Here is a 57,671-nt window from a genome sequence, read left to right on the forward strand (position 1 = left end):
CGGCTTCTGCAACTTTGGTGTTTTTGCACTCTTCTACAAATGCGGCAATGGCGGCATTATTTTTAGCTGCTTCTTGTGCTATTGGGTGGCCTGCGGCAACACCCACATAGGTCACACCCATAAAGGTATCAGGGCGCGTTGTATAAACAGTGAACGTTTCGCTGTTATCTGCACGCTTGAAGTCAATCTCTAGCCCTTCAGAACGACCAATCCAATTGCGTTGCATAGTTTTAACTTGTTCAGGCCAATCATCTAGCTTATCTAAATCATCTAACAATTCTTGCGCATAATCAGTGATTTTAATGAACCACTGTGGAATTTCTTTTTGCTCAACCGCGGCACCTGAGCGCCAGCCTTTTCCGTCAATAACTTGTTCATTTGCGAGCACAGTTTGGTCAACAGGATCCCAGTTTACTGTTGACATTTTTTTGTAAACTAAACCTTTTTCATATAGTTTGGTGAAAAACCACTGTTCCCACTTGTAATATTCAGGGTGGCATGTCGCAATTTCACGATCCCAATCGTAACCAAAGCCAAGCTGCTTTAGTTGGTCACGCATGTAATCGATATTTTCATAGGTCCATTTAGCGGGTGCTGTGTTGTTTTTAATCGCGGCATTTTCTGCTGGTAAGCCAAAGGCATCCCAACCCATAGGCTGCATGACGTTTTTGCCTTGCAAACGTTGGAAGCGGGATACAACATCACCAATGGTGTAGTTGCGAACATGACCCATGTGCAGTCGACCACTTGGGTATGGGAACATTGAGAGGCAGTAATACTTCTCCTTGCTTTCGTCTTCGACAACTTTAAATGTCTTGTTTTCTTCCCAGTGTTGTTGGACTTTTGACTCAATGTCTTGCGGGTTATATTGCTCTTGCATCTACGTTTCCAGACTTCTTGCAAATTAATAAAAAATTGTTCGCTAGCATACCCCAAATAAAGGCTGATTCACAGTATCTAGCAGCCATTTTGTTGCTTCGATTTTGTGGGTGAACCCCGCGTTACGGCGTGAATAAGCTATAGTTATAATAAGAAGACTGACGTGGGGTATAAAATGTCTGCTTATAAGCAATGGTTAACACACTTTAGTGAGTGGCTAAAAGACGTTAAAGATCACGAGCTAGATGACTTAATTGAAAAGTTTGTCGAGCAACAACAGGCTTTACAGCAATTAGGAAAAGAAAAAATTCAGCAATATCATTATTATTTACGTCGTGACCTCGAACATTTCAGTACTCATCAACGCCATTACAATGACTTAGCATGGCAAGAATTGAAAGCCTCTATTTGGTATGAATTATCGCAACTAGAAGACCGCACTCAGTTAGAGTGGTTGGCACTTTTGCAAGACTTTGAACATGATGGTGTTTATAAGGCGGGTGAATGGATAGCAATGGGACAATTAGTATGTAAGAATTGCGATCATAAATTGGACGTGCTGTATGCCAGTGAGATTTCACCTTGTTCTGAATGTGAACACACTGAGTTTATAAGAAAAGCATTGTCTCCATAATGAGCAGACTAGGTCGTATGGTTTAGCTGCACTCCCTCAGTAGTTTTTATACTGACGCTGATGATAAGAAGTTAATAATGACCAAAAAATTAGCCCCACTTTCTCAAGACGCGCTTGCACCGACGGTGTCATTAAGTCACGTGCAAACTTGTATTCAAAACCCGTACCCCGAGTCGCTTTCTTTTATAGGGCAAAAACGTGCGCAAACGGCACTTGATTTTGCTTTGGGCATGGAGTTGCCAGGCTATAACGTGTTTGTAATGGGCGAAGCTGCTTTAGGTCGTTTCACCATGGTGAAAGATAAGTTAGAGGCGCATAGTAAAACACGTCAGACACCAAAAGAATGGTTGTACGTTAATAATTATGAAGACCACCGAGAGCCTATCGCAATGTTTATGCAAGCGGGTCAAAGTAAAGAGCTTGCCGATGATATTGATGAGTTTTTAGATGAAGTGGCTGATACGTTTCCTGCTGCATTTGACAACCCAGGGTATCAGCGAAAAAAGAAATCAATAGACCGCCATTTTGATAATAAATATGATGCGGCATTAAATGCGGTTGAACAATTAGCCGCTGAGAAAAGTGTGGCGTTACTGGAAGAAAATAATCAAGTTGGTTTTGCTCCAGTCGTGAATGGCAAGCAGCTAGACGATGCTGAATTCGCCGCTTTAGATGAAAAAATGCAAAGCCATTTCTTTGAAGCCATTGAAGGGCTAGAGGATGCGTTAATAGAAGCATTAATAGAGCTACCACGTTGGAAGCGAGAGTCTTCTGAAAAGCTTCGAAACTTAAAGAAATCGACGGTTGAAATTGCCACAAAGCCGTTGATAAAAACACTAGAGCACAAATATGCTAATCATATTGGTGTGGTCCGCTATTTAAAAGATTTACGAATAGAAATTGTTGATGCTGTTTTAGAGTGGCTTGATGATGATATATCGAGCGAAGAAGGCAAAGATGACTTTGACTCAAAAGGGATGCTGAGTGACTTTTTTGCGCCTAACATTTTAATTGAGTATAAAGATGGTGACGCAGCGCCTGTCGTCTACGAACCAAACCCAACGTTTGGTAATATTTTTGGTAAAGTAGAATATGCGGCATCACAAGGTAATTTAATTACCAGTTACCGCTCTATTCAAGCAGGTGCATTGCACCGTGCCAATGGCGGTTATCTTATTATGGATGCTGACAAAGTATTGGCGAACCCACAGGTGTGGGATGGTTTAAAGCTGTCATTAAAAACACACCAGATAAAAAATGATTTACCTTATCAAGACAATTCAGTAGGCAGTAGCTTTACACTTAGGCCGCAGTTGATCCCACTAGATGTTAAAATTATTTTACTGGGTTCGCGAGACCTGTATTACACCATTGGTGAATATGATGAGGAATTTGCTGAACTCTTTAGAGTGCTGGCGGATTTTGATTATTACTTACCAAGCTCAGACAAGATGCAATATCAATTTATCAGTAAAGTACAAGAGTATTGCGATACAACCTTGTCATGTACTTTAACTGCTGATGCCTTGTCGCGATTGCTGAAATTTAGTTACCGCCAAGCTGAGCACCAAACTAAACTATCGGCACGTTTTGCGGATGTATTGGAATTGGTCGCAGAAGCGAGCTTTTATACAAAGCAAGACAATGAAACAGAGATCACCGCAGAACATATTGATGAAGCCATTGTAGGTAAGCAATACCGTACCGGTCAATTGAGTGAAAATATGCTCAGTGATATTAAAGAGGGTCATACGCTTATTGCAACACAAGGCAGCGCGATAGGTAAGGTTAATGGCTTAACGGTACTCCATATTGGAGATACGGCGTTTGGCACACCTGCGCGTATTACAGCAACGGTGTATGCCGGTGCTGATGGCGTCATTGATGTTGAACGTGAAGCTGAGCTCGGTAAAGCAATACACTCTAAAGGGGTGATGCTATTGACTGGTTACTTGGGGAATAAGTACGCCCAGGAATTTAGTTTAACGTTAAGTGCAAACATTGCGATTGAGCAAAGCTACGGGTATATCGATGGTGATAGTGCGTCATTGGCCGAGTTATGTGGTTTAATTTCTGCCATTACCCAATTGCCGATTAACCAATCTTTGGCCTTAACGGGCTCTATTAACCAGCATGGCGAAGTACAAGCGGTGGGTGGTGTTAACGAGAAGATTGAAGGGTTCTTTAAATTATGTAAGATGCGTGGGTTGACTGGGGAGCAAGGGGTCATTATTCCACGTTCTAATTTGGTTAACTTAGTACTAAATGATGAAATTATTATAGCCTGTGAAGCCGGTCGTTTTCATATTTATGCCGTGGAAACGGTGGATGAAGCATTGAACTTATTGACGGGGGTTGAAGCCGGTGAGCTTATTGAGGGTCAATATCCAGAATCAAGTATCAATGCACTGGCGTTAGCGCGTTTGCAGCATATTGCCGATGTGGTAAATGGTGAAGACAAAGAAGAAGACAGTGATAAGGAGTCGCAATAATGTCGACAACACACATTATATTATTGGTCGTTTTAATCGTCATTGGCGGGTTTATTTATAAAAATAAGCAACAGCAAAAAGAAGTGGCTGGTTTAAATCGCGTAAAAGCGCAAGAGTTTCTGGCTGAGAATGCGAAAAAGGTAGGCATTCACGAAACATCGTCTGGATTACAATATGAAGTGTTGGTTGAAGGTGAAGGAGAAATACACCCATCAGCAACCAGTAAAGTAAATGTACATTATCACGGCACGATGTTAGACGGTAGCGTATTCGATAGCTCGGTTGAGCGTAATAGCCCTATTAGTTTCGGTTTGAATCAAGTTATTTCAGGGTGGACTGAAGGGGTTCAGTTAATGAAAGCTGGTGATAAGTTCCGGTTTTTTATTCACCCGAATTTAGGTTATGGGGATCAGGCCGCAGGTAAAATTGAGCCCGGTTCGTTATTGATCTTTGAGGTTGAATTATTAAAAATAGAGTCTTAGGGCCTATAAATAAGCATAAAATAGCCCAGCTTCTGTCATATGGGCTTTTTTGGTGAACTGTTGACTCTGGTTTTAGATGCCAATTTTTTGTAATTCGAAGTTCAAGCTGGTGCATGTGTCTAAAGAGGCTAATCTTTAGCGTACCTTACTTTGTACTCCATAGTTGTATTTCAGCCTTTTAACATGTTGTTACAGTAAGTTATCGCACAATGCTGACATATCTCATTATATTGTTATTATGTTATTAAATAACAATATAAGGATTGTACTTTGAAATTACGTACACTATTTACCGCCATGGCCTTGGCTATTGCACCTGCGATCTCTCCTATGGCTGCTGCATACCAAACAGAAGATACGCGACTGTTACGCTTTCCCGATATTCACAAAGACTATGTTACCTTTGTTTATGGTGGAGATATTTATGTCTCTAACAGAAAAACAGGTAAGAGTACGCGCTTAACGGATCATGTCGGTTTTGAAACTTTTCCTAAATTCTCACCAGATGGGTCGAAGATTGCGTTCTCGGCACAGTATAATGGCAGCCGTCAAATTTATGTAATTAACCGTGATGGTTCCGATTTAAAGCAGCTTACCTATTATAACGATGTAGGAAAGATGCCACCTCGTGGTGGATTTGATTATCGAGTATTAGATTGGACACCAGACGGCCAGCATGTCGTTTTTCGTGCAAATCGTACGCCTTATGGTAAGCGGGTTGGTAGACCGTTTATGGTGCCTGTTGCTGGTGGGCTCGAGCAACCACTGAACATCCCAGAAACGGGCGGTGGTATGTTATCACCCGACGGGAAAAAGTATGTTTATACCCCTAAAGACAGAGAGTTTAGGACTTGGAAGCGCTCTCGAGGTGGCCGAGCACAAGATGTTTGGGTATATGATTTAGAGAATAATACTTCAGAACAACTAACAACGAACCGCGCGACGGATCAGCAGCCTACTTGGGTAAACGACAGTATCTACTTTGTATCTGATAGAAACTATACACTCAACCTATACAAACATCGCTCTGGGAAAAAACCAGTTAAGATGACAAACCATCAAGATTTTGATGTACTTTGGCCATCAGCAGGACCAGACGCCATAGTGTATGAAAATGGCGGATATCTATATCGGTTTGATGAAGCGACAAAACGCACTGAAAAGTTAGCGCTAAATGTTGAAGGCAGCCGAGAATACACCATGCCTTACAGTAAAAACGTGAGTGACTTTATTGATTCAATGGATGTGTCGCATGATGGTAAACGCGTACTATTCAGTGCCCGTGGTGAGTTATTTAGTGTACCTGCGAAGCAGGGACCAACGCGCAATTTAAGTCGCACTCCAGCAGGCCGTGAAATCTCAGCAACTTGGTCTGCGAATGGTCGTTATATTGCTTACATGAGTGATGAGAGTGGTGAATATGAGATTTACTTGCGTGATAGAGCCAATAACAATGAAGTGAAGCAACTTACGAGTAACGGGACTATTTGGCGTTTCGATCCTCTTTGGTCGCCAGATAATACGAAGTTATTGTTTGCAGACAAAAATCACACGCTATGGTGGTTAGATGTAGAAACGGGTAAGCAACACAAAATAGATACCGCAAAATATAATGAAGATGGCTTAACACAGTATATTTGGTCACCCAATAGTGAAGATGTGGTGTTTGTTAAAAATAACGAAAACCGCTATGCATCACTTTGGCATTACAATATAAATAGTAAATCGGTTACTCGATTAACCGATGAGATGATGAGCGAAACCAACCCTACATTCTCGCCTGATGGTCAGTACCTTTATTTTACTTCTGAGCGTGATTATAACTTAACGTTCAGCAGTTATGAATTTGACTATATGTTCAATAAAGCAACGCGTATTTATTCGGTTGCTGTAAATGATCAAATAAGCGCATTAAATGCACCACAAAGCGATGAAGCGAGCATACTAAGTGATGCGTCAGAGGCAAGTGATGAAGACAAAGCGGTTGATACCAAACTAGATAGCAGTGGCTTTATGACGCGTGCTGTCGCATTAACTACTCCTGCAGGAAATTATCGCAATCTTACGGGCGTAAAAGGGGGGGTGCTTACGCTCAGTGACGGCCAATTGAAACTTATACCCACTAAATCAAGCGAGAAAGTGGCGACAGTTGCAAAAGGGGTAAGCAGCTATAAAGTGTCGGCCAATATGGCGCACATTATTGTGAAATCGGGCAAAAATTATAGCGTGATAAAGCCCGCTGCCAAGCAGGATTTAAAGTCTACTCAGCTTGACCTGAGTGATATGATGTTGAAAATCGATCCACAAATAGAGTGGGCGCAAATGTATAGAGAAGGGTGGCGCACGTTACGAGATTGGTTCTACGATGAGAATCATCATGGCCAAGATTGGGATGCGATTTTAAAGCGTTATCAGCCTATGGCGGACGCAATCGCGCATCGTACTGATTTAGATTATGTACTGAGTGAGATTGCGGGTGAAATCAATGCGGGTCATATTTATGTTAACTCCGGTGATATGCCAGAGGCAACGCGTTTAAAGCATGGTTTATTAGGTGCACAAATTAGTGCACATGAGTCTGGCTTTGTAAAAATTGAGAATATTTTTAAAGGTGAAAACTGGCATGAGGATTTTCGTTCACCGTTGAATGAAACGGGCGTAAAAGCCAATGTTGGCGACTATATTCTAAGTGTAAATGGCCGTGCGGTTAACACTGTTTTGAATTTTTATGAGTTATTAGAAAATACCCAAGGGGAACAAGTTGAATTGGTTTTGAACCAATCGCCAAGCTTCGAGGAGAGTTGGAAAGTGATTGTTAAACCTGTCGCAAGTGAACAAGGTTTAAGATACCTTGAGTGGACAAACTCTCGCGCAGAATATGTTGATAAATTGTCTGGTGGTCGTGTGGGTTATGTGCATTTACCAAACACCCACTATGCAGGTAACCGCGCATTATTTAAAAACTTTCTACCACAGACAACCAAGGAAGCCATGATCATTGACGATCGGTATAATGGCGGCGGCTTTATTCCTGAACATATGATCACATGGTTAGCACGAAAACCGTTAAATTATTGGAAGCGCCGTGGTGTTGAACCAACTAAGACACCGCAATTTGCCCACGATGGACCTAAGGCGATGTTGATCAATGGTTACTCGAGTTCTGGTGGCGATGCACTCCCTTATTACTTCCGACAAGCGGGACTTGGAAAACTCATAGGTACTCGCACTTGGGGTGGTTTAATTGGTATTTCAGGTAATCCTGGGTTAGTTGATGGTGGTTCTGTGATTGCTGCGACTTTCCGTATTCTAGATAATGAAGGTAATTGGATCATTGAAGATGAAGGCGTAAGCCCTGATATTGAAGTGATTGATCGACCAGAGTTAATTCAAGCGGGTAAAGACCCGTCTGTTGAACGTGCGGTGAAAGAGTTGCTTAATGAGTTAGAAGCTAATCCGAAAAAGCCTTTAACAGTACCTGCTGCTCCCAGTAATTTTGGCCAGTAGAAGCATGTGTTAACTTTTACTTAAATAGACATAACGGCTAAGCACTTTATTAGCCGTTATTGTTTGCTTATTTATACGTGAAAACGATTGGTGTTCATAGGTAAGTAACCTCAGCTCTGGATAAGCGAATTTGCCCAATAAAGCTATTTTTCTCACTCTCGGCGTTGCTTTCATTTGTAATAGCCCGCTATTACTGCATAAAAGCGCCTTGATATTGAGCAAAATATCATCATTGGATTGTACGTAAGTTTGTTTTCAAAACATTTTCTATTCCAAAACCCTTATTCAAACCTGAGGTTAAATATGACGTTAAGTGAGGCACATAGCATGAATTTTGATAGGACGGTGTCCATTTTATCTGGTGAAGATAATGGGGGATAAGAGTGAAACAGTATGGTAACGCGTAAAAAAGTTGTTTTAATAACAGGTGGCAGCCGTGGTATTGGTGCCGCAGCGGTGACATTACTCGCAGAGCGAGACTATGTTGTTGCAATCAATTATAAAGAAAACCATAGTGCGGCTAAAGAGTTGGTAAGGTCTATTAACGCTGCTGGTGGTCAAGCTACTGAGTTTCAAGCTGATATAAGTGATGAGAATCAGGTAGAGGCGCTATTTTCATCAGTGGCATTGAGGTATGGACCAATTACGCATTTGGTCAATAACGTTGGGGTATTGGCCCACCAGCAACGAGTTGAAAGTATGACGGCAGAGCGTATCAATTACATTTTACAACATAACGTTACGCCTTACTTTATTTGTGCCAGAGAAGCCGTTAAGCACTTTAAAAAGCAGGATGATATGTCAAAGTGTGCAATCGTTAATGTGTCGTCTGCGGCGTCGAGGTTGGGTGGGGCTAACGAATATGTTGATTATGCTGCATCAAAGGGGGCTATTGATACATTTACCATAGGTTTGTCATTAGAGCTTGCAGAATATGGTGTGCGAGTTAACTGTGTTAGGCCCGGGTGTATTTATACAGATATACATCGTGACGGAGGAGAAGCGGAGCGTGTCTCTCGGTTAGCGCCTCAATTACCACTGCGTCGTGGCGGCACGGCATCAGAGGTTGCTAATGCCATTGTGTGGTTATTAAGTGATGAGGCTAGCTTCGTCACTGGCAGTTTTATTGATTTGGCTGGTGGGAAGTAGTATTTTAAAGTAATAGCTAGTACCGAAGAACACCCCATTGTTGTCAGATACAAAGTGGGGAATTTCCCCACTTTTAGTGTAATGTATTTTTTGATAAAAATACTCAGATTTATCGCCCGTCTGCGTATCTAAAACAAGTAACTCAATACCTTGTTTGGTAGCCTCTCTCTCTATTGATTGCATGAGGAGTGATGCAATTCCTTGACGTTGATATTGCGGATGAACAAGTAACTTTTCTATTTCAGCACGGTGTGATCCATTCTGCTTTTGACATCGAGTATAGTGAACGCAGCCGACGAGTGTATTATGTATAAAGTACCCAAAGAAAATACGGCTTTTCAGTTGCGTGTTTATCTCTTCCCAGTAAGTAGCGAGCTGCGGTTTATCTACATCAGTTTTAAACCCTAAAGAGGCACCACTTTTAATACACAGAAAGAGTAAATCAGTTAATTGCACTTTGTATTGCGAAAGTGATGTAAGTTGCTTTATATGGCTAGTCATGGTGTTTGAGGGTCTTCAAGTTTTGTTAATTGTGCTTGAATATGTGCGATATGCATTTCTAATTTTTCCTTTGCGTTGTGTAAGCTGGTTACACGTGCTGATGTATTTGCTTGATGTGCTCGAATTGCGCGGTAAATAGCCACTCGTGGTCGCTTGTATTTGTCAGCAGCACTAGAAATAGATAACTGTTTATTTAGCACCTCGCGCAATGCATAACGCATTGCTTCTTTGTCATTGTGTTTATGTTGCACTATGAGCACTCCACTTTTTGACTGGGGTGTGAGCATCATGAATTTGCCAAATACTGATCTCTAAGTGCCATAACAGGTGTAAAGTTTGGTAAAAGTCTGACATAACGTTTGCTTATGTTGTAAATGCGTGCAATTTTTAAAGAAAAAACCATACCAATATTTAAAGTTGATATATTTCAGTTGGTTATGGTTTTATGTATTATCCGACTTGGCTAATTTGCACCATTTATAGGAAAATTTAGTAGCGTTTGCACTGAATTGTTGCAGTGTTTCGTAAAACTGATTTTCGAGTGAGGTACTTTGTTATATTTAATCTAAGAAAGGTTAGGGGTTTAAATTAAAAAGCTTATATAACATTGGCTTACTTTTTTTATGTCTGTTTTAAACCGTGACTTATTGAGCGCTGATTATTCTATTTATTTTCTAACCTGATAGAAAATAGTTTTTACATAAGATATGCCCTGACTTGTTTAGCTAAAGTAGTCGCAAGTTTAAAGGAGACATAAATATGAAACTATATACATCAGCATTGTTATTAGTGAGTAGCTACTCGGTTGTGGCGAGTGTGCAGGGTACAGTAACGCCCATCGAACCAGTTTTAGTCGCCATGTACAATCAAGACATAGACCAGCAATTTTATATGGGGAAATACGAAGTTACCGTAGCTGAATTTCAACGTTTTGTGCAAGCGACGGGGTACACAATACCTAATAAATGTATGGTATTCACTAAAAGCCAATGGCCTTCTCCAGATAAGCCTGGTAGTTGGGATAGCCCCGAGTTAGTTAACGAACCATTCAGACCTGTGGTGTGCGTTGGTGTGCAAGGAGCAATGGATTATGCGCAGTGGCTAACAAAAGAAACGGGAAAGTCATATCGCCTGCCGACGATAGAAGAATATGAATTTGCCGCTCTAGCAGGCCAAAAAAGCCGATTTGCATTTGGAGAAGATTATGAGCATAGCGACGTATGTGAATATGAAAATGTTGAAGATAGCGCTAACATTGCAGCTTTGAAATTACATCATGGTGTTGAATATACCCGTAGTGTGGATTGCAATGATGGTGCAATATACCACACAGTGGTTGGTATGTATCGACCTAACCGTTTTGGTTTACATGATATGTTGGGTAATGTAAGAGAGTTAACTCAAACCTGCATAGAATATAAAAATGGCGACAATAAACACTGTTCTCGATATGCAATAGGAGGCTCAGCTTGGCATTGGCAACCACGTGATATAGTCAAAGAACGTTGGACTGCTGCTGACTTTATTGGCAGCATTGAAGGTTTTCGTCTGGTATTGGATGCTAAGGAGCTTGCTATTGATCACTCCGAGCAGTTTAAAGCCGCTTTATTAGTCGCTCAAAAGCGCGAAAGGGTTGAACATAACAAGCTAAAATCTCTACCAACTGCACCTAAAGGTCTTGTTACTAAAGAGCTAGTTGAACATCAAGTGCAACTTGGTTGGGATGTGGCTCATGGAGAAGGTATAACGTATGCATTGTATCGCAGTGTTTTAGACAGCAAAGGTAAGGGCACCCGACAGTGGCAGCTTGTAAAAGACGGTCTGAGTGCACCGAACTACCGTGATTCAAACCCATCTTCTAATTTTATAAGCTATAAAGTACATGCAGTTAAAGATGGAATGCAAAGTAAAGCCAGTAACATTGCTTATACAGGTCAATACCCTAAATTAGCAATAGGTCAAAAAGTTGAGGCCGAACATTATTTTTCACAACGACATAGTATGTTGAGTAAAAAGGATGAGTTACAAGTCGTTGGTTTGTCTACAAATGCAGATCATCATACACCGGATGGATATATCCCATTTAAACCAGCATGGCTAAAGTTTGATTTGAGCAGTGAGACCTCCAGCGTAGTTACTGTAAATGTACGTATGCGAGGAGCAAAGGATACGTTGCTAGAGTTTTGGCAAGGGCATCACCTTGTGGCTCGGTTTAACGGTCACGGTGGTAAAGAATTTAAAGAAGTTAGCGTACCCGGCTCGGTAATAACAGGAGCAGATCAGTTAGAGATCCGCTCGGTAGGTAATAGCGGGGCGTTAATTGATTGGTTTGAACTTATACCAAATCACATCGATGATTAATTTTCTAATGCAATGGCTGAGGTAACACCATGTTGCTCAAGCCATTGCTGAGAACCGTTGGTTTGTAAAAATGCCAAGTATTCTCTTTTTATTTCAGGTGTTGAGTATGCTAATTGGTATAGCGCCAGTGCTGAATTGAGTGATGCCGGTTTATTGTGTGTTAAGCGAGCTTTATTAAATGCTTCTTTGAGCAAGGGGCGAGCGTCATCAATTAAATCTTGAGCTAATAATACTCGGGCTTTCAATAGTAATTGAGCGGGTTGTTTTATAGCGCCATCAAATAAGGCATGTGCTGATTCAAAATCCCTTACCTCTATATAATATGTCACTAACATTTCAAGGGCATGGTCAAGTACCCAATAGTTACTCGCGGTTCTAGGAATGTTTAAAATGCGTTTTAAATAGGGTAAAGCAAGTGCATTGTCTTCTGTAAATAACGCAAAGTGAAAATACACAATCGCTTTATTGGAATCACTTAAATTATGCTCAATTAGTAAAGCTTGGGCTTTATTTAGCTGAGCATATTGTTTAACCGTATTGTCGACTTTTTTTGCCAGTATTGAATACAGCATATGGAATTCAAATTGTGCTAGGGGTTCTTGTTGCTGTTTAGTGAGAGTGATAGCCTCTTCTAAAACACGAAACATCGCAGCTATATTCCCTTGTTCGTAATGCAACCATGCACTGGTGTTAATATAGTCATGTTGTAAAGGCCACAGTGATGTTTGCTTGAGCTCTTTACTCATCAGAGTTAGTCGGTGAGCGCTTTGTTGGTGTTGCTTGCGCATTTTATAGATCATGCCTATTAACCATTGAGCTTGTGCTCGATAGGCTTTTTGTGCATATCCCTCATTATCGAGTAGCTTGTCTAGATGAACCATAGCAATATCGGGCTGTTTAGCATGAATCAAATGCTTGGCTAGTAATAGCGTCACCTCTTCATTACTTGGTGCGGATGTATGCATTGTTTGTAGCTCGGCTAAACGAATTGGTTTACTGGTAGAAAAGAACTTTAAATCGTGCAGTCGGTTCAGTTGTTCCCGTAATGCCAGCATGGCTGTTTCTGCCGTTTCTCCAAAGGTGTAACCTTGCCAATGCCGGGCGTTTTTGGATAAACCATAATGTAAAAACACGCCTTGCTCTGAAGGGTATATATCCCCCCAAATAAGCCAACTTTGCTGAGGTAGTTGGGCACTTTTCCATGCTTGTTGTGGTGATAAAAAATGTTGCTGATTTGATTCGGGAACGACGACGGTTTTAACTGAAAATAGAGCGTGATTTGAAAGAGCATTGATATCTGATGGTTGTAACTTGCTCCGAGAGTCACTAACGTGATCGTTGACGGCTAAGTGCAAAGAGATTTGTGGCGAAGGTGTTTGCCACTGGGACGCTAATAATAAAATAAGTAAAATGAAAACACTGCTTATTGCGGTGTATAAAACATAAGGAGACTTTTTATTTTTTGCGATGTTTTGGGGAGGGAGAAGCGGATCGTTGACCTCACCCTTGGTTACAGGATACTGCCATTTATAGCCTTTCTTGGAGTAGGTTTTGATGGACTGTTCACCAAATATAGCCCGCAATTGACTTATCGTTTGAAAGACAACTTGTTCAGAGACCACTTTGTTTTGCCAAACAACGTCCAAAATGTCATCTTTACTGTGAATATCGTTAGGGTTTAGCAGGAAATACTCAAGTAGTAACGTTTGATTTCGCTTTAAAACAATCAGTTCGTCACGTTTATACAGCACCCGTTTATGACATGAATACTGGTATTGAGAAAACAGTAACTCCATAACTCTTATCTATTTTTATTATTTTAGTGCATATTATTACATAGCCTTATTAGAGATGGCAGTGATATTCACCGCATCACAATATGGTGACCTTGTACAACGCTTAAGCAACAACTCGCTTTAACTACTATCAATGGGCAAAAGGAGTGGTAAATAAAGGGGAATGAATTGGTAAGGTGTGCTAATTGTGTTTAATTGGAGGAGCTTAGTATTGATTTTACGATTGCTTTTCAACCTATCGTTCATGTGCAATCAAAACGCATATTTGGCTATGAAGCGTTAGCGCGGGGACTCAACAATGAACCAGCGTATTCAGTACTGTCGCAAGTAAATGATAAAAACTGTTATGCTTTGACCCAATGTGCTGTGTGAAAGCCATTGAACTAGCAGCAAAGTTAGATTTGTCGTCTTATCTTAGTACTAACTTTTTGCCTAATGCGATGTATCAGCCCCAGCGTTGTATTCGAACTACTTTAGCAGCTGCTGAAAAGCACGGCTTGCCGGTCGTAAGGATCATGTTTGAATTGACCCAAATAGAGAAAATATCTGATAGTGAGCACATAAAGCGTTTTGTTGATTATTACCGTACTCAGGGCTTTAAAACCGCAACGGGTGATTTTGGTTCAGGTTATTCCGGGTTAAATTCATTAGCTGACTTTCAAACCGATATTATTAAATTTGAAATGGGGTTGGTTCGAGATATTCATATAAACAAAGGACGGCAAGTTATTTTACGACATTGCATTAGCTTGTGTCATAAATTACAGAGCACAACTTTGGCTGAGGGCGTTGAAACATCAGAGAGTTTGAGTGGTTACAAAGTGAAGGCATGGATTTAATTCAAGGCTACTTTATGCCAAACCGGGCTTTGAGTGTTTGCCAAGTGTTGACTTTTCAAAGTTATAAAGCTGTAGACACAGTAGAGCGATATTTATAAAGTCGAGTGTAACTACAGTAGTCGAGGCTTTTAAAATCCATAGAATTTAGAGGTACAAAATGTTGAAGGCAATTTTTAGTATATTATTATTTTTGATAACTGGGCCATTGCTTCTCGCATTGTTTATTAAAAACTCATATCACGTAGAGCGAAGTGTAGTGATCGAACAACCGATAGAAGTGGTATTTGATTATATCAAATACCTTAAAAACCAAGATCATTATAGTCGTTGGGCCAATATTGACCCTAATATGGTAAAAGCTTACAGAGGTACTGATGCGCACGTTGGGTTTGTATCGGCATGGAGTAGCGAGCATCCTGATGTGGGGGTTGGAGAACAAGAAATTATTGGCATAAAGCCGCTGGAACGAATTGACTATGAGCTGCGGTTTATTGCGCCTTTTCAGGCGACAGAGCCTGCTTATATGCTTACTAAATCTATTGGTGATACCACACAGGTTACTTGGGGGTTTCAAGGGCACATGAATTATCCAATGAATTTAACGTTTTTATTTATCAATTTTGAAAAACAGATTGGCGGTGACTTACAAGCAGGGCTCAATAAATTAAAGGAGATCCTTGAATAAGGAGTTGTATAGAGAGCCATAGACTCTCCACATATGGCTTGTTATAAAGTTGTTTTATTAAGCGTTGAGTTGGTTTTACAGTTTCCCAACTTACAAAAAAATGCTCATGACCGAATGTGTCAGGTGTCATGTCATATATTGACCCAGATTCTACTCGATAATTTTGTCCATTAAAGCTGAATGAATCACCTTAATTGTAAATGGTTGGGTAGCTTTACCATTGAGCGCTTCATGCATCACATTTTGGTGGTGCTTCGACTATCGCATTTTATAGGTTGTAGTCAGGATCTTTATTATCTTGATGCAACTCTCAAATACAAACGCTTGGGTCGTGATTGTCTTTAATAAATTACGATTGCTTGTTAATGAGCTCAGGGGTTTCCCAGTACCAATGGGTGGTATCGGCAATAGCATGACCTGAGTTGAACTCGAAGCCTCGGTCTTTGACTAATTTTTCTATGATATGATCTGTGGTCACTATGCTGACTTGCTCACTTTGGCCATCTACAAATCCTTTGTGATAGAACGGCAGGCCTAATAGGGTTTTCTCTTTTGGGTATTTTTGCATCATACTATTGCTACCTAGAGTATCTGACGCTAAGCCCATCTGTGTATAGAGCCACGCACTGTGGTGATCGATAAACGATCTAGGCCATTGCCCTGTAAAGTTATATGCCATAAAACGAATGTAGTCAGCATATATGTCTAGGTCTTGGTGGTAATTTGGGCCATTCCAAAACCCAGCTTCAACTTCTGTACCTAAGTCTATTTCTTGGGGTAATAATTCATGCAGCCGCTTTAAAAGATAGAGGTGATTACCGCTTTTAATTGGGTTAGGTTGCTCATTCGTCGAAAAATGTTCCCAATCTATGTCTATGCCGTCTAATCGATGTTGTATCGCATAATCAGCGATGTTTTTTGCTAACGCATTAAGATCTGCTTTAGTCAGGTTTAAAAAGTTGACGCCCGCGCCTCCAATGGACAAAATGATACCGATGTTATTACTTCGACCAAATTGCAGTGCATCATTGATATGTGTGTCAACTAAATGGGTATCAAGTCCGCCACCTTCATTTGGAAAGGCAAAGGCAAGTATGGTGTGGGTGAGGGCATCGCTATTGAGCTCTTCTATCGCTAATACCCCGCCGAGTGGATATTGCCAATTCGCATAGGCACCTTCGACGCAGTGATATTGTGTATCGTGAGCTCACTCTAGTGATAGTAATGCTGTGGTTTTTTGTGAACAGTTTTGAAATTCTGGCTGAGCATATGTGCTCAAGAGAAAGTGCTGGGAACAAAAAAGCCGCAATCACTGCGGCTTTTAGGGAAGTCTGACTGTGTGGTTAATAATTAAACTACACCACGTGGCAAACGACAATCATGGTCTTTGCGTGCCAGTTCTACAATCCATAGTTCTTCAGCGGTGTAACCCTCTTCGTTTTCTTTGACAACGATAAAAGGTGCTTTTTTAGCAGCAACAGGGGCTACAGCTTTCTTTGTTTTTGCTTTTTTAGCAGGCGCTGCTGCTTCGCTAGGTGTCGCTGAACCTGAAGTAAGTTCTTCAGTTAATGCTGCAACATCTGCAAGGCGCATGTTCTTGCCACCATCAATGCTGTACCAGCCTGGTTTAGTGGCAATTTCTGGCTTTTTACCGTGGGCAGCTTCATAAGCGGCTTCAAAAGCGCTTAATACTTCAGTTTTATCTAGTTTACTCATCGTAGATCCTAGTCGTGTTATACGCGGATATGCGGGATTAAGATTTAAAGAGTAGTTATACCCATATTTGGGCAATTTTTCAATTTTTTACGTTTTTTGCTTCCAATTTGCTCGTATTGCCGCCAAAATTTGCGATTATTTACTACAAAACAATGGTTACGTCATGAAGCGTTCAGAATTCATCCATATTTTATCTCAACTACTCCAACCGAGTGCAATTAAAGATTTTGCACCAAACGGTTTACAAGTTGAGGGAGCAGAAACGGTTCATAAAATAGTCACTGGTGTGACGGCAAGCCAAGCATTAATTGATGCTGCTATTAAACTAGGCGCAGATACGATATTGGTGCACCATGGTTACTTTTGGAAAGGTGAATCACCTACCATCACGGGTATGAAAAAGCGCCGTATCACCAGCTTGTTGACAAATGATATTAATTTGTTTGGTTATCATCTACCGCTTGATATTCACCCTGAACTTGGCAATAACGCACAACTGGCCAAATTACTTGATATGCGTCCTGAAGGCGGGTTAGAAAGCGGTGCAAATAGTGTCGCTGTAAAGGGGAGGTTACATACGCCTTTAACCGCGGATGAGTTTGCCCAAAAAATAGCTCAAGTGTTAGAACGTAAACCCCTTGTGTGTGCCCCTAGAGGCAAAAAAATTGAAACGATTGCTTGGTGTACTGGCGGTGGTCAAGGTTATATTGATCTGGCTGCAGAGCAAGGCATTGATGCCTATTTAACAGGCGAAGCATCAGAGCAAACAATTCATAGTGCACGTGAGCAAGGGATCGATTTTTTTGCTGCAGGTCATCATGCAACTGAGCGCTATGGTATTAAAGCCTTGGGGGAGTTCTTAGCTGGTGAGTATGGTTTTGATGTGACATTTATTGATATAGATAACCCCGTATAATGGGGCATCTATATCCATTGTTAACTTATTTATAAGGCTTCAGGGTCTATTGTGCGTAGCAACGAGATCCAAGCTTTTCCGACCCATTCATGACAGTGAGAGGTGACGGCCTTTAATATGCTCGCTTGTGCGATAAATTGCCTTGATTGAGGTTGACTACTTAGCGAATAAAATTGAATTGGGGCAGCGATCACTTCTACGCCTTGTGCTTTAAATAAATCAGTCGCTCGTGACATATGACTGGCTGAGGTGACTAACGCAACCTGCCTATCGACTAAGTGAGGAGCTAAAAGTCTTGCTTCATCTTTTGTATCTAGTGCCCTTGGGTTTTGTTTAACGCGATGCGCCGGAATGCCAAGTGCCTGAGCTGTTTTTGCCATAAGAGCTGCATTAGAGGTTTTACTGTGTCCACCACCAGATACAATTAAATCAGCGCGAGGGTAGTGGTGTGCCAACCTTAAACCTTCCACTAGTCGAGAGAGTGCACATCCCCCTAACTGCCCATTACTAGGAAGCTGTGAGTTTGGGTAAACATCGCACCCCAATACGACTATTTTGTCTAGGTGTGTATGCTGAGTGACATTAAATGGTTTTAATACTCGTTCTTGAGGCGTAATGATTCGGTTTGCAACGTAGGGTGTACTGATAGCCCATAAGAAAAGGACTAATAGCCAAGTTATGATAAATGATTTGGTGTTTGTTTTACTGACAAAGAGTAAACAAAATGCGATGAAAAGAAGTGACAGTGGCAATGGCATCAGTACCGAGCCAATAATTTTTTTTATTTCAAACATGTAAGAACCCAACCTTGGATGTTGGGTTACAGTGTATTAGAGACTTAAGACTATGAACAGGTTAACGTCCATTGTTTATTTTACATGTGTTTAAAAAGTGACGATAAACAGGGTTATCTTTCATATTCTTTTTCATTGCTAAATACATCGGACGACTTAAGCCTAGCGCACCTAATGGAATAGACTTTATTAAGCCTTGGCTCTCATAGGGAGTGACTAACCAATCAGGTAATGCAGCGACTCCCATACCTGCACTCACTAATTGAAAAATGAGTAAACCTTGGTCAACTGTTTTTAAGGTGCCATCAAAACGGGCATTTTGTATAAAATGCTTAAATATATCTTGGCGCTCTTTTGGGATCGGGTAAGAGATGATGGTTTCATCTTTTAGATCGAGTGCTGTGACATAGGCCTTTTTGGCAAGTTCATGATCCGGTGCAACAATGAGCTTGAGCTTGAAGTCAAATAAATGTGCGTATTCTAGTTTATCAGGTTCACGAATATCAGACGTTAACACCAGATCTAATTCATCTTCCATAAGATCTGGAATCGCATCGTAGCTAAACCCTCTTTCATAATCGACTTTAATGTCTGGCCAAAAATTGTTGAACTCTTTTATAGTGGGTAGCAGCCAATGGAAACATGCATGGCACTCTACGCTAAGACGTAATTGTGAAATAGGCTGGTTTAAACTTTCTTTTAGGCGACACTTGGTTGCTTCAACCCGAGGTAATATGTCGCTTGCGAGTTCTAATAATAACATGCCTTGGGGCGTAAATCGGACAGGTTGTGTTTTACGTTCGAATAACTGGCAGTCTAGCTTGTTTTCGAGATCTTTAATTTGATGTGATAACGCAGACTGTGTCAAAAATAACTCACGCGCGGTGTTAACTAATGAGCCTGTTTCTTTCAGAGTAGAGATGGTTTTTAAGTGTTTTATGTCTATCATCTTCAATAAATCTCATTTATCTAGTGAGTAAAACTCAAATTACTACCTAGCAGCATGGTAAATATCGCCATAATAGAGGTTGGCCGTCTATAAAACCAGCATGCATTGATTAGTTTATAACAAAATCACTATAGCACCAATTTTGACAGCGTTGTCATTTTTATTTTAACTTTTTTACAAAAATTACAAATTAATTTTGTTCATGTTATCTCTGAGGAAGCATCAATTGCATTCCATTCAATCGCAAACTGAATTTTTAGACGTCTAAATATTCAATTTTAATTAAAAGCGCATGGCAAAAATACGTAACCTCGGTTTCCCTCGAGTTGGCAAAAAGCGTGAGTTAAAGTGCGCATTATTCCGTATTGGTCGTGGTCGAGCGCCAACGGGGTGCGTATGTGCGGCCAGTGAAATGACAAAATGGTTTAATAGTAGTTATCATTATTTGTTACAGAGTTAGAGTCGACGCAATCATTTTAACTGAGCTAGCATGCAGGCATTGATATCATCCAAATTGATGAAACCGTGTTTTATGAGGGGGGTCATTAAAGGTAAGCCAATGGCAATCATACCTAGAGTGGGCGACATACGCATTGAGAGTATCAGCAAACAGTGTGTTAGATTCAACGCTAATTCATACCCAAATGTGCTATGTGGAGTTTAACGATATTATCAGTGCCATTGCCGATATGTAAGCAGATGTTATTACAATTGAAATATATCGCTCTAATATGGCGCTACTGGAAGCCTTTGAAGAGTGTGCTTACCCAAATTAGAGTGGATCTGGGGTGTACGACATTCCCCGCCCCAATTGACCTGAGATTGAGAGGATGAAAGCGTTAGTTCATAAAGCAGGTAAAAAGGCGCCTGTGGAGTGTTTATGGGTTAACCCAGACTGTGGGCCTAAAACAAGAGGTTGAGAAGAGGCACGCGAAGCACTAAATAATATGGTCGGAGCAGCGAAAGAACTTAGAGTGGAGCTAGGTTAAATGAAGTGAGCGTGTTCGAGTATCAAAATGCTGTTTATAGGCATTTTGATACTCAATACAGATATAAAGCCCGAAGTTATTAAATAACCTCAGCACTGGATAAGCGAATTTGCCCAATAAAGCTATTTTTCTCACTCTCGGCGTTGCTTTGATATTGCGCAAAATATCATCATTGGATTGTACGTAAGTGTGTTTTCAAAACATTTTTTTTCCAAAACCCTTATCCAAACCTGAGGTTAAATAGACAGTGCCACGTCAGTATGCTTTATCAATAATGCCATGGCTTGAGCAGCCGGTAGCGGTTTAGAGACTAAGTAACCCTGGCCAAGTTGGCAGCCTTTTCTTTTTAACAGAGCCCATTGCTTTGGATTTTCAATACCTTCAGCAACGACATTGAGTTTGAGCGATTGTGCCAGAGATAATATGGCATCAACCAAGGGGTTTTCTTTGTGCGTTAGTTGGTCAATAAAGCTTTTATCAATTTTTAAGGTGTGTATAGGGAGTTGATGAAGATACCCCAATGCGGAGTAACCGGTCCCAAAATCGTCTAGATACAGTTTCACCCCAAGCGGTGCTAATCCGTGAATAATGCGTGTGGCTAGCGTGAGGTTTTCAATTAATCCCGACTCTGTGATTTCAAGGCAGAGGGTACCGTTTGGTAATTGATATTTTATGTATAGTGAGCGCATATACTCAACAAAATCCAAACTGGCGAAATGTCGAGAAGAAACATTCACGGTTATTCTCACTGTTGGGTTTCCATCACGACGCCAACGTTGTAATTGTGCGGCGGCTAAGTCAAGCAAGTATAAGTCCAGTTCAATAATTTGCCCTGTATGCTCTGCAATAGGAATAAAGTCATCAGGGGGAACAAGACCAGCGCTGGGGTGGTGCCAGCGTACCAATGATTCGAAACTGACTATGTGAGGTTGGTTCAGAGTGAAAATGGGTTGAAAATAGAGTTCAAACTCATGGTTTTTGATACCACTTTGTAGATCATTCTCTATGTCCGCTTGGCGTTTTAGCTTTTTACGCATGGCATTATTAAAGTAACAAACGCGGCCCCTTCCAGATGACTTTGCTTCATACATGGCTGCATCCGCTTGTTGCAACAGAGTAATTGCATTGTCGGTTGCATCACTGGTGAATGCGGCGCCAATACTGCCTGATGCTTGTAATATATGTCCGTCTATCTGTAGAGGCTTGGCAATGGCATTGTTGATACGCTCAAGGGCAATATCAACTTGTTGCTTATCGTGAACATTTTCCATAAAAATCGCAAATTCATCCCCACCCAGTCGGGCAAAGGTGTCGGTGCGTCGAATGCTACCTTTGATAACATTAACGATTGCGACAAGAAAGTGGTCACCTACATCATGCCCTAGTGCATCATTAATACTTTTAAAGCGATCGAGGTCTAAATAGAGTAAACAATGTAGTTTCTTTTGTGGTGCCCGATCATGAGATAAAATGGCATGTTTAACTCGCTCTAGTAGAAGGTAGCGATTAGCTAATCCGGTAAGCTCGTCATGAAGTGCCCTATGCTCTAGAGCTTGGCGTGATAATTGACGGTCAATGGCCATACTTACTTGTCTGCTAATGTAAGTTAAAATTGCTAAATGATGGCGGTTAAATGCCTTGTTATCATGATAGCTTTGCATCACAATCACACCTTGGTATTGCTCATTTACGGTAAAAGGCACGCCTAACCATGATGTTGGAGAGCGGCCTACCATTTTAAAATGTCCTTGTGCAATATGCTTATCAAAGTCGATATGATTACATAACAAGGGCTTGGAATTACTGATAATATAGTAAGAAGCGGTTTCTTTTAATTGCGCTTTAACAATCTTTTGTGATGCATTACACCTTACTTCATTTTCCACTAGGTAATTTATTTCTAATAAATCAGCGTGTTTGTCATATAACCCAATGAAAAAGTTTTCTGCTGGTAATTGACTGTTTATGATGGCGTAAATGTCATCATAGAAAGCATCTAATTCTTGCGATTTATAAGCAATATTAGCAATTTTAAGCAGCGACTTTTCTAATTGTTGCGCTTGATTAAGCTGATCAACTGTCTGTGTTAAATGGTTTAGCGTTCTTACCTGATTAATTTTAGCACTAAGTAAATGTGCGACAGTTGAGAGGATCTGTAAGTGCCCATTAGTAAAGTAGTTTGGCTCAGGGTGTTCGCAATCAATTACTCCGAGAAGTTGTTCTTCATATACTAAAGGAACACATAATTCAGACAAAGCAGGGCGAGAGTCTGCGATATACCTGGGTTCACTCGAAACATCAGCAGATACAAAAGCGGTTTGGGTGCGTGCCACATACCCTGTGATCCCTTGGGCAATGGGAATGCGAGTTTGAATAATTTGGTAGTTGGCATTTTGGCTGGATAATCCCATGCTGGCTACTTCTTCTAAATACTCATGGTGTTCATCAGCGAGGTAAATTACACAGTCAACAAAACCCAGTCGGCTAACTACCTGAGAGGTCACATAATCAAACAGTTCATCTAACTGAGTAATTTGCAGTAAAGATGACGAAAATTGGTTGATGATGCTGAGCTGTTCGGTCTTTGATTCTAATTTTTTTTGTGAAAGCATGCTCATCACTCATATTTGAGAGTGTGCATAACTTAACGTAATTAAGAATGAAACAACATATTTTTTAAAGAAAAAACGTTTGAGGGTGTAAAACAATGCAAACAGTTTGTCATCTTTACACAAACACCGTGCGAAATACTTTACTAACGGCCTTTAACTGCCTATGATCGGGCAAATTCAGCAGTGGAAAAGAGCAATGACTAGCACAGTAACGACCCTCACTATTACTCGCCCAGATGATTGGCATGTTCATTTACGCGACGGCGTACAGTTAAAAGATACCGTTCGTGATATTAGCCGTTATATGGGACGCGCAATCATCATGCCTAACTTGGTACCGCCTGCTACATGCACCGAAACTGCCCTTTCTTACAGAGATCGAATTTTGGCCGCTGAGCCTCAAGGCAATTTCAAACCGTTAATGGTGTTATATCTGACGGATAAAACAACGCCAGAAGAGATTAAAAAAGCCAAAGCAACAGGCCATATTGTTGCGGCTAAACTGTATCCGGCTGGTGCAACGACTAACTCCGATTCAGGTGTAACTGATATTGAAAATGTTTACCCCGCGCTTGAAGCAATGGAAGAGGTCGGCATGCTGTTATTGGTACACGGTGAAGTCACAGACTCATCTATCGATATTTTTGACCGAGAAAAAGTATTCATTGAAACCAAACTTTCTAAAATAGTTGATACGTTTCCTAATTTAAAAGTCGTGTTAGAGCATATTACCACTCAAGACGCAGTTGAGTTTGTGAAAGGCGCTTCTGATAATGTCGCTGCAACCATAACTGCACATCATTTATTATACAACCGTAATCATATGCTAGCAGGTGGGATCAGGCCGCATTATTATTGTTTACCAATATTGAAGCGCAATACTCATCAACAAGCACTAATTGAAGCAGCTACCAGTGGCAGTAAAAAATTCTTTTTAGGCACAGACTCTGCACCTCATGCCAAAGATAAAAAGGAAGCTGCATGTGGGTGTGCGGGAGCCTATACAGCCCACGCTGCATTAGAGCTGTATGCTGAAGCCTTCGAAGAAGTTGATGCATTGGATAAGTTAGAAGGGTTTGCAAGTCATTTTGGACCAGACTTTTACAACCTACCACGTAACATAGATACCATTACGATAAAAAAGTCACCTTGGAAGGTACCAGAGAGCTACCCCCTTGGCGGAACTGACGTAGTGCCGATTAAAGCCGGTGATATGATTGACTGGATGGTGACTGAGTAATTCACCAACCGGTGTAAGAAGCGCACTGATATGGTGCGTTTTTTTTTATTTTTTTGGGTAAAATTTACAGAATTAATGAGCCTTGGTTTGTACAGAAACCTAGTTTCTATGTTAGGCTATTAATGCTTTGAGTTTTTGCAATTCAATGGATGTAAAAGTTGCGGTAAAGAATAATGTACTTGTACTTACCGGTTAGGTACTTACGATTGGTAGCATTAATATGATCTGCTGTATTTATTATTCCGATGTGTTGATAAGCAAGCTCAGGGAGGAAGCCATATTGGCAAGTGTTAATTTTGATTTGATCTACAGGAATAATAGGTATGTCTACTTCTAAAACAGGTAAAGTAAAGTTTTTCAATGAATCTAAAGGTTTTGGTTTTATTGAACAAGAAAATGGTCCTGACGTGTTCGTACACTTCAGTGCTATTTCTGGTGACGGTTTCCGTACTCTGACCGATGGCCAAGCTGTGTCTTTTGACGTTAAGCAAGGTAAAAAAGGTCCAGAAGCTGAAAATGTAGTTGCTGTATAAGCCTGCTTTAATGGGAGTAACAGCCCTGTTACTCCTTTATCTTATTTTCTCTTTTTAAATATTCTTATTATAAAATTCCTTATAATTATTTGCTTTATTATTTTTATATGTAAAAATAATAGGTAGATCAGTAAATGCTTATATCTGATTAATATATTACCTTTTGTAGGTAATTTTATATCCTTATCAATACAAGAGAACTGCCAATGCGTGAAATTAAATCTTTTATTAAGTCTGCAAGTTTTAACGAACTAGAGAAAGCTGCTGAATTAATCAATGAAGCACTCGATAGTCAACGTGAACAACAGCAAGTAAAAGACGAAGTATTAGCACTTATCAAGGAAAAAGGGTTAACCCTTGAAGATTTAGTCGGTGGCGCTCAATCGGACAAGCGCGCAAAAGTAAAAGCAAAATATCGTATAGAAAAAGATGGGCAAGTTTTTGAATGGACTGGCCGTGGTAAAACACCAAAAGCTTTTGCTGATGTTAATTTAGACGACTATACGATCTAATTTAGCTGAGCTATATTATCTTCTACGCTCGCTTTAATTACGGGCGTTTATTTTTTAGAAGCCTCTAACTGTTTGGAAGACCTATTTATACCCTTAGACCCTACCAACGAGACGCCGTTCAAAATACGATATCCCACTTTAAAAAATGTAATGACGCTGCGGTAATTGTCCTCCCTACTGGTGCAGGAAAAAGTCTAGTGATTGCAGAGTTGGCTCGACTTGCAAAACATAAAATACTGGTCTTAGCACACGTTAAAGAGCTCGTAGAGCAGAATGCGCAAAAATATACCAGCTTCGGTCTTAAGGCGAGTGTGTTCTCTGCTGGGTTGAAAGAGAAGTCCTTATCAGAGCAAGTGACTTTTGCGAGCGTCCAGTCTATTGCTCGAAACCTAGAGCAGCTGCAAAGCTTTTATTCCTTGATAATCATTGATGAATGCCACCGTGTGAGTGAAAATCAAGATAGCCAGTATCAACAAGTCATAAACCAATTAAGAAAATACAACGCAAATTTAAAGATATTAGGTTTAACTGCAACGCCTTATCGTTTAGGAATGGGTTGGATTTATTACCAGCATTATCATGGTTTTATTCGAGGAGGCTCGGAGTCACCTTTTAAGCGATGTATATATGAACTACCATTGAGGTATATGATCCAAAATGGATATTTAACCTCTCCAAATGAAATTGATCCTGCAACAACCAATTACGATTTTTCTTCTTTAATTACTAATACATTTGGAAATTATTCAGAAAAAGATATGAATAAGCTCTTATCAGATCAAACTAGGGCAACAAAAAGTATAATTGATCACATAATCGAAAAAAGTGAACGTCGATTAGGGGTGATGATATTTGCAGCAACGGTTATGCATGCAAAAGAAATAACAGGCTATTTACCAGAAAATAATACAAGGTTAATTATTGGTGATACTGACAATGCAAAACGTGATGAAATAATAAAAGATTTTAAAGAAAAGAAAATTAAATACTTAATAAATGTTTCTGTATTAACTACGGGCTTTGATGCGCCCCATGTTGACTTAATTGCTATTTTAAGACCAACAGAATCAGTTAGTTTATATCAACAAATCGTTGGTCGAGGCTTAAGGCTTTCCGATAATAAAGAAGACTGCATTATTTTAGATTATGCTGGCAATGATTTTAATCTATATCACCCAGAAGTGGGTGAAAAAAAACCAAATACAGACAGTGAGCCAGTACAGGTATTGTGTCCAGGGTGTGGCTTTGCGAATGTTTTTTGGGGGAAGCTAAGTGAAGATGGGCAGATAATTGAACATTATGGTAGGCGTTGCCAAGGGTTACTGGATGATGGTCAATCTCAGCAGCAATGCGATTTCAGGTTTAAGTTTAAAGAATGTGATGAATGCGGCGCGGAAAATGATATCGCTGCGCGCCAATGCAATCAATGTGGTGCGATTATGGCTGATCCCGACGATAAATTGCGGGCTGCACTTAATTTAAAAAATGCCATGGTGCTGCGTTGCTCTGGGTTATCGGTGTCATTAATAAAAGCGCAGTTAATCAAAGTAAGCTACTTTGATGAAGACGGCGCCAGTTGTGATGAGGTATATGACTTTTCTAATAAAAAAAGTCGCTTTGTATTTCATCGCTTTTATAGTTATCGGGTGCAGGGGCATGTTGATAAGGTAACGTGGAGTTCAGCGGAACAAGTGGTTGCCGCAGGGCACCTATTACTCGCGCCAGATTTTGTTATTGCGAAACAGCACAAGAAGTATGGCTGGCAGGTTGCTCAGAAGCTGTTTGATTATGAAGGAAGCTATCGCAAAGCGGATAAGTCATAGGGGGACGGGTAGTCAAAGCTGCATCCATGCAGCTTTGAGATTTATTCTGGTGCCATAATGCCCCAGCCATCGCCATATCCTTCATGGGTATTGGCAATACTTTCTATATACTGTTCAGTTTGACCGAGTAACTCGTGGACTGGTACCATTTTAACTGTCGTAACCACTTCCCAAACACCTGTATCAGGACATTGTTGTAATTCGGTATTAGGTGCTAATTCATCTTCTGCAATGGCTTGTGCAAACTTTTCAGCTTGCGGCTTTTGCTCAAATAATATGAAGAAATCAACATTATGAAGTTGGCTTAGGTCAACACCGGCTTCTGCTATTTCATTAAGGAGCTGGCCATTGTCATCATCTGGAAACTGCATTTTTTTATCCGCTTAAACTAATTATATGTATTGTCGGTGATCCGCAATGAAATAAAAAGGGGGATTGATAAATTTTAAAAGATTGGGCTTGAGATTGTTCATGGGGGGTTGATATATCATATGTTAGTATTGCTTTTTAATTATAAAATAAGAGCATTCAACCAAGTGTCAAAGCGACTTTTTGGGTGTATTTGTTTTGTTGTGGCACTTTGGAGTCACTTCCTTAATGCCCAAGCCAATGTGCAACTTGAAACACTTAAAATACAAGGTGTGGAAGGTGCAGTGGCGCAAAATGTTTCTGGATTTTTACAGCCATTTCTAAAACGGCGTTTTAGCTTTGCAGATCATGCTATTGCACGTAAAGACGTTGAATCCGCGTTACAAGCATTTGGGTATTACAACAGTAAGATTGCATTGACCTTAACGGATCATCAACAAACACTGCAAGTCGATATAGCTGCTCAGGAGCGCTTAAAATGGAATGCCATTGATATTGAAGTGCTGATGCATAGTGAAGCCGATCCATTTATAGATGAGTTGGTGCTGAATGTACCTATTAAACTCAATGAACCGGTTCGCCATGATCTGTACCAAAAGACCAAAGCACAACTAGAAAGTGTATTACTCGCAAGGGGGTATTTTGATTCTAGATGGATTGATAGTCAGTTAAGAGTTAATAAAAAACGACAACAGGCAAGTGTTGTTTTGCGCATAGAGGCAGGTGTTCGGTATCGCTTTGGTCGCATAGTAATGAATACAGACGTTAAAACTAAAACGTATATTCGCCATTTAGCACCGTTTCAACATAATGCGTTTTATCAAGCGGATCTGTTGTCAGAATTCAATTTATCGCTGAATGCGACGCCTTATTTTTCTGCCATAAAAGTATATCCATTATTAAAAGAGCGGGAAAATGGGCAGGTGCCCATCCGTGTTGATGTCTATGAAAAGCCAGCTAATAGTTATGAGGTCGGTGGTGGTTACAGTACCGATCTGGGTGCTAGAGGGCGTTTTAAATGGTCAAAGCCGTGGGTGAGTGAGCAGGGGCATTTTATTGAAAGTAACCTCTCTTTGTCAGAGCAGCAGCAAGATATTACAGCCAGTTATACGATCCCTGTGAGTAACCCCAATGATGATGTTTGGCGTGTACTCGGTGGCTATCAAATTCAAGATCAAGTAACTGATAATGTAGAAACAAAAATTTGGAATATACAGCTACAGCGGCAGTGGCTGACTGACGACGACTGGGTACGTACTGCGTTTATAAAAAGAGAGCACCAAACAACGCAACGCGGGGTTAATGTAGATAATCTACCTCAGGTAAAAACAGAGATGCTGCTTCCTGGTGTGAGCTATGCGAAAAAACACTCTAAAGGCGGTGCACTACCTTACTGGGGTAATGAACAGCTCTTCTCAGTTGAAGTTGCTAGTAAAGAGCTGATTTCATCAGCATCTTTGGTAAAAGTGAATTGGAAAAATACTTGGTTAAGAAGTTACAAAGCGCGGCATTTGGTTTTTGCGAGGGTTGATTTAGGCGCGATTATTGCGGATGAGATTAAGGCCGTGCCATTTAATATGCGTTTTTTTGCAGGGGGCGATCAAAGTATCAGAGGGTTTGCTTATCAAAGTGTTGCACCCCGTGATGAGCAAGGCGAACTTCTGGGTGGAAAATACATGGTGACAAGTGCAGCGGAATACAATTACCAGTTTTTACCTAATTGGCGTGCAGCGGTATTTATTGATGCCGGCGCCGTTGATAATGAAGCTTTGAGTGACTGGTCTGTTGGAGGCGGTTTTGGTATTCGTTATATCACGCCTATAGGCCCAATTAGGCTCGACCATGCATGGGGGTTGAGTAAAGCAAGTAAGAGCACGCGATTAAGTATAGTAATAGGTCCAGAGATTTAATGTTGTACAGAAAGTTAAGAAAAATACAGGGGGTGTATGCGTTTGTTGGGCTTCTTCTATTCGTGTTAGGGATGCTTTTTACTCTTACGGGTAATCAGTTATTACTATCCGCGGTAAGTCGAGTTATTCCTGAGTTGGATATGAGTGTGACTAATCGGACGATGTTCTCTGGTGGTGAGATTAACTTTACCTATCAATCAAAGCAGCAGTCGATCACTGGCAGTAATATACACATAGAGATGTCATGGTTTGATTGCGATACGTTATGTATTAAAAGTGATGTAGACCACATTGAAGTTACGCAGCATGACACCGCTGACGTAGCGGTCAATGAACCGGTACAGGCAATGGATGAACAAGGTTCCAACGTGACAGAGGGAAATGACATTTCCTCTGTATCAGTGACCTTTCCGATAAGCATAACGTTGAAATACCTAAACGTTAAAAGACTTATGGTGAATTCGCCAACACAAACAGTGTCTTTAGATGATTTTAAACTGTCGGCATCTTTACAAGAAAGTACGGTTCAGATTGATATGCTACAACTAAGCTCCGTTAATTTGGAGTTAATACAGCAGATAGACTCACAGACAAATAAATTAGAGACAATTATACCAGCATTGGTGCCGAAGGAAGTGTTCTTGCCTCTTACCGTAAATGTGGTGAAGGCTTATGTTAGCGAAATAAGTATTGCGCAAGCACAACAGCAGCATGTATTGCGAGAGGTTGAAATGTCGTTGTCTGTAATGGGATCGCACTTTCAATTGAGCGATGTACACATGGCGTATAAAGACCTGCATTTACGCTCAAATGCCCAACTCAATACCAAAGATTGGCGAGTGGACAGCTTTACAACGCTGACGACACCAACGCAATTATTATCACTAAAGACGATGGGAACATTTAGCAATTTAACTGTTGTAACTCGTGGGCAAGGTAGTGTGGCCGGTGATGTGGTAAGTCACTTGGACCTCACGACACCCAATTGGCCGTTTACGGTCGAAGGGGCGTTCACGCAAAAAGCAAGGGTAGCTGGGGGCGTGTTAAATATCGGAAGTATTGAAGCGGGTGAACTGACATTACAAGCTCAAGGTCATGCAAATAAGTATCATGCAGTGTTACAGGGAAGCGCCAATGCGACGAAACTAGGCACACTTAGCAGTCATATAAGTCTGCATGGTGGTATGACTTACCTGAATGTGGACGAGGCTAAGTTAACTATAAATGAAGCGCGCACAAATTTTAAGGCAGAACTCGATTGGAACACAGAGGTGTTTGCGACTATTCAAGGAGATTTACAAAAACTCCCTTTAGGGATACTAGTTGAAAATATACAGACACGATTAACTGGAGAGTTTCACGCGAAATTTAACAAAGTAGGTGAAGCTTGGCAGCTCGCTGTAGATAAATTATCTTTAAAAGGTGACTCTCAGGATGTTCCATTGGGGGCCGAAGTTAAACTGACTCTAAATGAACAAGGATATGGTGCTATTGAGCAGTTAGAGCTCAATTATGGTGAGAGTATTGTACAACTCAGCGGTGTGATGGGGGACGAAATCGACTTGAGTGGACGGTTTAATATTGATCATAAACAGAATGCTTTACTTGCAATTGATGCACATTTAACAGGTGAAGTAACACTCAAGGGAGATCACAATCATCCGCATATTTACGTTAAAAGTAATGTGTCTCATATCAAATATGATAACGCAGTTATATCGAATGGGAAGATCACGGCTGATGTTAATCTAGAAAAGGGCTGGGAAAGTGATATTAATATGACTTTTGCCCATTTAAGTCTAGCTAATGAGCAGCTCGAAAATATTACGCTGTCATTGGCCGGCAACAAGCAGCAGCATACGATTCATTTGAACTCAGCGGGAACTATTGCTACTCAGATAGAGATCCAAGGTGGACTAGAAAAGGCGCAGTGGCAAGGGAGACTATCTCATGCCAAAATAACTTATTTAGACTTACCAATAGAGCTGGTTTCATCAGTTCAATTTGTGGTTTCTAATAAAAAAAGTGAAATTATGCCTCATTGTTGGGCGGTTAAGCGCAGCGAAGTGTGTTTACAAGCACAACACACCCTTGATTCAGCGGGTCACGCGGCGATGTCATTGTCAAAAGTGGATTTAAGTGACTTTAATATTCTGACCGACAAGTGGCAAATGGCAGGAGTAGGTAAAGGGGAGATAAATGCTAAATGGTTTGCAGGAGAGCTCCTTGATGCCAATGCTGTATTAGATTTTAAGGATACTTCAATCAGGGCAGATTTTGCTCAGCAAGCGTATGTTTTGCCTGCTGAGTCGATAAACGTTGTTATGCGTAGCGATAAAGATCACATGGCATTAGATTGGCATCTAACATCGTCATTATTAGGAAACTTAAAGGGCGACATGGATGTACCTATCACTGACTATCGTCACGCGACTGCTAAGCTGATTGTTGATGACGTTAACCTTGCCCATTTATCTCCGCTCATGGAGCAAGTGGTACTGCACCCTGTGGCGCTGTCAGGCATATTGAACGCAGATGTATCCGTTCTAAATGGTTTCCAGAAGCCCAATTTTCACGGTGTAATGCAGTTAACACAATTTGCAGTTAAAAGCCCTGTTAGCCCCGTTGCGATACATAAATCGAATGTTGAGGTGACTTTTAATAAACAGCAAGCCGATATCAAAGGGCAGCTTTATGCTTTAGAGGGGGGGGAGTTAGCGCTCTCAGGCGCTCTCGTTGGGCAAGAGTCATTGGCACTGTCTTTGAATGCATCAGGGCAAGATTTTTTAGTTTCACCACAACCGGGTATTGAATTGGGCTTGTCTCCTGATCTGACGATTACATATGCCCATCATAAAGCTGAAATCTCAGGGGAGCTGGTGGTGCCTTATGGTCGTATTGCGATACAATCATTACCACAAGGTGTCGTAAAGGTCTCTGATGATCAGTATATTTTAGACGAACAAATAGTAGGAAATGACGACTCGTCGATAGATTACGACTTAGATCTGTCAATGAAAATACTCGATGACCTGTGGGTAACAGCTTTGGGGTTAGATAGCTATATTACGGGAGACTTAGATGTGACTAAGCAAACCGAGATGCCATTAATCGTAACTGGTGAGCTATCTTTAAGAGAGGGAAAGTACCGAGCTTTTGGACAAGACCTGGTGATTGACCATGGTCAGATTGGCTTTAATGGCTCACCAGATAAGCCCTATTTAAATGTCAGTGCGATTCGTAACCCTCAGGTTACTGCAGATAATGTCAAAGTGGGAGTAGAACTCACGGGCAGCGCGACGCAACCAGTATTAACTGTGTTTTCTGAACCATCAATGGATCAGGCACAAGCTTTGGCATATTTACTCAATGGTGAACCTTTAGGGCAAGGTAAAAGTGATAACAACACTGTGTTGACGCAATTTCTCTTATCGCAGAGTATTGAACGTAGTGAGGGGGTAGTGGCCAAAGCGGGTAAAAAATTAGGGGTTAAAGATGTTAATCTAACGGCAAAAGGCAGTGGTAATAGCACTCAAGTGGAAGTCTCCGGTTATATAACACCGAATGTACAAGTCAGTTATCGTGTGGGGGTATTTGATTCTTTAAGTGAAATTGCGGTGCGCTACCGCGTGTTTTCAAAAATGTATATTGAGGCGACGAGCGGTTTATACGATAGTATAGACTTGCTGTATAAATTTGATAGAGGTGAGTAATGCGATTGTTATGGGTTGTAGTGGCATTATTTTTGTCTATGAGTTTGGCTCACGCGCAAGAGACCATGAGGATCACGATTGGGGCGGACCCCTATATACAGGCTCTGTTAAAGCTTGCACTCTCTTATGATGAAGCACAACCTGAGCTAAAGTTTGTTTACGATATACCAACGCAAAAAAGAGCGATACGCTTACTCGGGAAAGACAACGGAATAGACGTTTTTTGGTCTGTGACTTCTTCTAAACGAGAAAAGCTAGCTCGGGCGATTAGGATCCCTTTGGTTAAAGGTGTATTAGGATACCGTTTAGGGCTAATACGCAAAGCTGATGTATCCCGGATGGAAAAACTGAATACAATCGGAGATTTTCAGAGTGTGCACTTCGGGCTTAGAGATGATTGGCCTGATTTAGATATTTTTAAAAAGAATAATTTAAAAGTGGTGTCTTATCCCCGAGAGGGCAACGCCTATGAGATGTTGCGCTCTGGGCGTTTTGACATATTACCTACCGACGTATTGGATGGTGTTTATTTAGATACTGAGTCAGGCATACAAGCCGATCCTCACCATATTTATTACTATCCCTCAGCGGTCTACTTTTTTGTCGCAAAAAATGATCTTGTGCTCTATAACAAATTAAAATCAGGTCTAGAGCAAGCCCATGCGGATGGTAGCTTTGATAAATTGTTCAACCGTTACTTTGCCACTCGGTTAAAAGATGCGAATTTAGCTAAGCGAAAACGCATTGATTTGGTCAACCCTTTACTGCCACTAAGCGCACCATTGAGTCATGCTACTTACTGGTATAAAAATAACAATGAAGGAAATCAATGAATGCCAATAATGAAAATGGCGTGTGTTTCATGTTTATCAATCACCCTCAGCTTAGCCTCGTTTTTTAATTATGCTTCACAAAGCGGATCGCGTGCTCCCCATGAAATTATCGCAGCTGCTCCCGCTGATGCCTGGCGTGCTGTCGATAATGAGCAAGTACTTAAGATTGAATTAGCCACTGGCTCTGTTTATATAGAGCTGAATGCACAGCTTGCACCTGAACATGTGAAGAATATCAAAAACCTGGTTCGAGAAAAATTTTACGATGGGCTGAGCATTTATCGATTTGTGGAAGGATTTGTCGCGCAAGGGGGTGATCAAGGTGAGACTAAAAAATTGAGTAAGGCCAAAAGAGCGGTTGATGCGGAATTTTTTTATACCAGCAAGAATCGCTTGCCGATTACTTCTCTAAAAATGATTGACGGTTATGCCCCTGTGACAGGGTTTTTGGATGGTTTTGCGGTCGCGCAGTCGGCTGACGGTAAAAATACCTGGCAAACTCATTGCCCGGGTATTTTTGCTATGGCGCGCGGAAACGAGATTAATAGTGGCGGCACAGAGTTTTATATTACATTGGCACCAGTGCGTTATTTAGATAGGAATATAACGGTGTTTGGGCGGGTATTACACGGTATGGAGCACGTCAATAGATTAATGCGTACACCACGACCCGATGAAGACTTTAATGTCATTACACATGCGCGGATACTCGGTGATATTAGCGCGATAGATAAAACGCAATTTGCCGTATTTGATACTGATCACACAGAGTTTCAAGCTTTAATACAAGCACGAAAAAGCCGCCCCGAAGCGTGGTTCGTTGAGCGGCCTAATTATGCTGATGTGTGTTCAATTACCATTCCGACGCGCATTATTACTGGCGGTTAGTTCTGATCGCGTATGGGGTTTTGTTATAGTCGCTAGAGCGGTACGGATTAATATCTAATCCGCCTCTGCGGGTATAGCGGGCATATACTGCAAGCTTCTCAAAGGCAAAGGTGCGTTGTAGCTCACAGTAAATGCGTTCAACGCATTGTTCATGGAATTCATTATGGCTACGAAAAGAAATTAAATAGCGTAATAAAGATTCATGGCATACCGCAACGCCCGTATATTCAATAATAATTGTCGCCCAGTCAGGCTGTGACGTGATCAGGCAATTAGATTTTAAAAGGTGGCTATGCAATGTTTCGCTAACGACGTCTGAAGACTTTTGCTTTAGTATATTTCCTATCGGACTATAGTGTTCAACCTCGATGTCTAAATCATCAATGCATTGCCCCGGCATAGACGTGAAAGCAATACAGTCGTGATCGTTTGCTTTATAGAGCACCACCTCGACTTGAGAGTGCGTTACGGCTGATAAATCTTTAGTAAGAGTATCTACTACGGTTTTTTGATCTGCAAACCGTGTTTGATTAAAACTATTTAAGTAAAGTTTAAACGATTTTGACTCAACAATATGGCTACTTTGGCAAGGAAAAGTAAAGGTCGCAACCGCGACTTGCGGTTTCCCTTTTGCGTTAAGCCAAGATAGCTCATATCCAGTCCACGTATCTTCCCCTAAAAATGGCAAGTCTGCTTCATCAACAGAGATTTGATCTCTATTGAGTTTACGTGCAATTGGATAAAGTAGGCTGGCATCATATTGCTGAGCATAGTCTGTGGTTTTGCCCAAAATAGAGGCTTTTAGCTCTGGTGCATCGGTGTAATCTGTCATGTTTCACCATTTGTGGTTACAATGATGGCTATTATAACCGATCATAGAATAGTTGGCAGTAAGGTGATAAAACAGATTTTAAGGCAAGTACATAAAAGTCACGCACAAGCGTATCAAAGTAAACATGGTACCTTGCCTTGTATGTATTACGATAAAGAATGGCCTAGTGTATGTGAAGTCGGTGAGCCGATGGCCGATGGTCAAATTCAGTGGCAAGCCCAGCCTTTTGAGCAAGCTGATAACTTAGATGCTTTAGCACATGCATTAGAGTGCCAATTTCCTGAGCAACTGAATTTGTTTTATAGCCAGTTTTTCGCAGGTAATATTGTCGCTCAATTTGATGGCCATCAAATTGAACTGTTACAGCCATGGAATCACGAAGATTATGAAAGGTTGCAACAGAATATCACGGGCCATGTTTTAATGAAGCGCAAGCTAAAACAAGCTGATACAGTATTTATTGGGCTAACAGAGCAAGATGACTTGTTAATTACGGTGAAGCTCAGTTCTGGTGAGGTATGCCTTGAATACGTAGGCAAAGAGCCTCACCATGTTTTAGCCTCTTCAATTGAGGAATTATTAGAAGGGTTAAGTTATTAAGCCATTTTATTGAAAATCCCAAGACATATTAGATACCAATAGGCATTGCTCACAACGAAAGTCAAAAAGCCCAAACCAAGGTTCTGGCAATGCCCATTCTCCGTTACATGACGGACACTTTCGGTTACGCTCAGCTTCTAGGCTTTCTCCGCCCACTCGATATAGGTAATAATACACATTTTTCTTGGTTAAATGCTTAATGCGTTTAGTTAAGTCCATCCCGCGACGAAACAAGTCACTGTCAGGGCTTGATATTTCGTGGAGCGCTGGGAATTCACACCGTGTGGCACCATTGATTTGAATTTGGTCGCATGCTTGCCAGTCTTCTTGCCACTTTATTAGGGCTTTGTAATCACCATTGGCGATTGCTGGTATGCTATAAAGTGGCACAGGTAAAAAATCATCACCGCAATATAGCGGACTACAAGTGTGAACATAGGTTGTGTATAGAATATAACTCGAAGGATCTTGACATGCATCAGCACCATTAGCATGGATATCTTGCCCAATCACTTTTACCTTGGGTGCCAGTAAGCCTCCTTGCTGTAGCTGTTCTATTGCATGTTTCACAAAAGGGCTGTGATGCAAAGGGTGTAGAGAGTCTTCCAATGGACACATAACACGGGTAATAAAGTAGCCATCTTTTAGCACTGTAGGGAACTCATCGCCAATAATTTGGCCGTTAAAACGTAGCGCATTTACCAATCTATTGATGGCTTGTTCTGCCGTATCTAGCGTTGTGTCTTGGTAACAGTCAAAAGTTAAATCAACAACAAACATATACTCAATTCTTTTGCAAAATGGATAGGAGTAAATCAAGCTTACTTTCAATGCGATCGAGTTGACTTTCGCGTTCGGTGGGGTGTTCGCTTTGCACCGATGTTTGTATCTCGTGAATACATTTTGGGTTGTTTTTATAGGCGGTGATCCCGGCAATAATATGTGGCATGGCAACCGGTTCAGACAGCCTCGCTTTGGTCAGTGCCACGGTTGGTGTTTTACCTTCCTGACATAAAGAAGCAATTGCTTTGAGCACAGCGTTATGCATTGTGTATTCTCCGCCGAATAAAGTGGCGATTATATCATGCTTTCAAGCAGCACCATATCACTGGCTTTACACAATGTTATTTTTTATAAAGTGAGCTATCGTTTTTCATAATAGAAACTCCTTAGGTTTGTATAAAAAACATTCGCTAAACTATAGTCATTACAGTGTTAGCTTCTATAGCCCCAATCAATCAGATAATAATAATGGAAGGGATAGTATGCGAGTATTACAACAAGACCAATTAGCCGTTAAATATTTATTGCCAGAAGACACCCGTGTTGCGGCAAGTTTACTGTATCAAGCGTATCATGATGACCCTATTTTACGTGCTATGTTAATGGCTAAAAAAGAACAAGATTATGAAGCCAAGTTACGTGCTTTGATCCGTGAAGAACTGGTGAGTTTTGGCCAAGGGCAACAACCCATTGTCGGACTGTTTGAAGGCAGTAATTTAGTTGCCACAGCGTGTGTTTTTGAAGCTCAGAGTAATTTGCAAGCATCTCGGTATTGGCATTGGCGACTGCGGCTGATGATGAGTGCAGGCTACCTTCAAACTCAGCAGCTTATAGAGAAAGAAGACACAATACGATTAGCGCTGTCGGAGTACGGTCATTATTATTTTTTAGCGTTTATTGCTGTCGATCCACATATCCAAGGCCAAGGGCTCGGGCATTACCTTTTGGCAGGTTTAGATGATTTAGTGGTGACCAATAATGCTGCATCAGGCATGGCTGTCTTTGTAACTAAAATAGAGCAAAAAGCATTTTTTGCCAGTCATGGATATCAATCAGTGAAAATGCTTTGCTTTAATAAAGTAAATGGAGAGTTAATGTTCAAAAAGAAAATCACGGACATAACGGAAGAGTAGCTGTAAGTATTATCTCACATGGATGTAAGTTAAGGTATTTTTATAGTGTAGTTATTAGCAATGATTATCATTATAAGTTTCTGTTTATTATATAATTGTGTATTTTTACAATATTATTTCCTTAAATTTATTACTTTTTCTCCCTTTAAATAGGGCGTCATCAGAGTAAAATTCATTATGTCAGGAAGGCAAAGTGGCTCGAAGCTACTCAAAGGATATGTTTACGAGGGTTGTAACAATTGCATGGAGCAAAGGGAACAAGGATTGAAGCAGTAGGAACTTACAGGATGTAAGCTGATAGCGGAGCTATAACAAGGACACGGGATAAAACACAGGGTGTGTTTAGGAGTGCCAAAGGGAATAGGCAAAGTGGACGCCAAGGTGGCAGTGCATATAGGAAATATGCAATAAGGATAGTAAAGAATGCGCAGGATGTGCAGGAACACTCGACGGAATAGCGGGAAGTGGATAGCCAGGTAGGTGAAGGGAACACAGGACGTGTAAAAGGATGAAGGCAGGGATGATGATCGGGTCTTTATGGATGTATACCCGTTCAGGGGATGATGAATAGGATGGCTTCACGCAAGGTATAGGATACCGAGCATGGATGTAGTCAGATTAGGGCGCACACTGGTTGCGCCTTAGTTTTTTTCTGTAAAAATGTCACTATCTATAATTTACGCTAGTTTATAGAACCTACTGTACAAGCTCGCCGAGCACACAATTGCCATTAGTTTTTTTTGATAGGCTCAATACTTTCTAGTAGCTTTTTTTGAGCTTCTAAAATTGTGATGTTTGCTGTGTCGATAATGACTCTTTCGCTACTCCATTTTGTGTATTCGCGTTGTGATACGCTTTCCCAGTTTGGCAGCATCAAATTAGGAATATCAGTTTTCCTTGATTCTACTCGGTGACGGTGTTGCTCGGTATCGGTACAGACAATCTCAATATCAATATATGGAATGCCACTTTTCTTTGCAACGTGCCACCATTGCACGCGTGATTCTATGACTGGGTTAGTCGAGTCTGCGACAACATGCTGGCCTAACGCTAAATTATCTTTCGCCAATTGAAAAGCAACTTGGTAACCATGGTCATATATATCTGTAATACCCGTATTACGCATAGTTTGTTCAATACTATCAATACGTAAGTAAACAGCATTTAAGTGTTTTACTAAAAACTTGGCTAAGGTACTTTTACCTGTCGCAGGTAAACCGGAAAATATATATAACAAATATGCCTCCTCAATCAGCAGTTGAGTCAAACTGTGTTGGTTGTGTTTATGTGTACCATTCGTTCTTTTCTAACCAAAAAATTTTACCAAACCCCGCAATAAATCGAATTCTTACGATGGAAATGCGCCAAATGTTAAAGTCGTTTAAGGTCATGTATTCTTGTGCAGACGGATACTTCTCAACAAACGCGTTTAAATATGGCGCACTCTGTATTTTGGGGAGTTTGGTTGCATCGCCAACTAAGGTGAGCCTGGCTGTTTGCGGATCATCATCACTGGTTTGATTGAAAACGGTCAGAGACAGGGCGTTATTGGCGGCGAGGTTTTTGGCATGTTGAGCGATATCACTAATATACAGGTAGACGTTATTATCATCGTTACAAACAAACTGTACCGTCGATCCGAAAGGGTAACCTGCTAGGGTTTGAGAGTGTGTAGATAATACGGCTACAGAACTAGAAATTAATTGGTTTTTTGCTTCAATAAGCGCTTGATCACGCATGATGTTCGTCGTTCGTTAATAGTACAGACACGTTATCATAAAAATAATGTGTCTGCTGTCAGTATAGCTGTGTTTTTCTCATAAAGCCGTTCTGTATATTACCTAAAATCGTTTATTTATAGGTGATCCATACCTTAATTGACTGTTGAAACGGATTTGATGATATTTTCACATTCATGATGGCTCATAAACACGGGGACTGGGTAGTCAGGGTGTGCTTCATTGAGAGCTGCACGTGCGAGATTTTGAATATCTTCAGCTTTTATTTCAGTAAAGGAATTGGGAATTTTGCACTGTATTAACAGTTGCTCTATGGCATTGAGTGCGTCATCTGCCTGACGCTCAATTGGGTGAATACGGGAAGTTAGTTGGCAGTGCCTGGCTATCAGTGCCATACGGCTTTGTATTCGCTCACCATACCACCGCAAGACGGGCATTAATAATATTGCGTTAGCGAGGCCATGAGGGGTGTTGTAGTTAGCACTAAGTTGATGGGATATGGCGTGTATATAGCCAACGGAAGTGCGTGTGAATGCTTGCCCCGCGTAAAAAGCAGCGCTAAGCAGTTGTGAACGGGCATAACTGTGCGTTGCTTCTGAGTAAGCCGTTGGTAGGTTGTCAAAAATAAGCGCACAAGCTTCTAACGCGCGATTTTGGCTGAACGTCATGCAATTAATACTCAATAGTGCTTCTATCGCATGTGTCAGTGCATCAATTGCTGTTGTCGCAGTAATGTGAGGTGGTAAGCTGGTGGTGAGTTCTGGCAGTAATACGGCGTGATGTGGGACCAACACAAAGTCAGTTGCTGCATACTTCAAATGCGTATTTGGGCAATTCACCACAGCAGCAACGGTGGTTTCTGAGCCAGTGCCAGCCGTTGTCGGGATGGCAATGTTTGGGGGTAATCGCTTCAGTACTTTGAAAAGTCCTTTAAATTCAGTGATCGCTTTATTTGGTCTGACTGCTTTTGCACCGATTAATTTGGCACAGTCAATAACTGAGCCGCCCCCAACACTGATGATTGCTTGGCATTGGTACTTTTTATATAGCGCAAAGCCCTGTTGTACATTTTCGATCGTTGGGTTAGGCAATACTTGGTTGAATATCATCACATTTAATTTTTGGCGCTGCACCTCTGATATGATAGATGTGGGTATGCCCAGTTCCTGCAATGTACGGTCAGTGATCAGTAAAACATAACTTTGCTCCGTCAGCTGTAATGCTTTTATAGCGTTAGTCAGTCCACTTTTGTTTTTATGTAGTTGTGGATTGGGAATACCGATAAAGATAACAATACATTTTAAGATGAAATGATAGAGACGGTATAGAAAAAACATGGCAACCCAGTGCGGTAGATAGATGCACTAACTGTAGCACACGACATCATGGAGCGTACTTGGCTGTAAAAATGAGTTTATGAAATGAGTATAGAAGAGTGTAGAAAAACAAAAAGCCGCTTTATAAAAGCGGCTTTTTGCTATGAATGGCTAGCTTAGCTAAAGCTTACTGAGCGACGTTCTTTGTTTTCGCCATCGCGACGTGGAGCGCGTTTGTCACCACTTGAGCGTTTACGGTCACTACGGTCATTTCGACGCTCTGAACCTGCTTGGTCAGCGTTATGTGTGCTTTTAGTCAGCTTCATAGGACGCTTACAGATCACAACGTTGTTGAAGTGACTTAGTACATCACTTGGCATGTTCTGAGGTAACTGTACTGTACTGTGCTCGTTAAATAGGCGAATATCACCAATGAACTTGCTTGAAATATCAGCTTCGTTTGCGATTGCGCCTACGATGTTTTTAACTTGAACACCATGGTCACGGCCTACTTCGATACGGTATGTATCCATAGGGCCTTGACTGCTGTTACGTGGGCCACGTTCGCGCTCAGGACGCTCACGACGTTCACCATTACGCTCACGACCACGACCTTGACGGTCATTACGCTCACCACGACGGTTGTTGTCACGACGGTCATCGCGATCACGACGTTCACGCTGTTGAATCTTAATATCTTCAACTTTAAGTGGCGTTTGCTGTTGTGCTAAACATAGCATAGCACCCGCTAACTGTTCTTGAGAGAGCTCAAGCTTTTCAGCAAGACCTGCCGCCACTTCGTTAAAGAAGTTAATGTCTTTGTGTTCAAGGGCATTAGTGAGCTTCGTTTGAAGTGCAGCGATACGCTTTTCTTCAACGACTTGTGCACTTGGTAATTCAACTTCAGTAATTTCTGACTTTGTGTGTCTCATAATATTACGTAGTAAGTAACGTTCATTATGTTTCACAAATAAGATAGCTTTACCAGTACGACCAGCACGACCAGTACGACCAATACGGTGAACATAAGCTTCACTGTCTTGTGGAATATCGTAGTTGATAACTAAGCTTAAGCGATCTACATCTAGACCACGTGCTGCAACGTCTGTTGCAATAACGATGTCTAGTAAGCCACTCTTAAGGCGCTCAACAGTACGCTCACGCGCTTGTTGGTTCATGTCACCATTAAGTGGTGCAGCAGAAAAACCTTGTTGCTCAAGTAGCTCAGCAAGTTGAACTGTATCGTTACGAGTACGAACGAAAACAATTGCACCTTCATACTGTTCGGCTTCTAAAAAGCGAACAATCGCTTTGTTTTTGTGTACACTTGCACGCCAAAAAACCTGTTCAACAGATGATACTGTCGAGTTGCGAGCTGAGATATGAACTTGCTCAGCATTGTCTAAGTACTTAGAACAGATAGATTGTATTTGCTTAGGCATTGTTGCTGAGAACAAACAAGTTTGTTTATTTTCAGGCGTTTTTTCCATGATGTTTTCTACATCATCGATAAAGCCCATGCGTAACATTTCATCAGCTTCATCTAATACTAATGCTTTAAGATCAGATAAGTTGATTGTTTTACGGTTAATATGGTCAATTAATCGACCTGGCGTAGCAACGATAATCTGTGCACCACGACGTAGAGCACTTAGTTGAATACCATAGCTTTGGCCACCATAGAGTGCTAATACTTCGACACCTTTGGTAAATTTAGCATATTGTTCAAACGCCTCTGCCACCTGAATGGCAAGTTCGCGTGTTGGTGTTAACACCAATATTTGTGGCTGCTTCGTAGCCGGGTCAATATTATTTAATAGTGGTAATGCAAATGCTGCAGTTTTACCTGTACCCGTCTGCGCTAGTCCCAGTACGTCCTTTCTTTCTAGCAATAACGGTATACATTGAGCTTGGATCTCAGATGGTGTCTTATATCCTTGCTCTTCGACTGCTTTTAAAATTGCAGGAGAAAGATCTAAAGATTTAAACGTGACTGGTTCTGACATTAATGCGCCTCAACGATTTTAAAGAGGCGCGCATTGTATAGGAAAAGACTAGCAAATGCTTGTATAAATTAGAACTAATTTATATGTACTTGATGTTGTATGTTTTTTAATCAGTGGTTTTTTCGGTATTTAACATACCGTTTACGAATACGCGCATTTACTGGTTTCACACAATTTTACCTTATTTTAGCTATATAGCCCTAATTCTGCTTTTGCATAGGCTTCGAATTCGGTAAATCCACCAATATGGTCTTGGTCAATAAATATTTGAGGCACAGTTGGACAAGGTTTACCTGCAGACTTCTCTAGGTCGGCCTTTGACACATTTTCTTTGATAATGTCGACATAACGATAGTTGAAATCATCACGATCAGTTTTTAATTTTTCTGCGACTTCTTTAGCACGTACACAAAATGGGCAGCCTTCACGGCCGAATATTACTGTAAACATTAATTCTACTCTCTTTAAGTTTCTTTGGAATAGGCTTAAGTTTAGTGCTTTTTGATAGATTGAAAAGCGGGTTAAAACGATAGGGGTAATCGGTTTTTTAAATGCCCAGATATAGGCCACAGTAGCTATGGCCTATATTTTCTCAAAGTGAGTTAGAAGGTGACACTGAAACCAATAGACGGGCGCAACTCAAAGTCATCCTCTTCTTCTTCGATGTACAGATCATTGACGGATTTAACTTTATCGTAATCCAAATCAATACTGCTGACGTTCTTTTGTCCATAAGCATTCATCAGCTCAAGAATTAATTTTCCATCTAAACCAAATAATTGAGTCTTGCGTTCAAAGCGGATATCTAAGCGATGATATAAATCATGCCTTTTAGAAAATGAATCGCCATAGACGGGCAAAAAGCGATTGTCGAAATCAGGGTTTTCACGTACACCGACAATCGGTGTGTAGGCTTGCCCACTGCGCGCGGTAAAATTAAAGCCACCTTCCCAAAGTTCATTTATTTCATATTGAAATACGGCATTAAACACTATGGGTGTATCTGCATAATAGTCTTTGGTTACATGGTCGCGGGTATTAGTTCGTTCACTTTTTGCATAGCTTAATGACACCCAGCCATACCACTTGTCCGTCTTATTTTTATTGATGAGTAAGTCAATACCGTACGCTTCCCCTTCAACTTGGTTACTATATAATAGATGTACATCAGATGCATTGGTATCAATGGCCAGTGGTAGGTTATCCATGGTCTTATGATACCCTTCAATAGACCATGACCACTCATCAGCAAGTTCTTGACTAAAGCCGAGCGTAATGTGATCAGATGTTTGCGATTCTAAATTGGGGTTGCCTACATCTGGTGCAATATGGTTGATGTTTTGCATTCTGTTATAACGACCAAATTTAGCTGAAATGGTACTTTGGTCGCTAAGGTAGTAATTCAGCGCGATGCGCGGCGTTACAAAGCTCTCGTCGGTGTACTTGTTATGCTGCCACTGGCCACCCAATTCGCTTTGCAATTGCTCATTGATTTGCCAGACGTGCGTCAACCCAATAAACCCAGTATTGACATTAAATTTTTGTTTTCCCGTGATCCGCGCCCCTTTTTTGATGTCACAATCAGGGTCAAACTCGGTACATACATATTGAAACGTATCGTAGTTATAAGATGTTTCATTATCATAATACGCCATATCAGTGATCATGCGGTGTTGCTTATTAATACGATAATTCAGTTGTGCTTTGTATGTGTATTGTGTCTCAGATTCTTCTTCGAAAAAACCATTACTCAAACTTGCGCGTTTGCCATACTCAAGCTTACCTGAGTGCTTTAGTGCACCAACTGCCATTCTTAAATGAAAACGTTTGTTATAGTGGTCCCATAATACATTTTGGCTATTGAACTCCCTGATATAAACGGCGTCACCTTGAAATTCAGGGGTTTTCTGGGCGAGTTCTGCCCGTTCATTAAACCCTGCAGCAGCAGAATCTTCTGCACCCGTAAAATTAAATGTCAGGGTATTATTGTGATTGATATCCCATAACCATTTACCCTGATAATCATGGTCATCGGGCGCTTCGTTGATTATCACGCCAGAAGGTTCGCCATCATCACCTTCAAGCTCTTCTCCTTCGGAAAAAAAGAGTGGCAGTGTACTTTTACGCGCCGAAAAGTAAAAAGCAGTATGCTCAGTTGCTTGTCCTTCGACAAATATACCTGCGTTAAACATGGTGAAATCAAGGGTGGTGGTAATAGGTTGATATTTTGGGTTACGCAGTGTGACATCGAATACCGCGCCAGTTGCATTACTATACCCTGCGCCATAGCCTGCTGAGTAAAGTTGAAAGTCTTGAATAATGTGGCGATTGAAAATAGAGCTGCCAAAATCATGAAAGATATAACCTGCAGGCATAAAATCTACTTCAAAAATATTATCACTGGGTGAAGAGCCTCGTACGGCGGGCTCTGCCATTGAACCACCCGCTGCTACAACGCCAGGTAAAGAGTAAACTGCTCGCAGTGGATCGCCCATTGCGCCAGGCATGGCAACGAGTTTTTCGGTATTTTCGGTAATTTCACTGGTGACGCTGCTCCGTTTGTAAAGTACTTCTATATGCTCTATTTGAGCTTGCTGCGCGTGTGCAATACTTGAAAATACCATGCACATCATAATGGGTGATAAAACGAAAGAGCGCTTTGCGTGCGTAATTTTTTCCATGTTCTGGTCCCTGTGCTGTATATGAATCAACGATGAATTTCAGCAACAGTGTAACCAAGTAGAGTGTATAAGTGTTTTAGCTTTGGGTAAGAAACTGTAGGGTTGAGCTACAGTTTCTTACAGTCGTATTTTTATACCTAATTCACTTGAATAGCCGATAGAGCGCTCTACAACTTTCAGGTGTTCATCAATCACGTAATAGGTTGGGTATGCTTTTACCTTAAAGTTTTGCGCCGTTATGTGATCTCCAAGTAAAACAGGCATAGATAAATTTAACCCTTGTGAAAATTGACGGACCCTTTGAGGGGTTGCGTAGTCGAGCGCAATAGCAACCGCGTTGAGGTCTCCATTTTTATGTAACTTATCTAAATTAGGCATGCTGTATTTACAGATACTACACCATGGGGCAAAAAAGTAGATAACCGTTTGCTGACCTTTTAATGATGATAAGTCGATACGCTGATCTGCGTCATCTAGCCTTGGGAGGGAAAAGTATGGTGCGGTTTGTTTACCATTATCTGCAAGCATGCCAAGCTCTTGGGTCGCAGAGATAGCGGTAATGGTCAAAAGTAATAAACCAATTTGTATGATGTATTTAAACATAAGGTACATGGGTTATGAATTTTAGGGCAGCTTAATACAAACAGACCGAGTAAATCGAATTATTTTCTCACTGTGTTTATGTATAAATTTAACTAAATGCTACACCGCTATTAGGGTAAGGGCGTTTATAAATTATGACTAAATACCATCATAGGATCAGGGTAACTTGATCCTATGATGGTATTCGTACTGGATTGGCGTTTACTTACTCACCCAAATAACGCTTTGCTTTTTGTGGCTTCAGCTTTTCTAAGTCAACTAAGACGAGTCCATCGATACAGTTATTAAAATCAGGATCAATACTAAAGCTGAGAAAGTTTGCCCCGTCATGGTCACATATTTCAGTGTATTGTTTGAATAGCGTTGGCACTTGCGCACCCATATTCGCCAGAATATGTTTGAGTTCTGCAAAATCTTCTTTTACATCTGCACCGTGGAATAAGCTTTGATAATGCGTTAGTTGCGCATTCGATAATTTATATTCGTTATTAGGCTGTGCATGGTTCGTTAGGCGCGCAAAGTAATGTTGATAGTGATAAACCAACATGGCTTTGGCTTCATCAGGAAGTGAGTTAGATAAGCTGACCGCACCAAATAGGTATCGGTGTTCAGGGTAGCGTTTAACGAACGCACCAATGCCATACCATAAATAGTCGAGGCTTTTTCTGCCCCAGTATTTAGGTTGAACAAAGCTTCTGCCTAGTTCAAGGCCTTGTTCAAAGTAAGGCTGCATTTGCTCGCTATAACTAAATAAACTATCTGTATATAACCCTTGCTGCCCATGTTCTTCAATAACATGCTTGGCACTAGCAAGCCGATATGCACCAACAAGTTCCAGTTGTTCTGTATCCCAAAGTACTAGGTGTTGATAATGCATGTCGTAGCGGTCGATATCGCGCCTTTTTCCACTGCCCTCGCCAACAGCACGAAATGCAATTTCTCGCAGGCGACCCAGCTCTCTAAAAATGACAGAGCTCCCCTGATAATTATATAAGTATATTTGCATACCATCTTGGGTTTGCCCGAGTAACTCGCATTCTTTAATGGCTTTTTTGAGTTCTTTCTTACATTCGGGCACTGCAATTGGGCTTTGCGTTTTCAACGGGAGCGATTTTTTGCTGTTTAACCGATAGAGCTGTTTACGAATAAGGCTGACAACTTCTTTATCTTTTAAGTTCTCGATTAAATACGACTCGGGCGGAATACTTGCACCAATTTCAAACTCCAAAGATTTCTGGCGTTGTTTAAACATCTCTTTGACTAAAAGTAAACTGGCCAAAGGCTTGTATATCATTGATGTACCATAGAATAATGGACTGTTTTTGGCTTTAATGAAAATAGGCAAAATCGGACAGTTTGCTTTTTTTGCAATGCGTAAGAATCCAGAGTTCCATTTACAGTCCTTGATCCCAGTGGCACTCAATCGTGACACTTCGCCAGCGGGGAAAATAAGCAAAGCGCCTTCTTGTTTTAAATGCAGCTGGATATTGGCCAACTCTTTTCGACGACTGGTGCCTGAAAGATTATCGACTGGTAATAATAAAGAATGCATCGGGGTTACCGACATCAACATCCGATTAGCAACAACCTTTAAGTCGGGCCGAACTTTTGCAATGACCCGAATGAGTGCCAGTGCATCCAAAGAACCGATAGGATGGTTTGCTACAATAACAATACTGCCTTCACTGGGTATATGCTCAACTTGTTTAGGTTTGAAGCGTGCATCGAAGTCTAGCTCGTCAAGTACTTGCTCAACAAATTCAATACCTTGCAAGTGTGGGTAAGCATCGGCAAAAGCAATAAACTCTTGTTCATGAAGTAAATATCCTAATCCTTTTTTTACTAAGCCTTTTACTTTTGGGGAGTTTTCTAATTGTGGTAAATTTGCTTCAATGACTTTATCGACACTTATCATGGCTGGCTCTGTTGGTGTACGCAATGACCACAGAGTAAGAATATCTTGTGACAAGCCTGTTGCAAAGTTCTGTCATTTATATGACAGCTACCATGCCGAACTTACTATGAATGGTTAAATGATAAGACTAGAATGGCACATCACTTTTTTTAGAGAACATTCGATGACAGTATTAATATGCATAACGGGGCGAGACAATAGTAAATTAGAGCAAAAACTCCGTGCCTCTTTGCCTGGTGTTGAGATATCACAGTGGCCAAATTGCTCAAATTTGGCGGCAGTTGAATTTGTCATTGCATGGAATGCACCTGACGAATTGTGGCCTCAATTGCCAAATCTAAAAGTTGTACAATCATTTGGTGCTGGTGTTGATGGCATTGCTTTGAAACAACTCCCTCAACATGTGGCTGTGACACGTATCGTAGATACTGGACTGGCCGATGATATGGCTGAATATATATTAACGCATGTCCTAGCGCATAAGTTAAGATTACGGGAATATACGCGCAAACAAAATCAACAACAATGGAAGTCACGGCGCGTGAAGGCATATAATCATGTTGGCATTTTAGGGCTGGGTGAATTGGGGTTGGCTGCTGCGAGTTCTTTACGTAATAACAACTTTATTGTGAGTGGTTGGTCAAGAACACATAAGGAAGTTGACGGTATAAATTGTTACTATGGACAAAACGCTATTCATCAATTTCTCGAGAATTTAGACTATTTAGTGTGTCTTCTTCCGTTGACAACGCATACCTCAGGAATATTAAATCGGGTTGTATTTGAACAATTACCCAATGACAGTGTTTTAATAAATGTGGCGCGTGGACAGCACTTAGTGGATGATGACTTACTTTGGGCACTTGATAACCATCAGCTTGCTGGCGCAACATTAGATGTGTTTAACGCAGAACCGCTTAAGCCTGAGCATCCTTTTTGGCACCACCCACTGATCACCATAACACCTCATTGTGCCGCAATTACAGACTTGGCGACAGTATGTGATCAAATCGTCTTTAATATTAATGCACACTTTTCAAAGCAGTCATTGAAAAATCAAATCGACAAAGCCATCGGGTATTAAATACTGTATAAAAAAACACCTTGAGACATTTGAATACATTCAGTAGGGTAGAAGGCATAAATAATTATAATAATAAGAAGGCGTTAACGATGAAAAGTAAACAAAGCGGAGCTAAATTATCACTGGTCGTCTTATCGGTCGTGCTTTTAGGTATTTCTGCGATGTTTACACAAGCAACGTAATACGCATTTTGGCAAAACGCGAGGTATTATTCGTCTAACGTTTTGCGTAAATCTCTTTTGTTTGTGTTTTTTGTTCATCGTTTTTCTTTAACAAAACATACGTTGAGCCGTTGCCGCCGTGGCAACGCAGTGCTGAATGAAAACAGAGCACTTCCGGTATTTCTTGAAGCCACTTATTAATATAGCTTTTCAATATAGCGGGTACGGGTTTACTGTTTAAACCGATGCCGTGGCGCAGTAACAGTGCCCGTACGTTACTGCTGTGACAATCAACAATGAATTCAAATAAAGCGTTGCGAGCGTTATGAAAGCGTCGACCGTGTAGATCTATCGTTGCATCTATTTGGTATTTTCCCAGCCGCAGCTTTTTATACACGCCTTCTTGTACACCGGGCTTTTTAAATGCAAGGACATCGTGTGGGTTGAGTAAGTCGACGTACTCTGTCGATAAGAAATTAACGTCTAATGAGAGTGCTTGCTCTGCAGCTTTACGTTTTTCGAGCTGAGCAATGGTGGGTTCTACTTTTATTTGAGCAAGTTCAGCTTGGTTACTTTTTGCCAAAGGAACTACATCGCCCATAGATGCTAAAAATAGTTCTTCATCAGTCATAGCCATACGAAACCCTTTAACTGCTGTGTATGGCTATGATTTTAGCGTAGTTCAATTGGCTTGACTACTGACTTAGATTTAATTGTCCAAATGTATACACTTTAAATAGATAAAATGTATTAATTAATATGAGGCTTAAATTAGAAACCACACTGGTATTAACCAAGTCCAGACTAAACGAAAGAAACAAAAGGCTACATGCTGCCACTGCGGCAACGCGTAAAAGGGTTAAGTGATTGATAAAAAAGGCACCGAAGCCCAGTATTAACAATACGGTATTTAAGAGCCAGTCGAACTCGTAATGCATGGTCTGTTTGGTTTTCCATGGTTGATTAAAGGAGCGCCATTATGGTGATCCTTTAACCGAGTATCAAACGAGTATTTTTACATATTTCAGATTAGTTTTTTTAATTCAAAATGTATTTATAAATCACAGAGAAAATCCCCTTTTGTTCGATGATTTGGTACTTTTGGCAGGTTTTTGGGTCCACTCGGTCTCCACAAAGATATAAGGTATTTCGCTCTAACGCTGGCTGTGGGTAAAGGGTTGAGTCAAGTAGAACTGGGTCAACACCAGGCAGACCTGGCCAGTATATGCTTTGCGCTACTAAGCCAAGCTTTTCATAGGTGAGTAACTTTGGTTTTGGGAAGGCGATAATAAAAATTACCAAGATACCCATTATTAGCCATTTAGCTTTACTACGGCTTTTTTCTTCAACAACAGGTGTGCTATGTGTGACTGTGTTGTTGGCCGTTGGGTTCGTTCTCTTCTGAGTAGGACGGCGGTTAGGGCGTTTACCTTGCGCTTGCCCCAGTAAAGACTGTTTTTTTGCTTGCTTTGACATTCCTGTGTATGGCCTTTTGGTTGCAGGACTCTATAATAGATCTATTATGTTTATAATAGCTTATTTTAGTTTGGCAGCATACGGGAAAGGATAATGGAACAGCAAATCTCAATTTTAATCGTCGATGATGTAGGAACTGTTCGCAGCTTTTTGCACCAAACACTCATGCATTTGGGCATTGATCATGTAAGGGAAGCATCAACAGCAACCCAATGTATTAAAGCGTGTGAAGAGCAGCATTTTGATATTGTATTTTTAGATATTGAGTTACCTGATGGGGATGGTAAAGAGATAATTGCACAACTCAATCAAATTAATGCGGATATTAATGTGGTTATGGTATCGGCGCACTCAACAGTAGATAACGTCAAAGATGCGATAGAGCGAGGTGCTAAAGGATTTGTGGTTAAGCCTTTTTCTCCTAAGAAAATAGCTGCAATGCTTAAGAAGTTTTACCCTGAACTTGAATTAACCTGAATAACAGAGACAAAAAAACCGACTTTCGTCGGTTTTTTTAATTCACAATAAAATCAAAAATTATAGAGCTTTGATTTTAGCATTCAAACGGCTCTTATGACGAGCTGCTTTATTTTTGTGAATTAGACCTTTAGCTGCGTAACGGTCTAGAATTGGTGTAGCGGCAGCGAAAGCTTCAGTTGCAGCTTCTTTGTTACCAGCTTCAATAGCAACTAATACTTTTTTGAAGTAAGTACGCATCATTGAACGACGGCTTGCGTTGTGTTGACGGCGTTTTTCGCTAGTGATAGCGCGTTTTTTTGCAGACTTGATGTTAGCCAAGGTTTGCTCCTAACAATCTTAAAATAAGCTTAATTTAAAGGCCGAGGAATATGCCTGTTTTATTGGCAAAAGTCAACATATATTGACTACCAAGACCTTTGTCTCTTCGTAATTGTAACCTGTGGTGACGAAAACCTTGGCTTAATGCGTTTGGCGATCAATTTTAACAGGTACATGAACCACAAAAATACGGTGTGAGTTTCTCGCATCCAGTGATTAATGCTCGTAGTGTATCAAATCTTAATTCTTACACCTAGTGTTAGATATAGATATTTTTCTAATTCAGGCAAAGCTCATACTGATAATGTCAACATAAGCAAAAGACTATGGCATAATTTACGTGTTTTTTATTTTTGGAGCATACAGTGGCGAAGGGGTTATTTAAATCAGGCATGATAGTGAGCGCCATGACGATGATTTCAAGAGTGATGGGTTTGGTAAGAGACGCCGTGGTTGCAAATTTATTAGGTGCAGGCCTAGCAGCAGATGTTTTTTTATTTGCTAATCGGATCCCAAACTTTTTACGTCGATTATTTGCTGAAGGTGCATTTGCGCAAGCGTTCGTTCCGGTATTGTCTGAGATTAAAGAACAGCATGGTGATGACAAAGTACGAATTTTTGTAGGTCAAGCTGCAGGGACACTGGGCACTATTTTGTTGTGTGTAACATTACTTGGGGTCGTTGGCTCACCTGTTATTGCCGCATTATTTGGCACTGGTTGGTTTATTGAGTGGTGGCAAGGTGGAGAAAATGCAGAGAAATTTGAGTTGGCCAGTACACTATTAAAATTTACTTTTCCTTACTTATTTTTTGTCAGTTTAGTCGCGCTCAGTGGGGCGATACTGAATGTATACAATAAATTTGCTGCTGCCGCGTTTACACCGGTACTCCTTAACATTGCAATAATCAGCTGTGCTATCTTAATGCATAACAATTTTGAGAATGGCGCATATGCATTAGCAATAGGCGTATTTGTTGGGGGGGTAGCACAGCTTTTATTTCAAGTCCCGTTTTTGTTACGCATTGGCATGTTGCAAAAACCAACTTTTGCATGGCACTCTCCAGAAGTAACCAAAGTACGAAAATTGATGCTTCCTGCGATGTTTGGTGTGTCTATCAGCCAAATAAATCTGTTGCTAGACACTGTAATCGCGTCACTGTTGGTCACAGGGTCAATCGCTTGGCTTTATTATTCTGATCGTTTGATAGAGTTTCCTCTCGGGTTATTTGGCATTGGGATTGCGACGGTTATTTTACCTACCTTATCCAAATTGCATGCTAATAACGCTGCCGAAGATTTTCAAGTGACATTAGATTGGGGAGTGCGCTTTGTGCTCTTTTTGGGTTTCCCTGCTATGGCTGGGCTTATGGTTATAAGTCCATTAATTATTACTGTGTTGTTTGATCACGGCGCATTCTCTACGGGAGAGGTTGACCATGTTAAAGCGGTGAGTCTTGGGGTGGTTGCTTATTCTGTAGGGCTCGTTAGCTTTATGTTGATCAAAGTACTTGCACCAGGGTTTTATGCTCGTCAAGATACGAAGACACCCGTCAAAATTGGTATTGTTACCTTGATATTAAACATGGTGTTTAATATTGCGCTAGCGCCTTTCATAGGATATTTAGGTTTAGCATTGGCCACATCACTTTCGGCCAGCTGTAATGCATATCTGTTATATTACCACCTAAGAAAACGCAGTGTGTTTACTGTGTCCTCATTTACGTACTGGTTTGCTTTGAAATGTATTGTCGCCTCCATCGTAATGGGGCTTAGTGTGTGGTATGTCAGTGGGCAATTTAATTGGCACTCTTGGGTGTTTATTGAACAGGTTGGCTTGCTTGGTACTTTATTAGTGTTAGCCATGGCACTCTATTTTTTTATTGTGTTTGTACTTGGGGTGAGAGTAAAGACAATTAAAGATGTGAGACTGTGAGATGCAGGTGTTCGCATTTTTAAGCAACTTGGGTATAATCGGGCACTTTGAAGATTAACGCAATTAAGGCGATGACGTAATGCAGCTGATCAGAGGCATCCATAACATTCGACCCCATCATTTTGGTTGTGTGTTAACGATAGGTAACTTTGATGGTGTGCACTTGGGACATGTCGAGGTTTTAAAAGGCCTTGTACAAGATTCTAAGCGCTATAATTTGCCTAGCACAGTCATGTTATTTGAGCGTCAGCCGCAAGAGTTTTTTGCCAAGGATAAAGCACCGGCAAGGTTAACTCGGTTAAGAGACAAGTTAGCGTTATTAGCAAAGCTCGATATTGACCGGGTGATTTGCGTGAGTTTTACGCAACAATTTGCTCAGCAAAGCGCAGAATACTTTGTTGAGCACATATTAGCTGAAAAGCTTGGGGTGAAAGCCTTAACAGTCGGTGATGACTTTAAATTTGGTCATGCACGTCGAGGTGACTTTAATATGCTGAAAGAGATCGGCGAATCCGTCTCTATGCATGTGAAAAGCACGGCAAGTTTGCGCCGCGATGACTGTCGAGTAAGTAGTACTTTGATAAGGGCTGCGCTAGCAAAAGGTGATTTAGATACCGCGCATCGAATGCTAGGTCACACATATACCATTGCCGGTCGAGTTATCCATGGCTGGAAAAAAGGCCGAGAGCTTGGTTTTCGCACTGCGAATATTGCGTTAAAGCGCCAAGTGATCCCCGTTCAAGGGGTTTTTGCTGTTCGGGTCAATTTAAATGGCAAGCAGTACAAAGGTGTGGCTAACGTTGGTACTAAACCAACGCTAAATGGTACCAAGGCCTTGTTAGAGGTACACCTATTTGATTTTAACCAAGATGTTTACGGACATTTTATGCAAGTGGAGCTGGTTAAAAAGCTCCGCGATGAACAAAAATTCGATACATTGCTGCAGTTAACAGCACAAATAGCAACAGATGTTGCTGATGCTAAGCAATGTTTTAATTTTAAGTAGCCGATACGGAAACTAGGATAAATGAGCGACTACAAACACACTCTGAATTTACCGGAAACTGAGTTTCCAATGCGTGGTAACTTAGCGCAACGCGAACCAAAAATGTTGAAAACTTGGTACGAACAAGACTTGTACGGTCAGATCCGTAGCGCGAAAAAAGGTAAGAAGCCATTTATTTTGCATGATGGCCCTCCGTACGCGAATGGTGATATTCACTTAGGTCACTCGGTAAATAAGATCCTTAAAGATATTATTATTAAGTCGAAAACACTATCTGATTTTGATGCGCCGTATGTACCTGGATGGGACTGTCATGGTCTGCCGATCGAGCTACAGGTTGAGAAAAAAGTGGGCAAGCCTGGTAAGAAAGTAACGGCTGCCGAGTTCCGTGAGAAATGCCGTGCTTATGCGCAAAAGCAAGTTGAAGGTCAAAAAGCAGACTTTAAACGCTTAGGTGTGTTTGGTGACTGGGACAAACCTTATTTGACGATGAACTTTGATTTTGAAGCGAACGCAATTCGTGTGTTAGGTCGTATCATCAAAAGTGGGCATTTGCATAAAGGTGCAAAGCCTGTGCATTGGTGTACTGACTGTGGTTCAGCATTGGCTGAAGCGGAAGTGGAATATCAAGATAAACAATCTCCAGCAATTGACGTAAAGTTCGACTTTGTAGACCAAGCTGCGGTAGTTGCTGCGTTTGATTTGGCCGAAGGTCATGAAGGTGAAGGCTGTGTAGGTACTGTGATTTGGACTACGACGCCATGGACGTTACCGGCAAACCGTGCGGTTGCTGTACATGAAGCATTGGAATATGCACTTGTGCAAGTGGAAGATGAAGGTAAAGTACAACGTTTAATCTTAGGTTCTGAGCTGGTCAAAGATGCAATGGATCGTTTTGGCTTTAACCACTTTCACGTATTAGGATATGTAAAAGGCCAAGCCCTTGAGCACCTTCGAGTTGCGCATCCATTTTATGATTTTGATGTACCGGTGATTGTTGCTGAACATGTTACTACTGACTCCGGTACTGGGGTTGTACATACAGCACCAGGTCATGGTCAAGAGGATTTCAGCGCCGGTTTGGCTTATGGGTTAGAAGTGGCAAACCCAGTTGGCGCAAATGGTGTTTATTTCCCTGATACGCCATTATTTGGCGGTCAACATGTGTTTAAGGCTAATGCGAGTGTGATTGAAGTGCTGAGTGAAAAAGGCGCATTAATGCATCACCATGCGTTGCAACACAGCTATCCACATTGCTGGCGCCATAAAACGCCGATCATTTTTAGAGCAACACCGCAGTGGTTTGTGAGTATGGATCAGGCTAACTTACGTCAAGACTCTTTAAATGAAATCGCCAAGACGCAATGGCTACCTGAGTGGGGCGAAAACCGTATTGCAAACATGGTTGAAGGACGTCCTGACTGGTGTATCTCTCGTCAACGTACTTGGGGAGTGCCAATCGCACTATTTGTAGATAAAGACACTGGTGCGCTACATCCAAAGACGGAAGAATTTATTGAGCAGGTTGCTGTTTTAGTTGAAGGCAAAGGTATTCAAGCCTGGTATGACTTAGATCCGGCAACGCTATTAGGTGACGACGCTGAGCAATACATGAAAGTGCAAGACACTTTAGATGTGTGGTTTGATTCTGGTGTATCACATGCGTGTGTAGTGGATGCACGAGAAGAGCTTACAGGTCCAGCAGACCTATATCTTGAAGGTTCAGATCAGCACAGAGGTTGGTTCATGTCGTCAATGATGACTTCGGTTGCCATTAATGGTCATGCACCTTATAAACAAGTGCTGACTCATGGTTTCACTGTTGATGAAAACGGCCGTAAGATGTCAAAGTCTTTAGGTAATGTTATTTCTCCACAGAACATTATGAACAAGCTTGGCGCAGATATTTTACGTTTATGGGTTGCTTCAACTGATTACACGGCTGAAATGACGGTATCAGATGAAATATTTAAACGTTCTGCTGACCGTTATCGTCGAATTCGCAACACGAGCCGTTATTTATTGTCCAACTTAAGTGGGTTTAATCCGGCGACAGACTTAGTTGCTGTAGAAGAAATGGTTGAATTAGACCGTTGGATTGTATCTCGAGCCGCGCAATTGCAAACAGAAATTTTGGAAGCGTATGATAACTACCAAATGTTGGTAGTGACTCAGAAGCTAATGAACTTCTGTACCGGTGAGCTTGGTTCATTCTATCTAGACGTGATTAAAGATCGTCAGTACACAGCGAAGAGTGATAGTCATGCACGTCGTTCATGTCAATCTGCGCTTTATCATATTGCAGAAGCAATGACGCGTTGGATGGCACCTATCATGAGCTTTACAGCACAAGAAATTTGGCAAGCATTGCCAGGTGAGCGCGGTGAGTTTGTATTTACTGATGTATGGTATGAAGGTCTGAACGGTGTTACTGAAGGACAGCTTAATAATGAATACTGGCAGGGTTTACTTGCTGTTCGTG

At 41.0% G+C, this 57,671-nt stretch carries 49 protein-coding genes and 2 pseudogenes (2 of these 51 cut by a window edge); 26 read left to right on the plus strand and 25 right to left on the minus strand.

Annotated elements, in window-relative coordinates:
* On the minus strand, positions 1-880 hold the start of the coding sequence (gene leuS / locus CWC18_RS06365; protein WP_138674932.1) for a leucine--tRNA ligase. Its footprint begins 1,709 nt before the window's first position; only the first 880 of its 2,589 coding nucleotides appear in the window; its start codon is at positions 878-880; its stop codon lies off the left edge, out of view.
* Between the two features lie 174 nt (positions 881-1,054).
* On the opposite strand from leuS, the gene CWC18_RS06370 reads away from it, so the two are divergent.
* The 5 genes from CWC18_RS06370 to CWC18_RS06390 all read left to right on the plus strand — a co-directional run bounded on the left by CWC18_RS06370 (position 1,055) and on the right by CWC18_RS06390 (position 9,143).
* Complete coding sequence (locus CWC18_RS06370) at positions 1,055-1,513, plus strand: zinc ribbon-containing protein (RefSeq protein WP_138589584.1); 459 nt, start codon at positions 1,055-1,057, stop codon at positions 1,511-1,513.
* Between the two features lie 77 nt (positions 1,514-1,590).
* Entirely contained in the window at positions 1,591-4,005 is a 2,415-nt protein-coding gene (locus CWC18_RS06375) for a Lon protease family protein (protein ID WP_138589585.1), read from the plus strand.
* Positions 4,005-4,487 carry an FKBP-type peptidyl-prolyl cis-trans isomerase gene (locus tag CWC18_RS06380; protein ID WP_138589586.1) on the plus strand — a complete coding sequence of 161 codons (483 nt, stop codon included), beginning with the start codon at positions 4,005-4,007 and terminating at the stop codon, positions 4,485-4,487. The genes CWC18_RS06375 and CWC18_RS06380 overlap by 1 nt, the downstream gene beginning before the upstream one ends.
* A gap of 297 nt (positions 4,488-4,784) precedes the next feature.
* A complete protein-coding gene (locus tag CWC18_RS06385; RefSeq protein ID WP_138674964.1) occupies positions 4,785-7,994 on the plus strand; it encodes a S41 family peptidase in 3,210 nt (1,069 codons plus the stop codon).
* 393 nt (positions 7,995-8,387) lie between these two features.
* The gene (locus CWC18_RS06390) at positions 8,388-9,143 is read left to right on the plus strand and encodes an SDR family oxidoreductase (protein WP_138674933.1); all 756 of its coding nucleotides are present in this window, start codon (positions 8,388-8,390) and stop codon (positions 9,141-9,143) included.
* Here the strand turns inward: CWC18_RS06390 and CWC18_RS06395 are convergent.
* Entirely contained in the window at positions 9,084-9,644 is a 561-nt protein-coding gene (locus tag CWC18_RS06395) for a GNAT family N-acetyltransferase (RefSeq protein ID WP_138674934.1), read from the minus strand. The two genes, CWC18_RS06390 and CWC18_RS06395, sit on opposite strands and share 60 nt — an antisense overlap.
* Entirely contained in the window at positions 9,641-9,895 is a 255-nt protein-coding gene (locus CWC18_RS06400; protein WP_138674935.1) for a helix-turn-helix domain-containing protein, read from the minus strand. The genes CWC18_RS06395 and CWC18_RS06400 overlap by 4 nt, the downstream gene beginning before the upstream one ends.
* A gap of 508 nt (positions 9,896-10,403) precedes the next feature.
* Here CWC18_RS06400 and CWC18_RS06405 point away from each other — a divergent pair.
* Positions 10,404-12,005, plus strand: coding sequence for a formylglycine-generating enzyme family protein (locus CWC18_RS06405; RefSeq protein WP_138674936.1), 1,602 nt, complete (start codon positions 10,404-10,406; stop codon positions 12,003-12,005).
* Here CWC18_RS06405 and CWC18_RS06410 read toward each other — a convergent pair.
* Positions 12,002-13,801: a winged helix-turn-helix domain-containing protein gene (locus CWC18_RS06410; protein ID WP_138674937.1), complete on the minus strand. Its 1,800-nt coding sequence runs from the start codon at positions 13,799-13,801 to the stop codon at positions 12,002-12,004. The two genes, CWC18_RS06405 and CWC18_RS06410, sit on opposite strands and share 4 nt — an antisense overlap.
* 195 nt (positions 13,802-13,996) lie before the next feature.
* On the opposite strand from CWC18_RS06410, the pseudogene CWC18_RS06415 reads away from it, so the two are divergent.
* Both CWC18_RS06415 and CWC18_RS06420 read left to right on the plus strand, forming a co-directional pair.
* Positions 13,997-14,707 (plus strand): annotated as a pseudogene (locus CWC18_RS06415) (EAL domain-containing protein).
* Positions 14,708-14,797: 90 nt separating this feature from the next.
* Entirely contained in the window at positions 14,798-15,325 is a 528-nt protein-coding gene (locus CWC18_RS06420; protein ID WP_138674938.1) for an SRPBCC family protein, read from the plus strand.
* A 349-nt stretch (positions 15,326-15,674) separates the two neighbouring features.
* Here the strand turns inward: CWC18_RS06420 and CWC18_RS06425 are convergent, their stop codons facing one another.
* Together CWC18_RS06425 and CWC18_RS06430 are read right to left on the minus strand one after the other, a co-directional pair.
* The gene (locus CWC18_RS06425; RefSeq protein ID WP_138674939.1) at positions 15,675-16,457 is read right to left on the minus strand and encodes a glycoside hydrolase family 18 protein; all 783 of its coding nucleotides are present in this window, start codon (positions 16,455-16,457) and stop codon (positions 15,675-15,677) included.
* 218 nt (positions 16,458-16,675) lie between these two features.
* Entirely contained in the window at positions 16,676-17,041 is a 366-nt protein-coding gene (locus CWC18_RS06430; protein WP_138674940.1) for a hypothetical protein, read from the minus strand.
* Positions 17,042-17,204: 163 nt separating this feature from the next.
* Between CWC18_RS06430 and CWC18_RS06435 the strand changes: the two genes are divergently transcribed.
* Positions 17,205-17,957: a Nif3-like dinuclear metal center hexameric protein gene (locus tag CWC18_RS06435; RefSeq protein ID WP_138674941.1), complete on the plus strand. Its 753-nt coding sequence runs from the start codon at positions 17,205-17,207 to the stop codon at positions 17,955-17,957.
* Between the two features lie 29 nt (positions 17,958-17,986).
* Here the strand turns inward: CWC18_RS06435 and CWC18_RS06440 are convergent, their stop codons facing one another.
* Together CWC18_RS06440 and CWC18_RS06445 are read right to left on the minus strand one after the other, a co-directional pair.
* Entirely contained in the window at positions 17,987-18,751 is a 765-nt protein-coding gene (locus CWC18_RS06440; protein ID WP_138589596.1) for a YdcF family protein, read from the minus strand.
* Between the two features lie 61 nt (positions 18,752-18,812).
* A complete protein-coding gene (locus tag CWC18_RS06445; RefSeq protein ID WP_138589597.1) occupies positions 18,813-19,700 on the minus strand; it encodes a LysR family transcriptional regulator in 888 nt (295 codons plus the stop codon).
* Between the two features lie 292 nt (positions 19,701-19,992).
* Here CWC18_RS06445 and CWC18_RS06450 point away from each other — a divergent pair, with 292 nt between their 5' ends.
* Positions 19,993-20,160, plus strand: a complete 168-nt coding sequence (locus CWC18_RS06450) for a hypothetical protein (RefSeq protein WP_138674942.1) — start codon at positions 19,993-19,995, stop codon at positions 20,158-20,160.
* Between the two features lie 29 nt (positions 20,161-20,189).
* Positions 20,190-20,689 (plus strand): annotated as a pseudogene (locus CWC18_RS06455) (5-methyltetrahydropteroyltriglutamate--homocysteine S-methyltransferase); the annotation flags it as partial.
* A 236-nt stretch (positions 20,690-20,925) separates the two neighbouring features.
* Here CWC18_RS06455 and CWC18_RS06460 read toward each other — a convergent pair.
* Entirely contained in the window at positions 20,926-23,301 is a 2,376-nt protein-coding gene (locus CWC18_RS06460; RefSeq protein WP_138674943.1) for a bifunctional diguanylate cyclase/phosphodiesterase, read from the minus strand.
* A gap of 196 nt (positions 23,302-23,497) precedes the next feature.
* Here CWC18_RS06460 and pyrC point away from each other — a divergent pair, with 196 nt between their 5' ends.
* The 4 genes from pyrC to CWC18_RS06480 all read left to right on the plus strand — a co-directional run bounded on the left by pyrC (position 23,498) and on the right by CWC18_RS06480 (position 27,409).
* Positions 23,498-24,541 carry a dihydroorotase gene (pyrC, locus tag CWC18_RS06465; RefSeq protein ID WP_138674944.1) on the plus strand — a complete coding sequence of 348 codons (1,044 nt, stop codon included), beginning with the start codon at positions 23,498-23,500 and terminating at the stop codon, positions 24,539-24,541.
* A gap of 323 nt (positions 24,542-24,864) precedes the next feature.
* Positions 24,865-25,074 (plus strand): cold-shock protein, encoded by a 210-nt coding sequence (locus CWC18_RS06470; RefSeq protein WP_010362305.1) that lies wholly within the window; start codon positions 24,865-24,867, stop codon positions 25,072-25,074.
* Between the two features lie 206 nt (positions 25,075-25,280).
* Complete coding sequence (locus CWC18_RS06475; RefSeq protein WP_010362304.1) at positions 25,281-25,586, plus strand: H-NS family nucleoid-associated regulatory protein; 306 nt, start codon at positions 25,281-25,283, stop codon at positions 25,584-25,586.
* A gap of 83 nt (positions 25,587-25,669) precedes the next feature.
* A complete protein-coding gene (locus CWC18_RS06480) occupies positions 25,670-27,409 on the plus strand; it encodes a DEAD/DEAH box helicase (protein ID WP_138674945.1) in 1,740 nt (579 codons plus the stop codon).
* 41 nt (positions 27,410-27,450) lie between these two features.
* Here the strand turns inward: CWC18_RS06480 and CWC18_RS06485 are convergent, their stop codons facing one another.
* On the minus strand, positions 27,451-27,780 hold the full coding sequence (locus CWC18_RS06485; protein ID WP_119862352.1) for a ribonuclease E inhibitor RraB: 330 nt from the start codon (positions 27,778-27,780) through the stop codon (positions 27,451-27,453).
* A gap of 165 nt (positions 27,781-27,945) precedes the next feature.
* Here CWC18_RS06485 and CWC18_RS06490 point away from each other — a divergent pair, with 165 nt between their 5' ends.
* Genes CWC18_RS06490 through CWC18_RS06505 form a run of 4 tightly spaced genes read left to right on the plus strand, consistent with a single transcriptional unit; the run spans position 27,946 to position 35,122 of the window.
* Complete coding sequence (locus tag CWC18_RS06490) at positions 27,946-29,688, plus strand: autotransporter assembly complex protein TamA (protein ID WP_249930085.1); 1,743 nt, start codon at positions 27,946-27,948, stop codon at positions 29,686-29,688.
* Entirely contained in the window at positions 29,688-33,401 is a 3,714-nt protein-coding gene (locus tag CWC18_RS06495) for a translocation/assembly module TamB domain-containing protein (RefSeq protein ID WP_138674947.1), read from the plus strand. The genes CWC18_RS06490 and CWC18_RS06495 overlap by 1 nt, the downstream gene beginning before the upstream one ends.
* Positions 33,401-34,234 carry a substrate-binding periplasmic protein gene (locus CWC18_RS06500; protein WP_138674948.1) on the plus strand — a complete coding sequence of 278 codons (834 nt, stop codon included), beginning with the start codon at positions 33,401-33,403 and terminating at the stop codon, positions 34,232-34,234. The genes CWC18_RS06495 and CWC18_RS06500 overlap by 1 nt, the downstream gene beginning before the upstream one ends.
* The gene (locus CWC18_RS06505) at positions 34,235-35,122 is read left to right on the plus strand and encodes a peptidylprolyl isomerase (RefSeq protein WP_138589606.1); all 888 of its coding nucleotides are present in this window, start codon (positions 34,235-34,237) and stop codon (positions 35,120-35,122) included. It abuts the gene before it with no gap.
* On the opposite strand, the gene queF is transcribed toward CWC18_RS06505, so the two are convergent.
* Positions 35,109-35,954, minus strand: a complete 846-nt coding sequence (gene queF, locus CWC18_RS06510) for an NADPH-dependent 7-cyano-7-deazaguanine reductase QueF (protein ID WP_138589607.1) — start codon at positions 35,952-35,954, stop codon at positions 35,109-35,111. The genes CWC18_RS06505 and queF overlap by 14 nt on opposite strands.
* A 21-nt stretch (positions 35,955-35,975) precedes the next feature.
* On the opposite strand from queF, the gene syd reads away from it, so the two are divergent.
* Positions 35,976-36,554, plus strand: a complete 579-nt coding sequence (gene syd, locus CWC18_RS06515) for a SecY-interacting protein (protein WP_138674949.1) — start codon at positions 35,976-35,978, stop codon at positions 36,552-36,554.
* A gap of 6 nt (positions 36,555-36,560) precedes the next feature.
* Here the strand turns inward: syd and CWC18_RS06520 are convergent, their stop codons facing one another.
* Positions 36,561-37,334, minus strand: coding sequence for a Zn-ribbon-containing protein (locus tag CWC18_RS06520; RefSeq protein ID WP_119862359.1), 774 nt, complete (start codon positions 37,332-37,334; stop codon positions 36,561-36,563).
* Positions 37,335-37,338: 4 nt separating this feature from the next.
* Entirely contained in the window at positions 37,339-37,602 is a 264-nt protein-coding gene (locus CWC18_RS06525) for a hypothetical protein (protein ID WP_138589609.1), read from the minus strand.
* Positions 37,603-37,819: 217 nt separating this feature from the next.
* Here CWC18_RS06525 and CWC18_RS06530 point away from each other — a divergent pair, with 217 nt between their 5' ends.
* Positions 37,820-38,470 carry a GNAT family N-acetyltransferase gene (locus tag CWC18_RS06530; RefSeq protein WP_138674950.1) on the plus strand — a complete coding sequence of 217 codons (651 nt, stop codon included), beginning with the start codon at positions 37,820-37,822 and terminating at the stop codon, positions 38,468-38,470.
* A gap of 730 nt (positions 38,471-39,200) precedes the next feature.
* Here the strand turns inward: CWC18_RS06530 and CWC18_RS06535 are convergent.
* The 8 genes from CWC18_RS06535 to CWC18_RS06570 form a co-directional block, all read right to left on the minus strand.
* Positions 39,201-39,707 carry an AAA family ATPase gene (locus CWC18_RS06535; RefSeq protein ID WP_249348091.1) on the minus strand — a complete coding sequence of 169 codons (507 nt, stop codon included), beginning with the start codon at positions 39,705-39,707 and terminating at the stop codon, positions 39,201-39,203.
* A 46-nt stretch (positions 39,708-39,753) separates the two neighbouring features.
* Positions 39,754-40,209 carry a HugZ family protein gene (locus CWC18_RS06540; protein ID WP_138674951.1) on the minus strand — a complete coding sequence of 152 codons (456 nt, stop codon included), beginning with the start codon at positions 40,207-40,209 and terminating at the stop codon, positions 39,754-39,756.
* Between the two features lie 134 nt (positions 40,210-40,343).
* On the minus strand, positions 40,344-41,546 hold the full coding sequence (locus CWC18_RS06545) for an iron-containing alcohol dehydrogenase (protein ID WP_138674952.1): 1,203 nt from the start codon (positions 41,544-41,546) through the stop codon (positions 40,344-40,346).
* 155 nt (positions 41,547-41,701) lie between these two features.
* Entirely contained in the window at positions 41,702-43,531 is a 1,830-nt protein-coding gene (locus CWC18_RS06550) for a DEAD/DEAH box helicase (protein ID WP_138589614.1), read from the minus strand.
* Positions 43,532-43,717: 186 nt separating this feature from the next.
* Positions 43,718-43,981 carry a GrxA family glutaredoxin gene (locus CWC18_RS06555; protein ID WP_138674953.1) on the minus strand — a complete coding sequence of 88 codons (264 nt, stop codon included), beginning with the start codon at positions 43,979-43,981 and terminating at the stop codon, positions 43,718-43,720.
* A gap of 152 nt (positions 43,982-44,133) precedes the next feature.
* A complete protein-coding gene (locus CWC18_RS06560; protein WP_138674954.1) occupies positions 44,134-46,212 on the minus strand; it encodes a TonB-dependent receptor plug domain-containing protein in 2,079 nt (692 codons plus the stop codon).
* 117 nt (positions 46,213-46,329) lie between these two features.
* Complete coding sequence (locus tag CWC18_RS06565) at positions 46,330-46,815, minus strand: TlpA family protein disulfide reductase (RefSeq protein ID WP_138589617.1); 486 nt, start codon at positions 46,813-46,815, stop codon at positions 46,330-46,332.
* Positions 46,816-47,020: 205 nt separating this feature from the next.
* Complete coding sequence (locus CWC18_RS06570) at positions 47,021-48,730, minus strand: GNAT family N-acyltransferase (protein ID WP_138589672.1); 1,710 nt, start codon at positions 48,728-48,730, stop codon at positions 47,021-47,023.
* Positions 48,731-48,893: 163 nt separating this feature from the next.
* Between CWC18_RS06570 and CWC18_RS06575 the strand changes: the two genes are divergently transcribed.
* On the plus strand, positions 48,894-49,814 hold the full coding sequence (locus CWC18_RS06575) for a 2-hydroxyacid dehydrogenase (protein ID WP_138674955.1): 921 nt from the start codon (positions 48,894-48,896) through the stop codon (positions 49,812-49,814).
* 216 nt (positions 49,815-50,030) lie between these two features.
* Here CWC18_RS06575 and smrA read toward each other — a convergent pair whose 3' ends face one another.
* The 3 genes from smrA to CWC18_RS06590 form a co-directional block, all read right to left on the minus strand.
* Positions 50,031-50,612, minus strand: coding sequence for a DNA endonuclease SmrA (smrA, locus tag CWC18_RS06580; protein ID WP_138589619.1), 582 nt, complete (start codon positions 50,610-50,612; stop codon positions 50,031-50,033).
* 58 nt (positions 50,613-50,670) lie between these two features.
* Positions 50,671-50,913, minus strand: coding sequence for a hypothetical protein (locus CWC18_RS21415; protein WP_138674956.1), 243 nt, complete (start codon positions 50,911-50,913; stop codon positions 50,671-50,673).
* A 100-nt stretch (positions 50,914-51,013) separates the two neighbouring features.
* Positions 51,014-51,451, minus strand: a complete 438-nt coding sequence (locus CWC18_RS06590) for a hypothetical protein (RefSeq protein WP_138674957.1) — start codon at positions 51,449-51,451, stop codon at positions 51,014-51,016.
* Positions 51,452-51,544: 93 nt separating this feature from the next.
* Here CWC18_RS06590 and CWC18_RS06595 point away from each other — a divergent pair, with 93 nt between their 5' ends.
* Positions 51,545-51,928 carry a response regulator gene (locus CWC18_RS06595; RefSeq protein ID WP_010362280.1) on the plus strand — a complete coding sequence of 128 codons (384 nt, stop codon included), beginning with the start codon at positions 51,545-51,547 and terminating at the stop codon, positions 51,926-51,928.
* A gap of 60 nt (positions 51,929-51,988) precedes the next feature.
* Here the strand turns inward: CWC18_RS06595 and rpsT are convergent, their stop codons facing one another.
* The gene (gene rpsT / locus CWC18_RS06600) at positions 51,989-52,249 is read right to left on the minus strand and encodes a 30S ribosomal protein S20 (protein WP_010362279.1); all 261 of its coding nucleotides are present in this window, start codon (positions 52,247-52,249) and stop codon (positions 51,989-51,991) included.
* Positions 52,250-52,614: 365 nt separating this feature from the next.
* On the opposite strand from rpsT, the gene murJ reads away from it, so the two are divergent.
* From murJ to ileS, 3 genes are all read left to right on the plus strand, one after another.
* A complete protein-coding gene (murJ, locus tag CWC18_RS06605) occupies positions 52,615-54,183 on the plus strand; it encodes a murein biosynthesis integral membrane protein MurJ (RefSeq protein ID WP_283235293.1) in 1,569 nt (522 codons plus the stop codon).
* Positions 54,184-54,262: 79 nt separating this feature from the next.
* Complete coding sequence (gene ribF, locus CWC18_RS06610; RefSeq protein ID WP_138674958.1) at positions 54,263-55,189, plus strand: bifunctional riboflavin kinase/FAD synthetase; 927 nt, start codon at positions 54,263-54,265, stop codon at positions 55,187-55,189.
* A 21-nt stretch (positions 55,190-55,210) separates the two neighbouring features.
* Positions 55,211-57,671, plus strand: the 5' portion of a protein-coding gene (gene ileS / locus CWC18_RS06615; protein ID WP_138589622.1) for an isoleucine--tRNA ligase. Its footprint extends 365 nt past the window's final position; the window shows 2,461 of its 2,826 coding nt (coding positions 1-2,461); it begins with the start codon at positions 55,211-55,213; its stop codon lies beyond the right edge, outside the window.

The sequence above is a fragment of the Pseudoalteromonas aurantia genome (assembly GCF_005886875.1).
GTDB lineage: Bacteria > Pseudomonadota > Gammaproteobacteria > Enterobacterales > Alteromonadaceae > Pseudoalteromonas > Pseudoalteromonas aurantia_A.

Coding starts and splice junctions, on each gene's coding strand:
- CWC18_RS06520 (WP_119862359.1), bottom strand. CDS start 37,334: ATGTTTGTTGTTGATTTAACTTTTGACTGTTACCAAGACACAACGCTA.
- CWC18_RS06405 (WP_138674936.1), top strand. CDS start 10,404: ATGAAACTATATACATCAGCATTGTTATTAGTGAGTAGCTACTCGGTT.
- CWC18_RS06435 (WP_138674941.1), top strand. CDS start 17,205: ATGAAGCGTTCAGAATTCATCCATATTTTATCTCAACTACTCCAACCG.
- syd (WP_138674949.1), top strand. CDS start 35,976: ATGATGGCTATTATAACCGATCATAGAATAGTTGGCAGTAAGGTGATA.
- smrA (WP_138589619.1), bottom strand. CDS start 50,612: ATGGCTATGACTGATGAAGAACTATTTTTAGCATCTATGGGCGATGTA.
- CWC18_RS06570 (WP_138589672.1), bottom strand. CDS start 48,730: ATGATAAGTGTCGATAAAGTCATTGAAGCAAATTTACCACAATTAGAA.
- CWC18_RS06530 (WP_138674950.1), top strand. CDS start 37,820: ATGCGAGTATTACAACAAGACCAATTAGCCGTTAAATATTTATTGCCA.
- CWC18_RS06450 (WP_138674942.1), top strand. CDS start 19,993: ATGGCAAAAATACGTAACCTCGGTTTCCCTCGAGTTGGCAAAAAGCGT.
- CWC18_RS06460 (WP_138674943.1), bottom strand. CDS start 23,301: ATGCTTTCACAAAAAAAATTAGAATCAAAGACCGAACAGCTCAGCATC.
- CWC18_RS06560 (WP_138674954.1), bottom strand. CDS start 46,212: ATGGAAAAAATTACGCACGCAAAGCGCTCTTTCGTTTTATCACCCATT.
- CWC18_RS06390 (WP_138674933.1), top strand. CDS start 8,388: ATGGTAACGCGTAAAAAAGTTGTTTTAATAACAGGTGGCAGCCGTGGT.
- CWC18_RS06380 (WP_138589586.1), top strand. CDS start 4,005: ATGTCGACAACACACATTATATTATTGGTCGTTTTAATCGTCATTGGC.
- CWC18_RS06430 (WP_138674940.1), bottom strand. CDS start 17,041: ATGAGTAAACTAGATAAAACTGAAGTATTAAGCGCTTTTGAAGCCGCT.
- CWC18_RS06555 (WP_138674953.1), bottom strand. CDS start 43,981: ATGTTTACAGTAATATTCGGCCGTGAAGGCTGCCCATTTTGTGTACGT.
- CWC18_RS06540 (WP_138674951.1), bottom strand. CDS start 40,209: ATGCGTGATCAAGCGCTTATTGAAGCAAAAAACCAATTAATTTCTAGT.
- CWC18_RS06545 (WP_138674952.1), bottom strand. CDS start 41,546: ATGTTTTTTCTATACCGTCTCTATCATTTCATCTTAAAATGTATTGTT.
- CWC18_RS06420 (WP_138674938.1), top strand. CDS start 14,798: ATGTTGAAGGCAATTTTTAGTATATTATTATTTTTGATAACTGGGCCA.
- CWC18_RS06495 (WP_138674947.1), top strand. CDS start 29,688: ATGTTGTACAGAAAGTTAAGAAAAATACAGGGGGTGTATGCGTTTGTT.
- ribF (WP_138674958.1), top strand. CDS start 54,263: ATGCAGCTGATCAGAGGCATCCATAACATTCGACCCCATCATTTTGGT.
- CWC18_RS06590 (WP_138674957.1), bottom strand. CDS start 51,451: ATGTCAAAGCAAGCAAAAAAACAGTCTTTACTGGGGCAAGCGCAAGGT.
- CWC18_RS06525 (WP_138589609.1), bottom strand. CDS start 37,602: ATGCATAACGCTGTGCTCAAAGCAATTGCTTCTTTATGTCAGGAAGGT.
- CWC18_RS06595 (WP_010362280.1), top strand. CDS start 51,545: ATGGAACAGCAAATCTCAATTTTAATCGTCGATGATGTAGGAACTGTT.
- CWC18_RS06440 (WP_138589596.1), bottom strand. CDS start 18,751: ATGTTTGAAATAAAAAAAATTATTGGCTCGGTACTGATGCCATTGCCA.
- CWC18_RS06485 (WP_119862352.1), bottom strand. CDS start 27,780: ATGCAGTTTCCAGATGATGACAATGGCCAGCTCCTTAATGAAATAGCA.
- CWC18_RS06370 (WP_138589584.1), top strand. CDS start 1,055: ATGTCTGCTTATAAGCAATGGTTAACACACTTTAGTGAGTGGCTAAAA.
- CWC18_RS06575 (WP_138674955.1), top strand. CDS start 48,894: ATGACAGTATTAATATGCATAACGGGGCGAGACAATAGTAAATTAGAG.
- queF (WP_138589607.1), bottom strand. CDS start 35,954: ATGACAGATTACACCGATGCACCAGAGCTAAAAGCCTCTATTTTGGGC.
- CWC18_RS06445 (WP_138589597.1), bottom strand. CDS start 19,700: ATGATAGACATAAAACACTTAAAAACCATCTCTACTCTGAAAGAAACA.
- CWC18_RS06375 (WP_138589585.1), top strand. CDS start 1,591: ATGACCAAAAAATTAGCCCCACTTTCTCAAGACGCGCTTGCACCGACG.
- CWC18_RS21415 (WP_138674956.1), bottom strand. CDS start 50,913: ATGCATTACGAGTTCGACTGGCTCTTAAATACCGTATTGTTAATACTG.
- CWC18_RS06500 (WP_138674948.1), top strand. CDS start 33,401: ATGCGATTGTTATGGGTTGTAGTGGCATTATTTTTGTCTATGAGTTTG.
- CWC18_RS06475 (WP_010362304.1), top strand. CDS start 25,281: ATGCGTGAAATTAAATCTTTTATTAAGTCTGCAAGTTTTAACGAACTA.
- pyrC (WP_138674944.1), top strand. CDS start 23,498: ATGACTAGCACAGTAACGACCCTCACTATTACTCGCCCAGATGATTGG.
- CWC18_RS06550 (WP_138589614.1), bottom strand. CDS start 43,531: ATGTCAGAACCAGTCACGTTTAAATCTTTAGATCTTTCTCCTGCAATT.
- CWC18_RS06470 (WP_010362305.1), top strand. CDS start 24,865: ATGTCTACTTCTAAAACAGGTAAAGTAAAGTTTTTCAATGAATCTAAA.
- CWC18_RS06565 (WP_138589617.1), bottom strand. CDS start 46,815: ATGTTTAAATACATCATACAAATTGGTTTATTACTTTTGACCATTACC.
- CWC18_RS06385 (WP_138674964.1), top strand. CDS start 4,785: ATGGCCTTGGCTATTGCACCTGCGATCTCTCCTATGGCTGCTGCATAC.
- CWC18_RS06410 (WP_138674937.1), bottom strand. CDS start 13,801: ATGGAGTTACTGTTTTCTCAATACCAGTATTCATGTCATAAACGGGTG.
- CWC18_RS06505 (WP_138589606.1), top strand. CDS start 34,235: ATGCCAATAATGAAAATGGCGTGTGTTTCATGTTTATCAATCACCCTC.
- CWC18_RS06395 (WP_138674934.1), bottom strand. CDS start 9,644: ATGACTAGCCATATAAAGCAACTTACATCACTTTCGCAATACAAAGTG.